Origin of the sequence: Mucilaginibacter limnophilus (assembly GCF_004005815.1) — a bacterium.
In the GTDB taxonomy this organism is placed as follows: domain Bacteria; phylum Bacteroidota; class Bacteroidia; order Sphingobacteriales; family Sphingobacteriaceae; genus Mucilaginibacter; species Mucilaginibacter limnophilus.
This window is the reverse complement of sequence record NZ_SACK01000002.1, coordinates 519,045-573,406: the sequence shown is the minus strand read 5'-3', so window position 1 is coordinate 573,406 and position 54,362 is coordinate 519,045. Positions and strand designations below refer to the sequence as shown.

Annotated in this window: 70 protein-coding genes (2 of these 70 cut by a window edge); 14 read left to right on the top strand and 56 right to left on the bottom strand. The window is 43.4% G+C overall.

The genetic code is table 11. The annotated features are described in order from the left end of the window. The 3 genes in view from EOD41_RS07055 to EOD41_RS07045 are tightly spaced (at most 55 nt apart) and all read right to left on the bottom strand, a layout consistent with a single transcriptional unit that may run on beyond the window. Window positions 1-969 carry the 5' portion of a DUF885 domain-containing protein gene (locus EOD41_RS07055; RefSeq protein WP_127704080.1) on the bottom strand. Its footprint begins 816 nt before the window's first position, so 969 of the gene's 1,785 nt are visible here — the first part of the coding sequence; it begins with the start codon at window positions 967-969; its stop codon lies off the left edge, out of view. Window positions 970-1,024: 55 nt separating this feature from the next. Continuing rightward, complete coding sequence (locus EOD41_RS07050; protein WP_127704079.1) at window positions 1,025-2,299, bottom strand: TonB family protein; 1,275 nt, start codon at window positions 2,297-2,299, stop codon at window positions 1,025-1,027. Next, entirely contained in the window at window positions 2,292-2,861 is a 570-nt protein-coding gene (locus EOD41_RS07045; protein WP_127704078.1) for an RNA polymerase sigma factor, read from the bottom strand. Before EOD41_RS07045 ends, EOD41_RS07050 begins: the two co-directional genes overlap by 8 nt. 85 nt (window positions 2,862-2,946) lie before the next feature. On the opposite strand from EOD41_RS07045, the gene EOD41_RS07040 reads away from it, so the two are divergent. Next, complete coding sequence (locus tag EOD41_RS07040; protein ID WP_127704077.1) at window positions 2,947-4,809, top strand: vWA domain-containing protein; 1,863 nt, start codon at window positions 2,947-2,949, stop codon at window positions 4,807-4,809. Between the two features lie 212 nt (window positions 4,810-5,021). On the opposite strand, the gene EOD41_RS07035 is transcribed toward EOD41_RS07040, so the two are convergent. From EOD41_RS07035 to pdhA, 3 genes are all read right to left on the bottom strand, one after another. Further along, window positions 5,022-5,798, bottom strand: coding sequence for a M90 family metallopeptidase (locus tag EOD41_RS07035; RefSeq protein WP_127704076.1), 777 nt, complete (start codon window positions 5,796-5,798; stop codon window positions 5,022-5,024). Between the two features lie 205 nt (window positions 5,799-6,003). After that, window positions 6,004-7,683 (bottom strand): pyruvate dehydrogenase complex dihydrolipoamide acetyltransferase, encoded by a 1,680-nt coding sequence (locus EOD41_RS07030; protein ID WP_127704075.1) that lies wholly within the window; start codon window positions 7,681-7,683, stop codon window positions 6,004-6,006. A gap of 23 nt (window positions 7,684-7,706) precedes the next feature. Further along, complete coding sequence (gene pdhA, locus EOD41_RS07025) at window positions 7,707-8,702, bottom strand: pyruvate dehydrogenase (acetyl-transferring) E1 component subunit alpha (RefSeq protein WP_127704074.1); 996 nt, start codon at window positions 8,700-8,702, stop codon at window positions 7,707-7,709. Window positions 8,703-8,960: 258 nt separating this feature from the next. On the opposite strand from pdhA, the gene EOD41_RS07020 reads away from it, so the two are divergent. Further along, the gene (locus EOD41_RS07020; RefSeq protein ID WP_127704073.1) at window positions 8,961-9,536 is read left to right on the top strand and encodes a C40 family peptidase; all 576 of its coding nucleotides are present in this window, start codon (window positions 8,961-8,963) and stop codon (window positions 9,534-9,536) included. A 63-nt stretch (window positions 9,537-9,599) separates the two neighbouring features. After that, a complete protein-coding gene (locus EOD41_RS07015; protein WP_127704072.1) occupies window positions 9,600-10,718 on the top strand; it encodes a CapA family protein in 1,119 nt (372 codons plus the stop codon). Here EOD41_RS07015 and EOD41_RS07010 read toward each other — a convergent pair. Next, entirely contained in the window at window positions 10,715-10,903 is a 189-nt protein-coding gene (locus EOD41_RS07010) for a hypothetical protein (RefSeq protein ID WP_127704071.1), read from the bottom strand. The two genes, EOD41_RS07015 and EOD41_RS07010, sit on opposite strands and share 4 nt — an antisense overlap. A gap of 86 nt (window positions 10,904-10,989) precedes the next feature. Here EOD41_RS07010 and EOD41_RS07005 point away from each other — a divergent pair, with 86 nt between their 5' ends. Then, entirely contained in the window at window positions 10,990-11,928 is a 939-nt protein-coding gene (locus EOD41_RS07005; RefSeq protein ID WP_127704070.1) for an SPFH domain-containing protein, read from the top strand. A gap of 13 nt (window positions 11,929-11,941) precedes the next feature. After that, a complete protein-coding gene (locus tag EOD41_RS07000) occupies window positions 11,942-12,493 on the top strand; it encodes a DUF922 domain-containing protein (protein WP_127704069.1) in 552 nt (183 codons plus the stop codon). Here EOD41_RS07000 and EOD41_RS21225 read toward each other — a convergent pair. The 34 genes from EOD41_RS21225 to EOD41_RS06835 all read right to left on the bottom strand — a co-directional run bounded on the left by EOD41_RS21225 (window position 12,490) and on the right by EOD41_RS06835 (window position 34,022). Then, entirely contained in the window at window positions 12,490-12,789 is a 300-nt protein-coding gene (locus tag EOD41_RS21225) for a hypothetical protein (protein WP_164849895.1), read from the bottom strand. The genes EOD41_RS07000 and EOD41_RS21225 overlap by 4 nt on opposite strands. A 77-nt stretch (window positions 12,790-12,866) precedes the next feature. Further along, complete coding sequence (locus EOD41_RS06995) at window positions 12,867-13,436, bottom strand: REP-associated tyrosine transposase (RefSeq protein ID WP_127704068.1); 570 nt, start codon at window positions 13,434-13,436, stop codon at window positions 12,867-12,869. A 270-nt stretch (window positions 13,437-13,706) separates the two neighbouring features. Beyond that, on the bottom strand, window positions 13,707-15,620 hold the full coding sequence (gene dnaK / locus EOD41_RS06990; protein WP_127704067.1) for a molecular chaperone DnaK: 1,914 nt from the start codon (window positions 15,618-15,620) through the stop codon (window positions 13,707-13,709). 459 nt (window positions 15,621-16,079) lie between these two features. Next, a complete protein-coding gene (rplQ, locus tag EOD41_RS06985; RefSeq protein WP_127704066.1) occupies window positions 16,080-16,676 on the bottom strand; it encodes a 50S ribosomal protein L17 in 597 nt (198 codons plus the stop codon). A 154-nt stretch (window positions 16,677-16,830) separates the two neighbouring features. Beyond that, window positions 16,831-17,823, bottom strand: coding sequence for a DNA-directed RNA polymerase subunit alpha (locus EOD41_RS06980; protein WP_127704065.1), 993 nt, complete (start codon window positions 17,821-17,823; stop codon window positions 16,831-16,833). A 103-nt stretch (window positions 17,824-17,926) separates the two neighbouring features. Next, window positions 17,927-18,535: a 30S ribosomal protein S4 gene (gene rpsD, locus EOD41_RS06975; protein WP_127704064.1), complete on the bottom strand. Its 609-nt coding sequence runs from the start codon at window positions 18,533-18,535 to the stop codon at window positions 17,927-17,929. Between the two features lie 67 nt (window positions 18,536-18,602). Continuing rightward, window positions 18,603-18,992 carry a 30S ribosomal protein S11 gene (gene rpsK / locus EOD41_RS06970; RefSeq protein ID WP_127704063.1) on the bottom strand — a complete coding sequence of 130 codons (390 nt, stop codon included), beginning with the start codon at window positions 18,990-18,992 and terminating at the stop codon, window positions 18,603-18,605. A 125-nt stretch (window positions 18,993-19,117) separates the two neighbouring features. Further along, a complete protein-coding gene (gene rpsM / locus EOD41_RS06965; protein WP_127704062.1) occupies window positions 19,118-19,495 on the bottom strand; it encodes a 30S ribosomal protein S13 in 378 nt (125 codons plus the stop codon). An 87-nt stretch (window positions 19,496-19,582) separates the two neighbouring features. Next, a complete protein-coding gene (gene rpmJ / locus EOD41_RS06960; protein ID WP_008506259.1) occupies window positions 19,583-19,699 on the bottom strand; it encodes a 50S ribosomal protein L36 in 117 nt (38 codons plus the stop codon). 8 nt (window positions 19,700-19,707) lie between these two features. Further along, a complete protein-coding gene (gene infA / locus EOD41_RS06955) occupies window positions 19,708-19,926 on the bottom strand; it encodes a translation initiation factor IF-1 (RefSeq protein WP_074487406.1) in 219 nt (72 codons plus the stop codon). Between the two features lie 64 nt (window positions 19,927-19,990). Next, window positions 19,991-20,782, bottom strand: coding sequence for a type I methionyl aminopeptidase (map, locus tag EOD41_RS06950; protein ID WP_127704061.1), 792 nt, complete (start codon window positions 20,780-20,782; stop codon window positions 19,991-19,993). 5 nt (window positions 20,783-20,787) lie between these two features. Next, window positions 20,788-22,131 carry a preprotein translocase subunit SecY gene (gene secY, locus EOD41_RS06945; protein WP_127704060.1) on the bottom strand — a complete coding sequence of 448 codons (1,344 nt, stop codon included), beginning with the start codon at window positions 22,129-22,131 and terminating at the stop codon, window positions 20,788-20,790. A 6-nt stretch (window positions 22,132-22,137) separates the two neighbouring features. Then, entirely contained in the window at window positions 22,138-22,584 is a 447-nt protein-coding gene (gene rplO, locus EOD41_RS06940; protein WP_127704059.1) for a 50S ribosomal protein L15, read from the bottom strand. 4 nt (window positions 22,585-22,588) lie between these two features. Beyond that, the gene (gene rpmD / locus EOD41_RS06935; RefSeq protein ID WP_127704058.1) at window positions 22,589-22,768 is read right to left on the bottom strand and encodes a 50S ribosomal protein L30; all 180 of its coding nucleotides are present in this window, start codon (window positions 22,766-22,768) and stop codon (window positions 22,589-22,591) included. A gap of 5 nt (window positions 22,769-22,773) precedes the next feature. After that, window positions 22,774-23,292: a 30S ribosomal protein S5 gene (gene rpsE / locus EOD41_RS06930; protein WP_127704057.1), complete on the bottom strand. Its 519-nt coding sequence runs from the start codon at window positions 23,290-23,292 to the stop codon at window positions 22,774-22,776. A 12-nt stretch (window positions 23,293-23,304) separates the two neighbouring features. Next, entirely contained in the window at window positions 23,305-23,655 is a 351-nt protein-coding gene (rplR, locus tag EOD41_RS06925; RefSeq protein ID WP_127704056.1) for a 50S ribosomal protein L18, read from the bottom strand. Window positions 23,656-23,660: 5 nt separating this feature from the next. After that, a complete protein-coding gene (rplF, locus tag EOD41_RS06920) occupies window positions 23,661-24,218 on the bottom strand; it encodes a 50S ribosomal protein L6 (RefSeq protein WP_127704055.1) in 558 nt (185 codons plus the stop codon). A gap of 17 nt (window positions 24,219-24,235) precedes the next feature. Beyond that, window positions 24,236-24,634, bottom strand: coding sequence for a 30S ribosomal protein S8 (rpsH, locus tag EOD41_RS06915; protein WP_127704054.1), 399 nt, complete (start codon window positions 24,632-24,634; stop codon window positions 24,236-24,238). 142 nt (window positions 24,635-24,776) lie between these two features. Continuing rightward, window positions 24,777-25,046: a 30S ribosomal protein S14 gene (rpsN, locus tag EOD41_RS06910; RefSeq protein ID WP_127704053.1), complete on the bottom strand. Its 270-nt coding sequence runs from the start codon at window positions 25,044-25,046 to the stop codon at window positions 24,777-24,779. Beyond that, window positions 25,039-25,602, bottom strand: a complete 564-nt coding sequence (gene rplE, locus EOD41_RS06905) for a 50S ribosomal protein L5 (RefSeq protein WP_127704052.1) — start codon at window positions 25,600-25,602, stop codon at window positions 25,039-25,041. The genes rpsN and rplE overlap by 8 nt, the downstream gene beginning before the upstream one ends. Beyond that, a complete protein-coding gene (rplX, locus tag EOD41_RS06900; protein WP_127704051.1) occupies window positions 25,602-25,946 on the bottom strand; it encodes a 50S ribosomal protein L24 in 345 nt (114 codons plus the stop codon). The genes rplE and rplX overlap by 1 nt, the downstream gene beginning before the upstream one ends. Window position 25,947: 1 nt before the next feature. Further along, a complete protein-coding gene (gene rplN, locus EOD41_RS06895; RefSeq protein WP_073405786.1) occupies window positions 25,948-26,316 on the bottom strand; it encodes a 50S ribosomal protein L14 in 369 nt (122 codons plus the stop codon). 2 nt (window positions 26,317-26,318) lie between these two features. Further along, a complete protein-coding gene (rpsQ, locus tag EOD41_RS06890) occupies window positions 26,319-26,573 on the bottom strand; it encodes a 30S ribosomal protein S17 (RefSeq protein WP_127704050.1) in 255 nt (84 codons plus the stop codon). A 19-nt stretch (window positions 26,574-26,592) separates the two neighbouring features. Then, the gene (rpmC, locus tag EOD41_RS06885; protein WP_127704049.1) at window positions 26,593-26,802 is read right to left on the bottom strand and encodes a 50S ribosomal protein L29; all 210 of its coding nucleotides are present in this window, start codon (window positions 26,800-26,802) and stop codon (window positions 26,593-26,595) included. Between the two features lie 113 nt (window positions 26,803-26,915). Next, the gene (rplP, locus tag EOD41_RS06880) at window positions 26,916-27,338 is read right to left on the bottom strand and encodes a 50S ribosomal protein L16 (protein ID WP_127704048.1); all 423 of its coding nucleotides are present in this window, start codon (window positions 27,336-27,338) and stop codon (window positions 26,916-26,918) included. A 50-nt stretch (window positions 27,339-27,388) separates the two neighbouring features. Then, window positions 27,389-28,267, bottom strand: coding sequence for a 30S ribosomal protein S3 (gene rpsC / locus EOD41_RS06875; RefSeq protein WP_127704047.1), 879 nt, complete (start codon window positions 28,265-28,267; stop codon window positions 27,389-27,391). Window positions 28,268-28,273: 6 nt separating this feature from the next. Then, window positions 28,274-28,702, bottom strand: a complete 429-nt coding sequence (gene rplV, locus EOD41_RS06870; RefSeq protein WP_205780502.1) for a 50S ribosomal protein L22 — start codon at window positions 28,700-28,702, stop codon at window positions 28,274-28,276. A 6-nt stretch (window positions 28,703-28,708) separates the two neighbouring features. Further along, a complete protein-coding gene (rpsS, locus tag EOD41_RS06865) occupies window positions 28,709-28,975 on the bottom strand; it encodes a 30S ribosomal protein S19 (protein WP_074487389.1) in 267 nt (88 codons plus the stop codon). Further along, window positions 28,975-29,799: a 50S ribosomal protein L2 gene (rplB, locus tag EOD41_RS06860; protein WP_127704046.1), complete on the bottom strand. Its 825-nt coding sequence runs from the start codon at window positions 29,797-29,799 to the stop codon at window positions 28,975-28,977. The genes rpsS and rplB overlap by 1 nt, the downstream gene beginning before the upstream one ends. Before the next feature lie 9 nt (window positions 29,800-29,808). Then, window positions 29,809-30,099, bottom strand: a complete 291-nt coding sequence (gene rplW, locus EOD41_RS06855; RefSeq protein ID WP_127704045.1) for a 50S ribosomal protein L23 — start codon at window positions 30,097-30,099, stop codon at window positions 29,809-29,811. A gap of 2 nt (window positions 30,100-30,101) precedes the next feature. Next, the gene (gene rplD, locus EOD41_RS06850) at window positions 30,102-30,731 is read right to left on the bottom strand and encodes a 50S ribosomal protein L4 (protein WP_127704044.1); all 630 of its coding nucleotides are present in this window, start codon (window positions 30,729-30,731) and stop codon (window positions 30,102-30,104) included. A 1-nt stretch (window position 30,732) separates the two neighbouring features. Beyond that, window positions 30,733-31,350 carry a 50S ribosomal protein L3 gene (gene rplC / locus EOD41_RS06845; RefSeq protein WP_127704043.1) on the bottom strand — a complete coding sequence of 206 codons (618 nt, stop codon included), beginning with the start codon at window positions 31,348-31,350 and terminating at the stop codon, window positions 30,733-30,735. 310 nt (window positions 31,351-31,660) lie between these two features. Beyond that, window positions 31,661-32,755, bottom strand: a complete 1,095-nt coding sequence (locus EOD41_RS06840) for a TlpA disulfide reductase family protein (RefSeq protein WP_127704042.1) — start codon at window positions 32,753-32,755, stop codon at window positions 31,661-31,663. A gap of 10 nt (window positions 32,756-32,765) precedes the next feature. Further along, window positions 32,766-34,022 (bottom strand): prephenate dehydrogenase, encoded by a 1,257-nt coding sequence (locus tag EOD41_RS06835; protein WP_127704041.1) that lies wholly within the window; start codon window positions 34,020-34,022, stop codon window positions 32,766-32,768. Between the two features lie 136 nt (window positions 34,023-34,158). Here EOD41_RS06835 and EOD41_RS06830 point away from each other — a divergent pair, with 136 nt between their 5' ends. Both EOD41_RS06830 and EOD41_RS06825 read left to right on the top strand, forming a co-directional pair. Continuing rightward, window positions 34,159-35,616, top strand: coding sequence for an amidohydrolase family protein (locus EOD41_RS06830; RefSeq protein ID WP_127704040.1), 1,458 nt, complete (start codon window positions 34,159-34,161; stop codon window positions 35,614-35,616). Window positions 35,617-35,715: 99 nt separating this feature from the next. Continuing rightward, entirely contained in the window at window positions 35,716-36,363 is a 648-nt protein-coding gene (locus EOD41_RS06825) for a hypothetical protein (RefSeq protein WP_127704039.1), read from the top strand. Window positions 36,364-36,368: 5 nt separating this feature from the next. On the opposite strand, the gene EOD41_RS06820 is transcribed toward EOD41_RS06825, so the two are convergent. Continuing rightward, on the bottom strand, window positions 36,369-36,875 hold the full coding sequence (locus tag EOD41_RS06820) for a hypothetical protein (RefSeq protein WP_127704038.1): 507 nt from the start codon (window positions 36,873-36,875) through the stop codon (window positions 36,369-36,371). Window positions 36,876-36,951: 76 nt separating this feature from the next. Then, window positions 36,952-37,134 (bottom strand): hypothetical protein, encoded by a 183-nt coding sequence (locus EOD41_RS06815; RefSeq protein ID WP_127704037.1) that lies wholly within the window; start codon window positions 37,132-37,134, stop codon window positions 36,952-36,954. A gap of 143 nt (window positions 37,135-37,277) precedes the next feature. Between EOD41_RS06815 and EOD41_RS06810 the strand changes: the two genes are divergently transcribed. Then, complete coding sequence (locus EOD41_RS06810; RefSeq protein ID WP_127704036.1) at window positions 37,278-37,475, top strand: hypothetical protein; 198 nt, start codon at window positions 37,278-37,280, stop codon at window positions 37,473-37,475. A 154-nt stretch (window positions 37,476-37,629) separates the two neighbouring features. Here EOD41_RS06810 and EOD41_RS20670 read toward each other — a convergent pair whose 3' ends face one another. From EOD41_RS20670 to rpsL, 6 genes are all read right to left on the bottom strand, one after another. Beyond that, window positions 37,630-37,803, bottom strand: coding sequence for a hypothetical protein (locus tag EOD41_RS20670; RefSeq protein WP_164849894.1), 174 nt, complete (start codon window positions 37,801-37,803; stop codon window positions 37,630-37,632). After that, entirely contained in the window at window positions 37,800-38,009 is a 210-nt protein-coding gene (locus EOD41_RS06805; protein ID WP_127704035.1) for a DUF2683 family protein, read from the bottom strand. Before EOD41_RS06805 ends, EOD41_RS20670 begins: the two co-directional genes overlap by 4 nt. A gap of 102 nt (window positions 38,010-38,111) precedes the next feature. After that, window positions 38,112-38,417: a 30S ribosomal protein S10 gene (rpsJ, locus tag EOD41_RS06800; RefSeq protein WP_078347761.1), complete on the bottom strand. Its 306-nt coding sequence runs from the start codon at window positions 38,415-38,417 to the stop codon at window positions 38,112-38,114. Between the two features lie 158 nt (window positions 38,418-38,575). Further along, complete coding sequence (gene fusA, locus EOD41_RS06795; RefSeq protein ID WP_127704034.1) at window positions 38,576-40,687, bottom strand: elongation factor G; 2,112 nt, start codon at window positions 40,685-40,687, stop codon at window positions 38,576-38,578. 122 nt (window positions 40,688-40,809) lie between these two features. Continuing rightward, window positions 40,810-41,277 carry a 30S ribosomal protein S7 gene (rpsG, locus tag EOD41_RS06790; RefSeq protein WP_127704033.1) on the bottom strand — a complete coding sequence of 156 codons (468 nt, stop codon included), beginning with the start codon at window positions 41,275-41,277 and terminating at the stop codon, window positions 40,810-40,812. Window positions 41,278-41,297: 20 nt separating this feature from the next. Beyond that, window positions 41,298-41,711 carry a 30S ribosomal protein S12 gene (gene rpsL, locus EOD41_RS06785; protein WP_079717716.1) on the bottom strand — a complete coding sequence of 138 codons (414 nt, stop codon included), beginning with the start codon at window positions 41,709-41,711 and terminating at the stop codon, window positions 41,298-41,300. A 217-nt stretch (window positions 41,712-41,928) separates the two neighbouring features. On the opposite strand from rpsL, the gene EOD41_RS06780 reads away from it, so the two are divergent. Beyond that, window positions 41,929-42,249 (top strand): hypothetical protein, encoded by a 321-nt coding sequence (locus EOD41_RS06780; RefSeq protein ID WP_127704032.1) that lies wholly within the window; start codon window positions 41,929-41,931, stop codon window positions 42,247-42,249. Window positions 42,250-42,474: 225 nt separating this feature from the next. On the opposite strand, the gene EOD41_RS06775 is transcribed toward EOD41_RS06780, so the two are convergent. After that, a complete protein-coding gene (locus EOD41_RS06775; RefSeq protein ID WP_127704031.1) occupies window positions 42,475-43,008 on the bottom strand; it encodes a GNAT family N-acetyltransferase in 534 nt (177 codons plus the stop codon). Window positions 43,009-43,147: 139 nt separating this feature from the next. Beyond that, window positions 43,148-44,110 carry an NAD-dependent epimerase/dehydratase family protein gene (locus EOD41_RS06770; RefSeq protein ID WP_127704030.1) on the bottom strand — a complete coding sequence of 321 codons (963 nt, stop codon included), beginning with the start codon at window positions 44,108-44,110 and terminating at the stop codon, window positions 43,148-43,150. Window positions 44,111-44,289: 179 nt separating this feature from the next. Here EOD41_RS06770 and EOD41_RS06765 point away from each other — a divergent pair, with 179 nt between their 5' ends. Beyond that, complete coding sequence (locus EOD41_RS06765) at window positions 44,290-45,471, top strand: formimidoylglutamase (RefSeq protein WP_127704029.1); 1,182 nt, start codon at window positions 44,290-44,292, stop codon at window positions 45,469-45,471. A 127-nt stretch (window positions 45,472-45,598) separates the two neighbouring features. Here EOD41_RS06765 and EOD41_RS06760 read toward each other — a convergent pair whose 3' ends face one another. From EOD41_RS06760 to EOD41_RS06745, 4 genes are all read right to left on the bottom strand, one after another. After that, window positions 45,599-48,133 carry a ligase-associated DNA damage response DEXH box helicase gene (locus EOD41_RS06760; protein WP_127704028.1) on the bottom strand — a complete coding sequence of 845 codons (2,535 nt, stop codon included), beginning with the start codon at window positions 48,131-48,133 and terminating at the stop codon, window positions 45,599-45,601. Window positions 48,134-48,190: 57 nt separating this feature from the next. After that, complete coding sequence (locus EOD41_RS06755) at window positions 48,191-48,781, bottom strand: hypothetical protein (RefSeq protein ID WP_127704027.1); 591 nt, start codon at window positions 48,779-48,781, stop codon at window positions 48,191-48,193. 95 nt (window positions 48,782-48,876) lie between these two features. Further along, window positions 48,877-49,065 (bottom strand): DUF6358 family protein, encoded by a 189-nt coding sequence (locus tag EOD41_RS06750; protein WP_127704026.1) that lies wholly within the window; start codon window positions 49,063-49,065, stop codon window positions 48,877-48,879. A 3-nt stretch (window positions 49,066-49,068) separates the two neighbouring features. Further along, a complete protein-coding gene (locus EOD41_RS06745; RefSeq protein WP_127704025.1) occupies window positions 49,069-49,383 on the bottom strand; it encodes a rhodanese-like domain-containing protein in 315 nt (104 codons plus the stop codon). A 234-nt stretch (window positions 49,384-49,617) separates the two neighbouring features. On the opposite strand from EOD41_RS06745, the gene EOD41_RS06740 reads away from it, so the two are divergent. The 4 genes from EOD41_RS06740 (at window position 49,618) to EOD41_RS06730 (ending at window position 54,004) form a co-directional block, all read left to right on the top strand. After that, window positions 49,618-50,736 (top strand): DUF4407 domain-containing protein, encoded by a 1,119-nt coding sequence (locus EOD41_RS06740; RefSeq protein WP_127704024.1) that lies wholly within the window; start codon window positions 49,618-49,620, stop codon window positions 50,734-50,736. An 89-nt stretch (window positions 50,737-50,825) separates the two neighbouring features. Continuing rightward, a complete protein-coding gene (locus EOD41_RS21010) occupies window positions 50,826-51,521 on the top strand; it encodes a M61 family metallopeptidase (RefSeq protein ID WP_240663233.1) in 696 nt (231 codons plus the stop codon). A 9-nt stretch (window positions 51,522-51,530) separates the two neighbouring features. Next, a complete protein-coding gene (locus EOD41_RS21005) occupies window positions 51,531-52,703 on the top strand; it encodes a M61 family metallopeptidase (protein WP_240663231.1) in 1,173 nt (390 codons plus the stop codon). Between the two features lie 8 nt (window positions 52,704-52,711). Next, window positions 52,712-54,004 carry a M20/M25/M40 family metallo-hydrolase gene (locus EOD41_RS06730; RefSeq protein ID WP_127704023.1) on the top strand — a complete coding sequence of 431 codons (1,293 nt, stop codon included), beginning with the start codon at window positions 52,712-52,714 and terminating at the stop codon, window positions 54,002-54,004. A 5-nt stretch (window positions 54,005-54,009) separates the two neighbouring features. Here EOD41_RS06730 and EOD41_RS06725 read toward each other — a convergent pair whose 3' ends face one another. Continuing rightward, a protein-coding gene (locus EOD41_RS06725; protein ID WP_127704022.1) for a hypothetical protein crosses the window boundary here: on the bottom strand, window positions 54,010-54,362 show its 3' portion. It continues 175 nt past the right edge of the window; 353 of the gene's 528 nt are visible here — the last part of the coding sequence; the start codon falls outside the window, past its right edge; it ends in the stop codon at window positions 54,010-54,012.

The following is a 54,362-nucleotide window of genomic DNA, read 5'->3' as shown; positions in this document are numbered from 1 at the left end:
TTTCATATCGCCTTTAAAACCTACAAGGTTTTTTATGCTGTCCATTTGCGCCTTTATGCGGGCAACTTCTTTTAAGCCGGTTTGATAGATTTCCTCAGGCGTTTTGTTAGTTGAGGTTTGCTGTTTTACGAGATATTTATAAATATCTGCTCCTCCGCGTACTGCCGATAAACCTGAAGTGCTGCGCGCATGCGGCAGGTAATCATTCTTTAAATATACGGCCAGCTTTTTATACGTTGGTACAGCCACTTCTAAAGTGGCTCTTTTATAAGCGTCTGTCAGCTCCTTTTTGTCGGCTGCAGAGAAACCGGCAGGCATATTTTTGATCGGTTCGTAAAACAGGCTGGTTGTTGGATCAGTAACCACGAAGCTTTCCATTTGCGGTATCATTTTTACCACCAGAGACTTTGGCAGTACCAGCCCTGTTTTTACACCCTTGTTAAAGTTAACAATGGCAGTGTCTGCCCAAACAGAAAACTCCCGCAGACGGTTCAACCAGTCTTTGTAATCTTTAACAGTTTTAAACGGCTGCGCAGCGCCCCCCGAACCAAACTGACCGATTGTTAATGGCAAAGCGAACATTTGGTTAAAAGGCATGTATTCGAGATGGTATTTGAAACCGTCTAACGTGGTTTGGGCTTCGTACAAAAAGATGTCGTACGATAACTGATCCTCTTCGTTAAGCTCGGCACGGTTAAAGGTTTTAACACTATCTAAGTATGAGGTGAGAAACCCTTTAAAATTGTTGATATATGACTCAGACAGCGTGTTCGGAAGCTGGCTGTTGTACCTGACATCACCGATATATGTAGCGGTTATTGGGTCGAATTTCAGATAACTCTCGTAATAGTTATCAAAAATTTTAGCGAGATCTTTATTGGTTTGTGCGGATGATGAGCCCTTAGAGCCGGGTTGCTTACATGCAGCAATAGCTCCTGCAATGCATAGCATCACGAAAGTTTTTTTCATTTGTTATGAGGTTAGTACGTAAAGCTACTAAATACCCCTAACATATACTTAACACTTACAGGGTGAATTTTATGCTGATGGTAACCGTCTCGGGCTTGCCGTTGGAACTTGACAGCCACGTAGGTCCATCTTTAATCAGATCGATAGCTGCTTCGTCGGTTTGTTTACTAACGCTTTTCAGTATTTTAAATTCGGTTAAATCTCCGTTTGGCTGAACCACAAATGACAGTTTTACAGTACCTTCTTTACCATCCGGCGATTTAGCTTCGTCTTTCAGATAATTGTTGAACTCTTTCCATCCATCGGCAGGCATGGCTTTATGTTGTTTTTTGGTACCATAACCAACTACCACCACCTCGTTTAATGATTGTTTATTAGGCTGCATGGCAATAAGCAGCGTGTCTTGTTTTTTTACGCTTACATTTTGTGATAGATAGCCAATGGATGTTATCTCCAGTTCAGACTTATCTTTATCAACCGGTATTTTAAATTTACCTTCAGCGTCAGTTTGTGCCATAACACGGGTACCTTTTAATTTAACAGTAGCGCCGGGCAGCGGTATGCCGTTATCAATAACCAGGCCGTTAAGAGTCTTAGGGTTATGTAAATTACTTCCTTCCTGCGAAATATTTACACCTTCTACTTTTCCCTGTAAAGCTTTTTCTATTGGCTTAGATGCTGCTACAGGAGTCGCTTTATCGGCAGGATCATTAAAAAAACCATTAACTATCCTGTCTTCCAGCGAAACAGAATCTTTAGGTTTGGCGGTTTCAAAATTGGCACTTGCCAGTGCTGACACATCAACTGGCGGGGATTCTTCATGTATTTCTGCCTCAAAATTTTTTCTCGGGGATTTAACAGAAGCAACACGTGGCTTTCTAACATAAGTCATACGCGGTTCGGCAACCGGCGGGGCCGAAATAACAGCCTGCTCATTTTCCGCAGGCGGAGCAGGTGATTTAAGTGTCTCAGGTTTCTTAAGCTCCGTTTTATCCCGCATTGCCACCATTACTTCTTTTGAAGTAACCTTGTCATCTGTATAAAACCATAAACCGCCGATAGTTAGCACAACTATAACCGATGCCGCTACCGATATGATTTTCCATGGAACAAGTCGCTTTACTTTGGCTTGTGTACGGTCTTGTAAACGCGAGGCAATATCATCAAGGTTATGCTGCTGATCAGCTTTAACACCTTCATAACCTTCAATTGCGTCGGCTAAAAACGGATCGTTCAGCGCCTCACGCTCAAGCCTGTGCATAGCTTTTGCATCAAGCTCACCGCTAAGATATTGCTGTATCTGTTTCGATATGTCGGTTTGTTTAGCCACTATGCTTTTCTATACATATTTTAAGATTGCGCTTACCGTTCTGTATATAACTTTTCACCTCGTTCATGGTAAAGCCGGTACTATCGGCAACCTCTTTATAACATTTTTCCTGCAGGTAAAACAAGTCCACACTTTGCCTTTGGTTAGCAGGTAATTTCTGCATACATCGTTCCAAAACCTTCAGGTACTCTTCTTTATCTTTTATATCAGGATGCAGATTATCCTCAATTTCCATAACCTCGTCCAAAGAAGTTGTTTCCAGCTTCTTATCCTTACGCAACTGCATCAGGCAATAATTTCGCGCCAGTACATATAACCACCCCCTAAACTGCTTTACCTCGTGCTCCTTTGCCTTACTTACCAGCTCTCCAAAAATACCCATTACCGCGTCTTTCGACAGCTCTTCATCTTTTAGATACTTTAAACACACACCATACACCAGCGGTACATACTTTTCGTACAATTTGCCCAGCACATTGAGGTTGCCGCTTTGGCGGTAACCATTCAACAAGCCTTCATCATCTGCTTCGTCTGGGTGTATGGTACGGCTGAAAAACTTCATTTAAAAGGCAGGCAAAATAATTTTTTTAAATGGCTTATGGAAATATGCTTTTACCTGCATCCTGTTATCAAAAAACTAACTAATCATGAGAAAGCTATTTATCATCGCCCTGTTGTTCACCGTCGCTACGGCGTTTAAGCTGAACAGCACCCGCCACATTACCGGTGCGGTTACTGATGCAAGCGGCGTTATGCCCGCAGTTATTGTGACTGTTGAAGGCACAGCCATAGGAACACAAACTGACGCGAAGGGTAAATATTCCATTGATGTGCCTGAGGGGAAGAATACACTGGTATTCGCTTTTGTAGGTTATAAAACCCAAAAAGTTAAAATTGGCAAAAGCAATATCATTAATGTTGTAATGGCCGCATCGTCAACTCAGTTAAGTGAAGTGGTGGTGGTTGGCTATGCCGCACAAAAAAGGGTTTCGGTAACCGGATCGGTAAGTACGATAAGGGGTGTTGCCTTAGAACCCGTTGCATCTTATGGCTATTTTAATCCTCAGGAAAACAACGAAAGCTACAAAGGCATAACCGAAAACGGCTTTCAGGAAGCGGGGGCTAATCCGCTATCCACTTTCTCTATCGATGTCGACGCAGCATCATATAGCAACGTCCGCAGGTTTATAAACGGCGGAAGCCTGCCACCTGCCGACGCTGTGCGTATTGAGGAAATGATCAACTATTTCAGCTACAACCTGCCCGGTCCGAAGGATAATGAACCCGTTGCTATCACTACCGAACTGTCATCTGCCCCGTGGAATACTAAACATCGCCTGCTGCGCATCGGCTTAAAGGCTAAAACCATCCCGACTGATAATTTACCTGCCTCAAACCTGGTTTTCCTGATTGATGTATCAGGTTCGATGAGTGACGAGAATAAACTGCCCCTGGTTAAATCATCTTTAAAAATGCTGATTAACCAACTGCGCCCACAAGATAAAGTATCTATAGTTGTATATGCCGGTGCTGCCGGACTGGTATTGCAACCAACCACAGGCGACAAGAAAGCTACCATAAACAATGCTATTGATAACCTTGAAGCAGGCGGTTCAACAGCCGGCGGCGCTGGTATAAAACTGGCTTACGCTACTGCTGCCGAAAACTTTATAAAAGGCGGCAACAACCGGGTGATACTGGCTACCGACGGCGACTTTAACGTAGGTGCTTCAAGTGATGATGACATGGAAAAACTGATTACTAAAGAGCGCGAAAGCGGCATATTCCTGTCGGTACTGGGTTATGGCATGGGTAACTACAAGGATAGCAAGATGGAAACACTTGCTGACAAAGGCAACGGTAACTACGCTTATATTGATAACATTACCGAAGCACGTAAAACACTGGTGAGCGAGTTTGGCGGAACACTGTTTACTGTGGCCAAAGATGTGAAGCTGCAGATTGAGTTTAACCCTGCCATGGTACAGGCTTACCGTTTGATAGGGTATGAAAACCGTTTGTTAAATAAAGAAGATTTCAACAACGACAAGAAAGACGCCGGTGACATGGGTAGCGGCCATACGGTTACTGCGTTGTATGAGATTGTTCCGGCAGGGATAAAAGATTATGCCGGGAATGTTGATCCGCTGAAATATCAGAAAGTTGAAGCGCCTGCAAAACCTGCCGTAACCGGGTCGAAAGAGTTAGTAACCATTAAATTCAGGTACAAAGAGCCAACCTCATCAAAAAGCAAACTAAGCCAGGCTGTAGTTAATGATGTGCCTAAAGATTTTGCATCTGTATCAACCGATTTCAAATTTGCCGCAGGCGTAGCCGAAGTGGGTATGCTGCTGCGCGATTCGCAATTTAAACAAAACGCAAACTGGGCACAAGCTATTAAAAATGCCCGCGCCGGCAAAGGCGACGACCATGAGGGCTACCGCGCTGAGTTTGTTAAACTGGCTGAAAGCGCTAAGCTGTTAGTGAAGAATGAGGAACTGGGGAAATAAATATGCCTCACCTGAATCCTCTCCAAAGGAGAGGACTTCAAAATAACTTTTATACCTAAACCTGTTGTTTTAACTAAAGGAGCGCGAGGCTCCTTTTTTTATTAAACATAAAGTGTGTCATTTCGACGAGGTACGAGGAGAAATCTTCTCGTACATGCTATTCATTGCTTTCAGAAGATTTCTCCCTACGGTCGAAATGACAATTTTGATACTTATCCCTTTGCTGGATCCTGTCCAAAGGCCTTGCTTAGCATTTCATAAAGCTGCGGATGCTTAGCCTGAAATTTATCAGGTTTCTCAAAAAAGTATTCAGAAACAACGGCAAAAAACTCAGCCTCATTGGTTGCTGCATACGGATCGATGTCCGAACGCCCTTCCTCTATTTTATGTATCTCCTGGTGCATTATGCGTACCCAGGGCTTTATAAATTCATGCGGTAGCATGCCTTCGGGTATGCCGTCGGTAGCTCCGTCTGATTTATCAAGCAGGTGTACAAATTCGTGGATACCGGTGTTTGACGCACCGCTTTGCCTTGAGAAACCTTTTTGCAGGGCCTTACGTGAAAGGATCATCTGCCCGTTCATATAACCGCTGCCAACCATACCCATAATATGGCGTTCGTCGCTTTCTTCATACTGGTACTCCTCGTCAAAAGTATCCGGATATAACAACACGTTGGTTACGTTACGGTAGCTCCAGTCTTTAAAAGCAAAAATTGGTATAACCGCGCTCGAGGCAATCATCAGGCGGTCCGTATCAGTTACGTCAAGCCCAACGCCTTCAATGTGTACAGCGTCAAGGAACTGTTCAATCTTATCTTCAAAATACAGTTTATCTGTGTCGTTAAGATTCCTGTAAAAATCAATATGCTGTGCCAGCAACTGCTTTTGCGCATCATTTAGTATTACCTGTGTAAGTATCCGCTTACGTTTGCGCTGGAAAAGGGTGAAGCAGATAACAAGAGCGACAAGGATGGAGAAGTAGATCATGTTGGCAAGATAATGAAAAAGCAAAAGGCTATTAAAGCGGCATTGTCATTTCGACGAGGTACGAGGAGAAATCTTCTCCGACATGCTATTCACTGCTTTCAGAAGATTTCTCCCTACGGTCGAAATGACACATTACTTATAAGCAAAAAAGCGACAGGCACTAACCTATCGCTTTTTAATTTCGAAATCGAAAATCGAAATCAAATTATATCAGCAGCCTAACCGGCTCTTCTAATAATGATTTTAATGTTTGCAGGAATGCCGCAGCCGAAGCACCGTCAACCGTGCGGTGGTCTGAGCTTAAAGTAACTTTCATTACGTTGCCAGGTACCACAGCGCCATTTTTAACAACCGGTACTGCCTGTATGCCGCTAACTGCAAGTATACATGAGTTTGGTGTGTTAATAATAGCTGTAAACTCATCAACACCAAACATACCCAGATTTGAAATGGTGAAGGTTGAGCCTTCCATTTCGTTTGGCTGAAGTTTTTTAGCTTTTGCTTTACCGGCAAATTCTTTTACCTCAACCGAGATATGGCTTAATGTTTTGCCATCAGCATATTTAATTACCGGTACAAGTAAACCTTCGTCAACCGCTACGGCCACACCAATGTTTACGTGCTCGTTGAAACGAATCTTGTCGCCTAACCATGATGAGTTGATGGCAGGGTGTTGCTTAAGGGCAACGGCACAGGCTTTAACCACAAGGTCGTTAAATGATATTTTAACCGGCGCTATCTCGTTCATTTTATTACGGGCCACAATAGCTGCATCCATATCAATTGACATGGTTACATAGAAATGCGGCGCGGTAAACAAGCTTTCTGACAAGCGGCGACCGATAGCCTTACGCATTTGCGTAACCGGTTTCTCGGTAAACTTCTCTTCGCCGATAACGGTTGGCAATGATATAGCTTTTGGTGCCTCTTTAGCAGGTGCGCCCGCCGGAGCAGCTTTTTCTTCAGCTTTAGCAGCTTCAACCTCTTTGGTTGAAGGTGTAAAGCCCTCAACGTCTTTTTTAACAATGCGGCCTCCTTCGGCAGTGCCTTTTACATCATTAAGGTTGATGCCTTTATCTTTAGCGATCTTACGCGCTAACGGCGATGCTTTTACACGGCTATCGTCGTCATTTGAAGTAGCAGGTGCAGATGATGTTTCTTCTTTAGCTTCTGGTTCAGCAGGCTTTTGTTCGCTACTTTCAGCTTTACCGTTTCCGGCTGTGCCACCACCTTGTAATAAAGGGGTAACATCAGTCCCTTCTTTACCAACAATAGCTATGATATCGTTTACTTTGGCAGCTTCTCCTTCTTTAACGCCGATGTACAATAAAGTACCTTCTTCGTAACCCACAACTTCCATGGTAGCCTTATCGGTTTCCACATCAGCTAATGAGTCGTCTGACTTTACTTTATCACCAACTTTGAAGTTCCATTTCTGGATAACGCCCTCGGTCATGGTATCGCTAAGCAAAGGCATGCGAATAACCGCGGCGGGTATATTTGAAGTATCAACCTGCGGCTGATCTTTTTTCTCGGCTGCAGCGGCAGGAGCTTTATCTTCAGCCGGTTTTTCTTCTTTCTTTTCTTCAGTTTTAGCAGCAGGCGCGCTTCCGCCCTCTGCCTCTAAAGCGGCTTTATAGTCTTCGCCTTGTTTACCTAAAACGGCTATTACGGCGTCAACAGGAACGGCGCTGCCTTCCTCAACACCTATATACAATAATGTACCATCCTGGAAAGACTCGAAATCCATGGTAGCCTTATCGGTTTCCACTTCGGCCAGCACATCGCCCGATTTTACCTGGTCGCCAACTTTTTTATGCCATTTAGCCAATACCCCTTCAGTCATGGTATCGCTCATTTTTGGCATTTTAACTACTTCAGCCATATGTTTTTATAGTGTATAAACGGTTAGTCTAAAATGTATGGATAATCTTTTTGCACGTAAACATCAGTGTAAAGTTCTGATGCTTCCGGCCATGGCGACTCTTCAGCAAATTTTACCGATTCATCAACAATGCCTTTAATTTTGGCATCCATTTCTTCAAACCATTTTTCGTCGGCATATTTTTCCTTCAGTATGGTTTGTTTAACGGCTTCAATTGGGTCTTTCGCTTTGTAGCTTTCCAGTTCTTCTTTCGTACGGTATTTTTGCGGGTCAGACATTGAGTGACCTTTGTAGCGGTAAGTACGCATTTCAAGGAAGGTTGGCCCTTCACCTGCACGTGCACGCTGTACAGCTTCGTCCATTGCGTTATGTACGGCAACAGGGTCCATACCGTCAACAGCCGATGAAGGGATACCATAAGGTAAGCCCAGTTTGTAAATATCAGGCTGAATAGTGGTACGCGCTACCGAAGTACCCATTGCGTAACCATTGTTCTCGCAAATAAAAATTACAGGCAGTTTCCACAGGGCAGCCATGTTGAAGGTTTCGTTCAATGCACCCTGACGCACGGCGCCATCACCCATATAGGTAATGTTCACATTGTCGGTACCTTTAAATTTTTCGGCGAAGGCGATACCGGCACCCAGAGGGATCTGCCCGCCCACTATGCCGTGGCCACCGTAAAAATGGTTCTCTTTATCAAACATGTGCATTGATCCGCCTTTGCCTTTTGAGCAGCCGGTAGCTTTACCGTACAGCTCGGCCATAACGGCGTTTGGCGTAGTTCCTTTAGCCAGGGCGTGGGCATGGTCGCGGTATGCGGTTATCATGCTGTCCTCGTGACGTATTACCGACATCGCGCCGGCCAATACAGCTTCCTGACCTATATATAAATGGCAAAAGCCCCTTATTTTTTGCTGACCGTAAAGTTGTCCCGACTTTTCTTCGAACTTGCGCATCAACTGCATCGACTCATACCACATCAGGTAAGTGTCTTTTGTAATTTGAATTGAACTCATTTTTATATTTAAAGAACCAATGTTTCTGTTAGGAAGCGCAAATCTAATTATATCCTGCAAATTTTGAAAATTGAATACGATTGTGACAGCTTATTAACACTATTTTTTAAAAGCTGCTTTAAATTATATTTTTTGAAAAAAAGAGGCCGGAAAATTTGGAGTTTACAAATGTTTGGGTAACTTCGTATTCAACAATAGACACACTGTCCAATTTAGTAAACATTTTGTTGTTCCCTATTTCAACAAACTAAGGATTAAATGAAGAAACTAACTATTGCTATTGCACTATTTGTGAGCGTTTTAGGTGCGCAGGCTCAAACAAAAAGCGTACCAACCCCCGCAGCAGATAAGGCAGAAGATGAAAGCCTTGCTAAAACTTACCTTTCCCAAATTATGGGTGTGGCCTTGTCGGCTACCTCAAATTTAAAACTTTTTGAATTTGTACACGATTGGATAGGCACTCCATACCGTTTTGGCGGAAGTTCAAGAAGAGGTATTGATTGCTCGGCCTTTACAAAAGAGATTTACAGCAAGGTTTTTAACCTTACCATAAAACGCAGCTCTCGCGATATATTCAGTATGGTTAACCCTGTTCGTCGTGACGAGCTGAAAGAAGGCGATCTGGTTTTCTTCAAGATCCGCAGCCGCAGCATTTCACACGTTGGTGTTTATTTAGGTGATGGTAAATTTGCTCATGCTTCATCACGTGGTGTAGCCGTTTCAAACCTTGGCGACAAATATTACAACCGTTACTTCTACAAAGGCGGCCGTTTGATGGCTCAATATAAAGATGAGGTTGAAGAAGCTGCCGACCTGACGGAAGAAACGAATTAAAAGATTTTTAGTGATTTAAACGATACGATCCTTCTGTGTTAAGCGGAAGGATTTTTTTTTGCCATGCGTACCTTTTACCTGCTTATTACTTTAGTATTTTTATGCGGATGCCACTACAACAGCAACCTTAAAAAACCACGCAATGCTGTTAGTGTATCTCAGGATACCTTAAAGCCAGCTTCCGTTACATCAGCTACCAATACTGATACAATTACTATTGCCGCCGTTGGCGATATTATGCTTGGTACATCCTACCCTAACAATGGCACGCTTCCGCCTGATGGTGCAAAACATAGCTTTGATGAGGTAAAGGATGAACTCCGCAATGCTGATATTACTTTTGGTAATCTTGAAGGGGTATTGCTCGACAGTGGCGCAGCTGCACCATATAAGCTAAAGCTACGCAGTAAGCCTTACTTATTCAGAATGCCTGAAAAATATGCAGAAGTTTTGAAGGATGCAGGTTTTGACATCCTGAGCGTTGCCAACAACCATGTGTCTGACTTTGGTGTAGCCGGACGTAAAAGCACCATGCAGGTACTTGACAGCACCGGTATAAAATATGCCGGACTGCTTAAAGCGCCGACTTCTGTTTTTACCGTTAATGGCGTTAAGTACGGGTTCTGCGCCTTTTCGCCTAACAGTAACGTAGTTCCGCTACTCGATTTGAAAAACGCTGCAGCGATAATTAAAGACCTGAAGACACAAGCCGATGTAGTGATCGTCTCCTTTCATGGTGGCAGCGAGGGTACACAGCATGAGCATGTGCCTTTTGCAAAGGAATCCTTTTTTACCGAAAATCGGGGCGACGTGCACGCTTTTGCACATAACGCCATCGATGCCGGAGCTGATTTGGTGTTAGGCCACGGTCCGCATGTAACCCGTGCAATTGAAAGATATAACAACCGGTTTATTGCCTACAGCATGGGTAACTTTTGTACTTATCGTGGTGTGAGCGTAAGCGGCGTGTGCGGTATAGCGCCGCTGTTGAAAATATACATCAATAAAAAAGGTGAGTTTTTAGGCGGAAAGATCATCCCTACCAAACAAACTCACCACAGGGGCCTTGAGCGTGATACAATGAATAAGGTAATCAAACGTATAAAGTTCCTTACTCAAACTGATTTTCCGCGCCCGGGCCTGAATATTGCTGACAATGGCGATATATCGCCCGTTGACTAAGCTGCCCTATCGGCAGTGTTACGTACCAGCCCAATGCCGGTGAAAAAGAATATTATTGAAATAATGCCAACCACAACAAGTGTTGTCATATCTCCGCTTTTTTGGATTACACCAACTCCGGTGTAAATTAATCCTACTATCCCTAAAATAGATAGTATGGTGCCAAATGTCCGTTTTAAGTTCATAGGTGTTTTTTAATTTTCGTGATTGATTAAAAACAAATAGCACACCAAATATTTACATATATTTATTTCATAAATAATAACCCGTTATGCCGCCTTATTTAACCACCTACATTATTGCGATTGTCGTTATCATTATACTTTTCAGTTCGTTTGTGACCGTAAAACAGGGCACTATCGCAGTGATAACCATCTTCGGAAAATACCAGCGTATCCTTACTCCCGGTTTAAATTTTAAGATACCCCTTATCGAGGTCATCCACACCCGTATCTCTATTCAGAACCGTTCGGTAGAGCTGGAGTTCCAGGCGGTGACTTATGATCAGGCAAACGTATATTTTAAAGCGATGCTGTTGTATTCGGTGCTCGATCAGCAGGAAGAAACCATAAAGAACGTTGCCTTTAAGTTTGTTGACGAGCGTAACCTGATGCAGGCGCTGGTACGTACGGTTGAAGGCTCTATCCGTGCCTTTGTGGCCACCAAGCGCCAGGCTGATGTATTAATACTTCGCCGAGATATTGTTGAGCACGTAAAAGAACAGCTTGACAATATACTTGAAGGTTGGGGTTACCATCTTCAGGACCTTCAATTGAATGATATTACTTTCGACGATATCATTATGAAATCGATGAGCCAGGTGGTAGCATCGAACAACCTGAAAGCCGCTGCAGAGAATGAAGGGCAGGCCTTATTGATCACCAAAACCAAAGCTGCTGAAGCGGAAGGTAATGCTATTAAGATCTCTGCAGAGGCCGAGCGTCAGGCGGCACAATTACGTGGACAGGGTATCGCGCTGTTTCGTGAAGAGGTGGCAAAGGGTATGACGGTTGCCGCCAAAGAAATGCAGCAGGCCAATATGGATACTTCGGTTATCCTGTTCACAATGTGGACTGAGTCGATCAAACACTTTTCCGAAAACTCAACCGGCAACGTGATCTTCCTTGACGGGTCGGTTGACGGCCTGCAGCGCACCATGAAAGAAACAATGGGCTTAAACCTTTTGGGGGAGGATAAGGTCAAAAAGTAAATTTTGACTTTTGATGGTATTAAAATTCATCAGCGCGGCAATGGGATTAGTGTTGCTTGCCGCCACATCTGCCCTGGCACAGCCATATAAATTATTAACCGCGTCCGACTTCCAGGGCATTCCGCACCGAACAAACTTTTCGGCCGTTGCTTATACAAATTGCAGCATTAGCTACAGTTACAATGTAAGCCGCATACGCGGCGTTTTTCAGCTTGATTTCAAGGTATCGATGGTGATGAACAAGCAATTATCTTGGATAGATAAAAGCGCCATTAAATCGCCCGAAATGATGGCCGAGGTACTGAAGCACGAGCAAGGGCACTATGCCATTGCGTATCTACAGCAGCAGGAAGTGCTGCGCACTTTTGGCCGTACTCAATTTGGCCGCGATTATAACATGGTTGCCCGGCAGATATTCGACCGTATCGACAAGAAATATCAGGCTATGAATGATAATTATGAACGTGAAACCAACCACATGCAAAACCGCGTTCAGCAAGCTAATTGGGATAGGTACCTGGCACGTTGCCTTGAATATATACCGCCTATAGTAGCGAGTAATTAATGGTTAAATTTTAGAATTTGACTCTTAAGATCATCCGGGATGTTTATCCACTTAGTTTTTTCTGTAATTATAAGCTTGCAGCTACATTCGTTACTAATTACAGTTATTATGTGTTTGTACCAATCTAAATATGACCATTCTCTGGGCTTAGGTGAATACAAAGAAAATTCCTTTTCATCCCAATGAACTTCTGTTGCGCTTTGCCATATCAATGGAAAGCTATTTTGGTTTGGTTTAACATGTAATCGCCCATTTTCATCAATTCTGATTTCTATTATTTGATCGACGGCAAACATATTCAATATAAAGTTTATAGATCTCCATTTAGACTTTTACTTCTTGCGCTCGTCTGCGACGAGTGCTTAACATTGGCTTACGTTTGCAACGTAGCACCTAAATCCAAAATAACAACAGGTACTATACCTGCAACGCCGGCATAGTCTCCTGCCGAGCTATATAAATAATACTCCGGCTCTGCTACAACTTCTGCCGTCACCGGATTATTATTGATATATTCTAACTTCTGCTCCAGTATCTTTACATTATCGCAGGCGATGCCGTGATAACCATCCTGCCAAACCTTGTAATCCTGTATACGGTTATTGTATTCAGCATGATACTTAAACCTGTAAAGCATCCAGTCGCGCCGACTCTCATTTTCCTCGTTTATTAGTTTGATAATCTGCTTATTGGTATGCTTTTTAAAGTCGCGGATAATATCGGGTAACCGGGCCGGTTGCCTCGCAGATACAAGTAAGTGAAGGTGGTTTGACATTAAGCAATATGCATGAACATCCAATCCTTTATGCTCGCTGCAATATATCAGTGCATCAGTAATTACTTTTTTATATACCGGACGGATAAAAACGTCCACCCAATCAACAATTGTAAAGGTTACAAAAAAGATATCCTCAGAATTTCGAACACGATACTGATGTGACATTAGTTTAGTTTTTACTAAGATATATTTGCGGCGATAAAATCGCAAGCCCATGTTAAGCACTCGTCGCAGACGAGCGCAAGTTTATACAATTGAGGCGATGAAATCGCAAGGCCATATTAAGCACTCGTCGCAGACGAGCGCAAGTTTCGCAAGTTGAACCCTTGCGCTCGTCTGCGACGAGTGCTTAATACTGTTTTACGTTTACAACGTAAAATAAAAAAGCCCCAGTTCTTTCCAACCGGGGCTTTCCATATTATCTAAAAGACTTGATTATTTCTTATCGTCTTTCACTTCTTCGTAATCAACATCTGTTACGGTATCACCGTTATCGGCTGCGCCTTGCGAACCTGCACCTGCATCAGCGCCCGGTTGCGCACCGGCTTCGGCTGAAGCTTTGTACATATCCTCTGAAGCTGCAGTCCAGGCTGTGTTTAGCTCATTCTGTGCTACTTCAATATCAGCAAGGTTTTTTGAAGCGTGTGCGGCTTTAAGTTTGGTTAAGCCTTCTTCAATAGCGCCTTTTTTATCAGCAGGTATTTTGTCACCGTACTCTTTCAGTTGTTTTTCTGTCGAGAAGATCAACGCATCGGCAGCGTTCAGTTTTTCAACTTCTTCTTTTGCCTTTTTGTCGGCTTCGGCATTAGCTTCAGCATCGGCTTTCATTTTCTTGATCTCTTCGTCAGTTAAACCTGAAGAAGCTTCGATACGGATTTTTTGCTCTTTGCCGGTAGCTTTATCTTTTGCAGATACATGCAATATACCGTTAGCATCAATATCAAAAGTCACTTCAATTTGAGGCACGCCACGAGGTGCTGGCGGAATACCATCCAGGTGGAAACGACCTATGGTGCGGTTTTGAGCCGCCATTGGGCGCTCACCCTGTAAAATGTGAATCTCTACTGATGGCTGACTGTCTGACGCGGTTGAGAACACTTCCGATTTTTTGGTCGGGATGGTAGTGTTAGCCTCAATCAGTTTAGTCATAACACCACCCATGGTTTCAATACCTAACGAAAGCGGGGTAACGTCAAGCAGCAACACGTCTTTAACTTCACCGGTTAATACACCACCTTGAATAGCGGCGCCAATTGCTACCACCTCGTCAGGGTTAACACCTTTTGAAGGTGCTTTACCGAAGAACTGTTGTACGGCTTCTTGTATAGCAGGGATACGGGTTGAGCCACCTACCAGGATAATCTCGTCGATATCTGAGGTGCTGTAACCTGCATTTTTCAACGCGGTACGACAAGGCTCAATAGTACGTTTTACCAGGCCATCAACCAGTTGCTCAAATTTAGCCCGACTTAAAGTTTTCACTAAGTGCTTAGGCATACCATCGGCAGCGGTAATGTATGGCAGGTTAATTTCAGTTTGAGTAGTGCTTGAAAGCTCGATTTTCGCTTTTTCTGCAGCTTCTTTTAAGCGTTGTAACGCCATGGGGTCTTTACGCAGGTCAATACCTTCGTCGCTTTTAAACTCATCTGCCAGCCAGTCAATAATTACCTGGTCAAAGTCGTCACCACCTAAGTGAGTATCACCGTCGGTTGATTTTACTTCGAACACACCATCGCCAAGCTCAAGTACCGACACGTCATGCGTACCGCCACCACAGTCAAACACAACGATTTTCATGTCTTTGTGAGCTTTGTCAAGGCCATAAGCAAGAGCAGCAGCAGTAGGCTCGTTGATGATACGGCGTACTTTTAAGCCTGCTATCTCGCCGGCCTCTTTAGTAGCCTGACGTTGCGCGTCGTTAAAGTAAGCAGGCACGGTAATAACCGCTTCGCTTACTTCGGTGCCTAAAAAGTCTTCAGCAGTTTTTTTCATTTTCTGCAGGATCATCGCTGAAATCTCCTGCGGAGTGTAATTGCGGTCGCCAATAGCTACACGAGGAGTATTGTTTTCGCTAACTACTTTATATGGAACGCGTTCAGTTTCTTTACCAACCTCGTTAAACTGGTTGCCCATGAAGCGTTTAATAGAATAAATGGTTTTTGTGGGATTGGTGATGGCCTGGCGCTTTGCCGGATCACCCACTTTACGTTCGCCGTTGTCAACAAAAGCAACTACCGATGGCGTAGTGCGTTTACCCTCGCTGTTAGCTATAACTACAGGCTCGTTACCCTCCATTACAGCCACGCATGAGTTTGTTGTCCCTAAGTCGATTCCGATAATTTTAGACATAGTATATGATTGTTTTTTCTTTAGTTTAGTTTACTTACCATGTCTGTTTTATCAATGCCTGTGCCAATTAACAAATGGCAGAAAATTGAGGTGGATGTATATTTACGGCAGAATATTTCGGCAGAAAACGGAGTCAGAGTGGTGACATGTTGGCAGAAATACCAGCCAGATGCAGTAAAAATAAATTTAAACACGTATCAAGAAGTGTCCAAATTACGTCGATTGATATTTGGATTATAAAAACAAACCTAATATCATGGGCGTTTCCCTACGGGTCAGGCTATACGCTAATACGCCTTCAGGCCTTGGCCACAGGCCGGTATTCGCTGCTATCCTTAACGTAAGCAGCAAATGCGTCAATGATCTTTTTCTATTTTGCTAATTCCATAAATTCCTTTTAAAGCAAAAAAGCTCCGCTGATATCAGCAGAGCTTTTTCAATATTTAAATCTTTAAAAGATTATTCGCCTTTTTCAGCGTTTTCTTCGCTCTCGGCAGAAGCAGTTGGCTCAGCAGGAGCTTCAGCAGCCGGGGCTTCTGTTGCAGGAGTTTCTTCTTCAACTACTACCGCGTCATCAGCAGGAGTAACCTCAGCAGCAGCGGCAGGAGCAGCAGCAACTGCAGCTTTACCTTTGCCTGAGCCACCACGACGACGGGTTGACTTTTTAGCGGCCGGAGCAGCTTCAGCACCATAAACAGTATTATAGTCAACCAGCTCGATGATCGCCATTTCGGCGTTGTCACCTAAACGGTTCTCTAATTTCACAATACGGGTATAACCACCCGGACGGTTAGCCACTTTTGCAGCTATGTCGCGGAACAGCTCAACAACCGCATCTTTATTTTGCAGGTAGCTGAATACAGTACGACGAGAGTGAGTAGTATCGTTTTTTGACTTGGTTATCATTGGCTCAACATACACGCGCAATGCTTTTGCTTTTGCTAATGTAGTGGTGATACGCTTGTGCAGGATAAGCGAAGCGGCCATGTTGCCCATCATCGCCTTGCGATGGCTGTCGGTACGGCCTAAGTGATTTACTTTTTTTCCGTGTCTCATTGTTTTGTTTGTTGTGGCACGTGCATACCGTTGGGCGGCGTTGCCGTCAAGCCCTCGGAATTATGCCTCTTTTATTTATTTGTTTGAATCAAGAATAAAGAGTCAAGAATCAGGACGTCTTGGTTCTTGATTCTTAACTCTTGTTTCTTATGAATTATTCTTCGTCCAGTTTATATTTCGCCAGGTTCATACCAAATGATAAACCTTTTGATTTAACCAGGTCCTGAATTTCGGTTAATGATTTTTTACCGAAGTTCCTGAATTTTAACATATCGGCTACGTCATACGATACCAAGTCAGCCAGGCTGCGGATATCAGCAGCTTTCAAGCAGTTAAGGGCACGTACTGACAGGTCAAGATCAACCAACTCAGTTTTAAGGATCTTGCGCATGTGCAGAATTTCCTCGTCAACCTCTTTAGTTTCTTCTTTAGCTTGAGCCTCAAGCATCATGTTCTCGTCGCTGAACAGCATAAAGTGCTGGATAAGGATCTTTGCAGCTTCCTTCAGCGCGTCTTCAGGATGGATAGAACCGTCGGTAGCAATATCAAGCACTAATTTTTCGTAGTCGGTTTTTTGCTCAACACGATAGTTTTCGATAGTGTACTTAACATTTTTGATTGGAGTATAGATCGAATCGATAGCTATAACACCTACGTTAGCATCAGGGTTCTTGTTTTCTTCGCTTGCAATGTAACCGCGGCCTTTGTTCACAGTAAGTTCAACTTCAAGCGTTACTGACGAATCCATGTTGGCTAAAACCAAATCAGGGTTCAATACGGTGAAGTTATTTGAAAACTTAGTGATATCGCCGGCTTTGAACGAGTCCTGACCGTTGATGATCACAAATATTTTTTCGCTGTCGCCAGATTCGCCGGTTTTTTTAAACCTTACTTGTTTTAGGTTCAAAATAATTTCGGTTACATCTTCAACAACTCCTTTTATTGTAGAAAACTCATGCGTAACTCCTGAAAAACGTACAGAAGTGATGGCATAACCTTCTAACGATGAAAGTAATATACGACGCAGAGCATTACCTATGGTTACACCGAAACCTGGTTCTAAAGGACGAAATTCAAACGTTCCTTCAAAATCAGTCGATTTTTGCATGATAACCTTGTCCGGTTTCTGAAATGCTAAAATTGCCATTTATATCCTTTTTTATTGTTAACTTTTTGTTTAAACAAGTATGAGACGTGAAATAGGAGGGCGCTTTGGGCAACCTCCAATTCCACATCTCGTACCTTAATTATTATTTCGAGTACAACTCGACGATCAGATTCTCCTTAATGTTTTCAGGAATTTCATCACGGTTTGGATAGTTCAGGAACTTACCTGTTAAGGCATTAGCATCCCACTCTAACCAGCTGTATTTATTAATCTTGCGACCGGCTACCGAGTTGGTAATGGTTTCAAGAGATTTCGATTTTTCACGAACAGCAATCACATCACCAGGCTTTACAGAATATGAAGCGATGTTAACGATCTCGCCGTTAACAGTGATGTGCTGGTGGCCTACCAACTGGCGTGCTGCAGAACGTGTAGGTGCAATACCTAAACGATAAACAGCGTTATCTAAACGAGCTTCTAAAAATTTAAGCAAGTTTTCGCCGGTGATGCCTTCTTTAGCTGAAGCACGGTGAAACAGGTTTTCGAACTGACGCTCTAATACACCATAGGTATATTTTACCTTTTGTTTCTCCATTAACTGAACAGCGTATTCAGATTGTTTTCCTCTTCTTTTAGAGGCGCCGTGCATACCCGGAGGGTAGTTTTTTCTTTCTAACGCTTTATCCGGGCCGAAGATCGGCTCACGGAAACGGCGTGCAATTTTGGATTTTGGTCCTGTATATCTGGCCATTTTGTTGTTGTTTTAAAGTATCAAGCAGCCCGCAGCTGCCGAATCTTAGCTTTAAAAATCGGGTTAATTAAACTCTTCTTCTTTTTGAAGGACGGCAACCGTTGTGCGGAAGCGGTGTAATATCTTTTATGGTAGTTACCTCGATACCGGTAGTTTGCAGCGTACGGATAGCTGACTCACGACCAGCGCCCGGGCCTTTTACAAATACCTCTACCTTGCGTAAACCTAAATCGTAAGCAACTTTACCGCAATCGGCAGCAGCCTGACCGGCAGCGTAAGGGGTATTCTTTTTTGAACCTTTGAAACCCATTTTACCTGCAGACGACCATGAAATAGCCTGTCCGTTCTTGTTGGTAAGGGTGATAATGATGTTGTTAAAAGTAGCGTTAATGTGTGCTTCGCCAACCGGCTCAACAATAACGATACGCTTTTTGGTAACTTTTTTAGCTTTTGCCATTTTTTTTACTTTTTCAGTTAGCGGATTACTTGGTTAGCAACTAACCTGGACCCGGAAACCACTTGTTAAATATTCCTAATGAATTGTGAGGACTATTTGACACTCACCCATTCACTAATCACTTATTACTTAGTAGCTTTTTTCTTGTTAGCAACTGTTTTACGTTTACCTTTACGGGTACGAGAGTTGTTTTTAGTACGCTGACCACGTAACGGTAAACCTTTACGGTGACGGGTACCGCGGTAGCAACCAATATCCATTAAACGTTTGATGTTAAGCTGTACTTCTGAACGTAAGGCACCTTCAACTTTAATCTGATCGTTGATAATGCCACGTATAGCAGCTAACTGGTCATCGGTCCAATCCTGTACTTTTGTATTGAAATCAATACCAGCCTGGCTCAATATCTGTTGAGCTGTTGAACGGCCGATACCGAAAATATAAGTAAGTCCGATCTCTCCTCTTTTGTTCCTTGGTAAATCAATACCTGCAATCCTTGCCATATTTCTTTTTTTATTGATCTGTTTGAATTACTGAACTACTGCATCGTGGTGTCACTCATTCAATAATTCAATCATTCGATACTGTTATTAACCCTGGCGTTGTTTATACTTAGGGTTCTTTTTGTTTATCACGTAAAGTTTCCCTTTGCGGCGAATGATTTTGCAATCAGCGCTACGTTTTTTAATGGATGCTCTAACCTTCATCGCTTTATTTATTTATATCTGTAAGTTATCCTGCCCTTGGTTAAATCATATGGACTCATCTCCAGTTTCACCCTGTCGCCAGGAAGAATTTTGATGTAGTGCATACGCATTTTACCTGATATGTGTGCAATAATCTCGTGGCCGTTCTCCAGTTCAACCCTGAACATTGCGTTTGACAATGCCTCTTTAATTGTACCGTCCTGCTCAATCGAAGATTGTTTAGCCATATTTTATTGATTATTACTTGATTATCCTGCCCTAAAAGCGGGATGCAAAATTAATAAAAATATTTTAATTTTTATTTTTTTCTTTTAAAACATCATCAACATATGAAAATGTCGATAATACATCGGCTTTACCCTTTTTAACCGCTACCGTATGCTCGTAATGTGCTGATGGCTTACCGTCTATAGTTGATACTGTCCATCCATCATCCCAAAACTTGATACCGGCCCTGCCTGCATTTATCATTGGTTCAATGGCTATTACCATTCCCTCTTCAAGCTTTATACCTGAACCACGTTTACCGTAGTTAGGCACTTCTGGCTTTTCGTGCAGTTCTAAGCCCACACCATGCCCTACCAGCTCTTTCACTACACCAAACTTATGCTTTTCGGCATGTTCCTGCACAGCATAGGCTATGTCACCTATACGCATGCCTACAACAGCCTTTTCAATACCTTTATCAAGGCACTCGCGGGTTACGCGCATCAGGGTTTTGGTAGTTTCGTCAACCTCGCCTATAGAAAAAGTAAACGCCGAATCACCGTAAAACTTGTTCAGTATCACACCGCAATCAACTGATACCAAGTCGCCGTCAACAAGTTCATTTTTGCTCGGAAAACCGTGTACTACCTGATCATTAAGCGAGATGCATAACGAGTAAGGAAATCCGTGAAAGTTTAAAAAAGCGGGGATACCACCATTATCACGTATATACGTTTCGGCCAGTTCATTTAGCTTCAGGGTAGTTACACCCGGACCTATCACTTTAGCAATTTCGCCCAGGGTTTTTGAAACCAGCTGGGCGCTTTGCCTTATCAGTTCAATTTCTTCGGCCGATTTGTAATGGATCTTAGGCATCAGTTTTATATAGCAGGAGGCACTGTACCGGGAGCCGCAGGTACAGCCGAACGGCCTTTAATGCGGCCGGTTTTCATTAATCCGTCGTAATGACGCATTAACAAATGGCTTTCAATCTGCTGCAGGGTATCAAGCACAACACCTACCAATATGATAAGTGATGTACCGCCAAAGAACCTGGCAAACACGCTGCTTACGCCTATGCTACCAGCAATGGCAGGTATAATGGCTATTATGGCCAGGAATACCGAACCCGGTAAAGTAATTTTTGAAATCACGTCGTCAATATAATCAGCAGTGGTTTTACCCGGTTTAACACCCGGTATAAATCCGCCGTTCTTCTTCATATCGTCAGACATCTGGTTAGGGTTAACCGTGATGGCTGTATAAAAGTAAGTGAACAGGATGATCAACACTGCGAAAAGTATATTGTGCGACCATGAATTATAGTTGGACAATGATATCAATACGCTGTTTGTTGATAAGCTTGGTACAAACTGCTGTATAGTTGCCGGTATAAACATCAGCGCCTGAGCGAAGATGATAGGCATTACACCTGCAGCGTTAACTTTAAGCGGGATGTACTGACGTACACCGCCATATTGTTTGTTGCCAACTATACGTTTTGCATACTGAACCGCGATTTTGCGTGTACCCTGAACAATCAGGATAGTAAACATCACCACCAGTATAAGCGCTACAATTTCAATGATGAAGGTAATTAAACCACCTGCACCTGTTGTACGCTCCCTGAATTCGTTACCGAAAGCGCTTGGCAACTGTGCAATAATACCCACCATGATGATAAGCGATATACCGTTACCAATACCTTTGTCGGTAATCTTCTCGCCAAGCCACATTACAAACAGGGTACCTGCTGTAAGTACAAAAACAGAGATGATGGTGAACATCGGATCAGCCATTAACCTCGACTCAACCGCGATTTGCGATTTGATGTAGCCGATAGCTTGTAATATGGTGATCGCAATAGTAAGGTAACGTGTCCACTGGTTGATCTTGTTACGGCCGCTTTCGCCCTCTTTTTGCAACTTTGCAAAATAAGGAACGGCTATACCCAACAGCTGTACAACTATCGACGCCGAAATGTAAGGCATTACACCCAGCGCGAAAATTGACGAGCGAGAGAATGAACCGCCTGCAAACATGTTAAGCAGGCCTAAAAGCCCGCCGTTTGCCTGCTCGGCAGCAATACGGGCCGAATCAACACCTGGTAATATTACAAACGAACCTATACGGTATATCAAAAGAAATAAGAGTGTGTTAGTAATACGCACTCTTAGATCTTCAATTTTCCAGATATTGGAAAGTGTGGTGAATAATTTCTTCATTGAAATTTACAACTTAACGATGGTACCGCCGGCTGCTTCAATTGCTTTTTGCGCAGTGGCAGAAAATGCATGAGCTTTAACTTCAAGTTTAGCTGTCAGTTCGCCACGGCCAAGTATTTTTACCAAGTCGTTTTTTGAAGCCAAACCATGCTCCCTCAGTGTTTCAAAATCAATTGAAGCTACTGAATATTTATCCACTAAGCCTTGCAGGGCATCAAGGTTGATGCTTACATACTCTACACGGTTAGGGTTTTTAAAGCCCACTTTTGGGGTACGGCGTTGCAATGGCATCTGGCCACCTTCAAACCCTACTTTAGTAGTAGTACCTGAACGTGAACCTGCACCTTTGTGACCACGTGTTGACGTGCCGCCACGGCCTGAACCGGTACCACGACCTATCCTTTTGCTGCTTTTGGTAGAACCAGCGGCAGGTTTAAGATTATTTAAATTCATGATATTAAATGCTTTCTATTGCTACCAGATGATTAACTTTTCTTACCATACCGATGATAGCAGGTGTAGCCTCTACCTCAACACTATGGTTTATTTTCTTTAAGCCCAATGCTTCAATGGTCTTTTTTTGGCGCTCGTTCCTATCGATCACGCTTTTAATCTGAGTTATCCTGATTTTTGCCATGATGATTATCCGTTAAAAACTTTACCTAAACTAACGCCGCGCTGTTGTGCTACGGTATGTGCATCACGCAGTTGCGCCAATGCCGATACTGTTGCTTTAACCACGTTGTGCGGGTTTGATGAACCTTTTGATTTCGCTAATACGTTGTGTACACCTGCCGACTCTAATACGGCACGCATAGCACCACCTGCAATTACACCGGTACCGTTAGCAGCAGGTTTGATAAATACAAAACCGCCCGAAAACTTACCAATTTGCTCATGAGGTACAGTACCGTTAATGATAGGCACTTTTACCAGGTTCTTTTTAGCGTCGTCAATACCTTTTGCAATAGCTTCGGTAACCTCTTTTGCTTTACCTAAGCCGTAACCTACAACACCGTTCTCATCGCCTACCACCACAATGGCGCTAAAGCTGAAGGTACGGCCGCCTTTGGTTACTTTGGCAACACGCTGTATGCTTACCAGGCGATCTTTTAATTCGATCTCGCTGGTTTTTACTCTTTTTATGTTGATTGTTGACATCTCTCTGTGTTATTAAAAGTTTAAACCACCTTCGCGTGCACCGTCAGCCAGTGATTTAACACGGCCGTGGTAAAGGTAACCATTACGGTCAAACACTACATCTTTAATACCGGCGGCAACTGCTTTTTCGGCAACCAGCTTGCCAACGGCTGCTGATTGTTCAATTTTAGTACCTGTAGCTGAAAAATCTTTTGATAAAGATGAAGCTGATACTATAGTTTTACCGGTTACATCGTCAATGATCTGAGCGTAAATTCCTTTGTTGCTTCTATACACTGACAAGCGCGGACGCGCTGAAGAACCTGAAACACGTTTCCTGATTCCTCTTTTTATTCTGTCTCTTCTTGTTAATTTACCTGCCATGACGATTATTTTTTAGATGCTGATTTACCTGCTTTTCTGCGTAATACTTCGCCTACAAACTTAATACCTTTACCTTTGTAAGGCTCTGGTGCGCGTAGTGAACGTATTTTAGCTGCAACCTGGCCAATTAACTGTTTGTCAATTGATTCAAGGATGATGGTAGGGTTTTTACCCTTTTCAGCAGTAGTTGTAACTTTAATTTCTTTTGGTAACTCAAACACATAGTGGTGAGAGTAGCCCAGTACCAGGTCTAAAGTGTTGCCGGTATTGGTAGCGCGGTAACCCACACCTACTAATTCCTGCTCAATTTTGTAACCTGTAGTTACGCCAACAACCATGTTATTTAAAAGTGCACGGTACAGGCCGTGTAATGCTTTGTGGCGTTTCTGGTCAGACGGGCGCTTAACCAGCAGTTGTCCGTCTTCCTGCTCAACAGTGATGTCAGCATCAATTGCTTGCTGCAATTCGCCTTTAGGGCCTTTTACTGTAACAACGTTATCAGCAGATACTGTAACGGTTACACCCTGTGCTAATGTTATAGGTGCTTTTCCTACTCGTGACATTGCTTAATTTCCTCCTATTAATATACGTAGCATAAAACCTCGCCGCCCACGTTTTGCGTACGGGCTTCCTTGTCAGTCATTACTCCTTTTGAAGTTGACAGGATAGCGATACCTAAACCATTTAATACGCGCGGCATGTTAGCCGTACCTGCATATTTCCTCAAACCTGGTTTACTTATGCGCGATATGTTGCGGATAGCAGAAACTTTAGTTATCGGATGATACTTAAGGGCCACTTTAATGGTACCCTGTACAGTAGTGTCCTCAAACTTGTAGTTTGCAATGTAACCTTTGTCGAAAAGCACTTTCGTGATTTCCTTTTTCAGATTTGATGCAGGAATTTCAACAACCCTATGGTTGGCTTTAATAGCATTCCTTACTCGTGTAAGATAATCTGCGATTGGATCTGTATTCATTATTATTGTTTTGTGATGGTGGTTTCCTTCGCCTCACGGCGACGACCTTCCATCGGTTAATCTTTATAGTTATCAGAGATTAGAGACCAGAGATTAGGTGAAAAGAAAACTAATCTCTACTCACCAATCACTATTCACTAAATTACCAGCTTGCTTTTTTAACACCCGGTATCTGGCCAGCTAATGCCATTTCGCGGAATGTAACACGCGAGATGCCGAACTGACGCATATAACCACGCGGACGGCCGGTTAATTTGCAACGGTTGTGCAGTTTTACCGGTGACGAAGCTTTTGGCAGTTTATCTAAAGCTATCCAATCACCTGCTTCTTTTAAAGCAGCGCGTTTTTCAGCATATTTAGCAACTAATTTAGCACGTTTAACTTCACGTGCTTTTACACCTTCTTTAGCCATTATTATTTTGGTTTTTAAATGGTAATCCAAATTGTTTAAGCAGTTCTAATGCTTCAACATCGTTTGTAGCCGAGGTTACAAAGGTAATATCCATACCCTGAATTTTGTTAATCTTGTCGATATTAATCTCAGGGAAGATAATTTGCTCGGTAATACCTAAAGTATAGTTACCGCGGCCGTCAAAACCTTTATCGTTGATGCCTTTGAAATCGCGGATACGCGGAAGAGCAACAGCTATTAAACGGTCTAAAAACTCGTACATTGTGTTATCACGTAAAGTTACACGTACGCCTACCGGCATGTTTTTACGCAATTTGAAGTTCGAGATATCTTTTTTAGATTTTGATGAAACCGCTTGCTGACCGGTGATGGTAGTTAACTCGGTGATAGTGTTCTCGATAAGTTTTTTATCGGTAGTAGCACCGCCAACACCCTGGTTGATAGCAATTTTCTCCAGTTTCGGAACCTGCATTACGCTTTTGTACTGAAATTTATCTTTCAGCGCGGTGCGGATCTCGTCTTTGTATTTCGATTTTAATCTTGGTACGTAAGCCATTACTTAATTTCCTCCCCTGATTTTTTTGCTACCCTTACTAATTTGCCGGCATCGTTTAGTTTGCGGCCAACACGGGTTGGGTTGCCTGTTTTCGGGTCAACCAACGCCAGGTTTGATATATGTATAGAAGCTTCTTGTTTAACAATACCGCCGTTTGGATTAGCAGCGTTAGGTTTGGTATGTTTTGATACCATGTTGGCACCTTCAACAACCGCCCTGTTAGTAGCTGTAATCACTTCTTTAATTTTGCCTTGCGCTCCCTTTGAGTCGCCGGCCATAACCTTAACCAGATCGCCTTTTTTAAGCTTGATCTTGCCGGTTTCTACTTTTTTACTTAATGCCATGTTACAGTACCTCCGGTGCTAATGATACAATTTTCATGAATTGTTTCTCGCGCAGTTCCCTTGCAACCGGGCCAAAGATACGGGTACCTCTTGGCTCGTCCTGGTTATTTAACAAAACTGCTGCGTTATCGTCAAAGCGGATGTATGATCCGTCTTTACGGCGAATTTCCTTTTTGGTGCGTACAACTACTGCTTTAGATACAGTACCTTTTTTAACGTTGCCTGATGGCAAAGCGCTTTTTACGGTAACTACTATCTTATCGCCAATTGAGGCGTAGCGTTTGCCGGTACCACCTAACACACGGATAACTAAAACTTCTTTAGCACCGCTGTTATCGGCTACATTTAATCTTGATTCCTGCTGTACCATAATTATTTAGCCCTTTCTAAAATTTCAACTAATCTCCAGTTCTTATTTTTGCTCAAAGGACGTGTTTCCATAATTAATACGGTATCGCCAATACCACAAGTATTGGTTTCATCATGAGCCATAAATTTGGTAGTTTTCTTAACGAACTTACCATAGATAGGGTGTTTCACCTTACGCTCCACGGCAACTACTATGGATTTTTCCATTTTGTTGCTAACTACCAAACCGGTACGTGTTTTTCTTAAATTTCTTTCCATTTCTTCCGATGCTTAAGAATTAATTTTGTTCAGAAGCTGACGCAGCTTTGCGCTTTGTTAATTCAGTATTTAAACGGGCGATATCTTTGCGTACTTTGGTGATACGGCTCGGATTTTCGATAGCCGATACAGCATGAGCAAATTTCAGCTTGGTTAAGTTGTTTTTTTCCTCGCTGATCTTTGCAACCAATTCCTCGGTTGAAAGCCCTGTAATTTCTGAGTTCTTCATCTTTTTATTAGTTATCTGTTGTAATGCTGGAAAGTTGGAATGTTTTGCCTGGCATCCGGCAGGCGTAATTAACTTTTCGCCTTCAACATTTACAACCTTTCAACCTTTTCTTGTTATGCTTCTGCGTAATCTCTACGCACAATAAATTTAGTTTGTACAGGTAATTTCTGAGCTGCAAGGCGAAGTGCTTCTTTAGCAACTTCTAACGGAACGCCTTCTGCTTCGAAAATAATCCTGCCGGGGCGCACCACGGCTACCCAGTATTCGGGTGCACCTTTACCTTTACCCATACGTACCTCTGCAGGTTTTTTGGTTACAGGCTTATCAGGGAATATCCTGATCCATACCTGACCTTCACGTTTCATAAAACGTGTTACAGCGATACGGGCTGCCTCGATCTGACGGCTGGTTATCCAGGCCGGCTCGAGTGATTTTATACCGAAAGATCCGAATGAAAGTTCAGCACCACGGGTGGCTAAACCTTTCATTCTGCCTTTTTGCATCTTTCTGAACTTCGTTCTTTTTGGCTGTAGCATTTCTTTAAGCTTTTATATCTAAACGATGTCTGTCTCGACTTTGTTAATAATTATCTTCTACCTGGGCCACCCGGACGGTTACCACCGCCACGATTTTGACCACCACCTTGTCCGCCACGGTTGTTACCACCACGGTTTCCGCCTTGTCCGCCACGGTTACCACCGCCACGATTGTCACGGCGTTCGCCGCCACGTTCACCGCCGCGCTCGTTGCCGCGTCCGCCGAAACCTGCGTTTCCTTCCGGACGACCGCCTTTACCGCTTGCGCTGCTTGTACCGCCAATGTTTGGTGATAAATCGCGTTTGCCATAAACTTCGCCTTTGCAAATCCATACTTTAACACCTATTTTACCATAAGTGGTTAAAGCTTCGGCCAAAGCGTAGTCAATATCAGCACGGAAAGTGTGCAGTGGAATACGTCCTTCTTTGTATTGCTCAGAACGTGCCATCTCAGCACCGCCTAAACGGCCTGATGTCATTACCTTGATACCTTCGGCACCCATTCTCATGGTTGCAGCGATAGTGGTTTTCATGGCACGACGGAAAGATATACGTGCTTCAAGTTGTTTTGCTATGCCTTCAGCAACTAATTGTGCATCAAGCTCAGGGCGTTTTATCTCGAAGATGTTGATTTGAACTTCTTTCTTGGTAAGTTTTTTCAACTCTTCTTTGATCTTGTCAACTTCCTGACCGCCTTTACCGATAACGATACCCGGACGGGCAGTGTGTATAGTTACAGTGATGCGTTTCAATGTACGCTCAATAACCACTTTAGCTACGCCACCTTTGTTGATACGCGCTGATAAATATTTGCGGATTTTTTCGTCCTCAACTAATTTGTCGGAGTAGTTGTTGCCACCGAACCAGTTAGAATCCCAGCCTCTGATGATTCCTAACCTGTTACCTATTGGATGTGCTTTCTGTCCCATTTCTAATTAGTTGTTTTCGTTTTTACTATCCACAATAAGGGTTACGTGGTTTGAGCGTTTGCGGATACGGTATCCCCTTCCTTGCGGAGCAGGGCGTAATCTTTTAAGCTGACGGCCACCACCTACTTGTATCTCTTTCACAAACAGGCCTGCTTCTTCAACACGTTTACCTTCATTTTTCGCTTCCCAGTTTTTAATAGCTGAAAGCAATAATTTTTCAACGCGTATAGCTGCTTCCTTGTTAGTGAATTTTAATATTGATAACGCTTTCTCAACGTTTTCTCCGCGGATCAAATCAACCACCAGGCGCATTTTGCGCGGTGAGGTTGGACAGTCTTGTAACTTAGCAACAGAAGCGCCTCCCAGCTGAGCTTTAGCAGCTTCTTTTTGTTGCCTGATTAGTACAGACTTTTTAATTTTTGTTGTTGCTTCCATTGCCTGTTATTTTTTCTTTTCTGCGTGACCACGGAATGTACGGGTTGGAGCAAACTCTCCCAGCTTGTGGCCAACCATGTTTTCGGTTACGTACACAGGTATAAACTTGTTGCCGTTGTGTACTGCAAATGTATGACCGACGAAATCAGGGGAAATCATGGAACGGCGTGACCATGTTTTTACAACCGATTTTTTGTTTGATTCATTCAAGGTCAGAACTTTTCTTTCCAGGTTAAAATCAATATAAGGTCCTTTTTTTATTGAACGTGCCATTATTTCTTCCTTCTTTCTATGATATAACGATCAGACGTTTTCTTTTTATCGCGGGTTTTGTAGCCTTTAGCAAGTAAGCCTTTGCGTGAACGTGGGTGACCACCTGACGCACGGCCCTCACCACCACCCATAGGGTGATCTACCGGGTTCATGGCAACACCACGAACGCGAGGACGACGGCCTAACCAGCGTTTACGGCCGGCTTTACCCAATACTTCGTTTGCCTTTTCAGAGTTTGAAACGGTACCGATAGTAGCTAAACAAGTTGCCAGTATCATACGGGTTTCGCCTGAAGGCAATTTTATGATAGCGTATTTACCATCGCGGGCCGACAACTGAGCATAAGTACCTGCCGAACGGGCTATTGTACCGCCCTGTCCTGGGTTAAGCTCAATGTTGTGGATGATAGAACCCAGTGGTATGCTTTTCAGCGGAAGGGTGTTGCCCACTTCCGGCGCAACGCTTTCGCCTGATAAAACTACCTGGCCAACAGTTAGGCCTTCAGGTGCTATCATATACCTTTTCTCACCGTCAGCATATACTAATAATGCTATACGGGCAGAACGGTTAGGATCGTACTCAATAGTGGCAACCTTTGCGGGAATGTCAAATTTGTTGCGCTTGAAGTCGATCAATCGGTATGCTTTCTTATGTCCCCCACCGATGTAACGCATGGTCATTTTACCGGAACTGTTACGTCCGCCCGATTTGCTGATTGCTACTACAAGTGACTTTTCAGGCACATTGGTAGTTACATCAGAGTAATCGGCACCTACCCTGAAGCGGGTACCCGGAGTAACCGGTTTAAATCTTTTTACTGCCATCTCTATTTATTATATAGTGCTATAAAAATCTATTACTTCGCCGTCTTTCAACGTAATAATCGCTTTTTTATACGTAGCAGAACGGCCTTGTACGGCACCTGCTTTTGTATTGCGGGTTTTCAGTTTTCCAACGTATTTCATGGTGTTCACCGCAACGATGTTTACACCATACATTTGCTCAATTGCTGCCTTTATCTGAATTTTGTTGGCCCTGTGGTCAACCTTGAAAGCATAACGGTTAAGCTTTTCAGTTAACTGGGTAACTTTTTCAGTAAGTAAGGGTTTCTTTAAAATTTCCATAATTACTTAGCTAACGCTTCCTCCAAAGTTTTAACAGAACCTGCAGTTAACAAAAGCTTTCCGGCGTTTAACACGTCGTAAGTGCTTAGCTGATCAGCTGTGATCACTTTAGCTTTTTTAAGGTTTCTGCTTGATAAATAAACATTATTATTTGCAGCAGGCAATACCAGTAGTGTTTTTACATCACCAACATTAAGGTCGGCAACCAGCTTTACATAGTTTTTGGTTTTTACAGCGTCGAAGTTGAAATCTTCAAGCACTACGATGTTGCTTTCCTGAGCTTTGTAAGTAAGGGCCGATTTACGGGCCAATGACTTAAGTTTTTTGTTCAGTTTAAAGCTGTAATCGCGCGGCTGAGGGCCAAACACACGGCCACCACCATTAAACAATGGCGATTTGATGCTGCCGGCACGGGCGCCGCCTGTACCTTTTTGTTTATGTAATTTGCGGGTTGAACCTGCAATTTCATTACGTTGTTTTGCTTTGTGAGTACCCTGACGTTGGTTAGCAAGATATTGCTTAACGTCAAGATAAATAGCATGATCATTTGGTTCAATTCCGAATACGGACTCAGGAAGCTGCACCTTGGCACCTGTCTCTTTACCTGAGATGTTTACTACGTTAACTTCCATCTTATTTATCCACTATTACGAATGAACCTTTAGCACCCGGGATTGACCCTTTTACTACCAATAAGTTTTGCTCTGGGAAAACTTTAACAACCTCAAGGTTTTGCACTTTAACGCGAACGTTACCGGTTTGACCCGCCATGCGCATACCTTTAAATACGCGTGAAGGCCATGATGACGCACCCAGTGAACCCGGAGCGCGTAAACGGTTGTGCTGACCGTGTGTTTGCATACCCACACCGCCAAAACCATGACGTTTTACAACACCCTGAAAACCTTTACCTTTTGAGGTACCAACCACATCAACAAAATCACCCGCAGCAAAAATCTCGACAGTAACGGTGTCGCCTAATGATTTCTGATCTTCGAATGATTTAAATTCAACTAACCTGCTTTTTGGAGTAGTGTTAGCTTTTTTGAAATGGCCTTGAAGGGGAGCAGTAGTGTTTTTTTCTTTTTTTTCACCATATGCTAACTGAACAGCAGCATATCCGTCTGTTTCAACAGACTTCACTTGTGTTACAACACAAGGGCCAGCTTCGATTACTGTACAAGGAATGTTTTTCCCTGCCTCGTCGAAAATGCTGGTCATTCCTACTTTTTTACCAATAATTCCTGACATTTCTTTATTTAGTTTGTGCCCATCGAAGCAGTAGGGCTTCGTTCAAGGCATATTATTTCCCCTCGAAAGGGACGGCAAAGATAGGAATTTCCAATTAATTGTCAAATAGTTAAGAATTTATTTTCAAATATTTATGGGGCTTAAAATTAACGCATTGCAAAAATCAAAAAGGGGTTGTATTTATAGCATCAAAAACCTATGCCTTTTCTTATTGTTACAACCTTCCTTTGCATGGGCGCAAAGCACAACTGATGCTGCTAAAGAAATACATTTGCTGCAGTGTAATCTATGATTAAAGGATGATTATAATCTACATTTCCTTCACCTTTTTTTCGATACTGCTAACCAGTTCATCATCATAGCCATCATAACGTTCAACTATTATACCTTCCTTGTTTATTAAAAACGCGGCCGGTATTGATTGTACGTTATATAATAGTTTTACCTCGCCTTCGCCCTTCATGTCAGATATATTGTTCCACACTATTCCATCCTCTTTGGCCATGCGCCGCCAGTCATCCAAATTTTTGTCAAGTGAAAAGCTCACTAATTCCACATACGGCGAAAGTTTGGCATAGTTGGCTGCAAGCGCTTTGTTCTCGGTACGGCAGGGCCCGCAACCAACGCTTCCAAATGTAAGGTAGATATTCTTCCCTTTTAATGATGATAGTTTGAATGACTTACCCTCGATGGTTTTTACCTCGAAATCTATCATCGGTTTACCTTTTTCAGCAAGTGTACTGTACAAAAACATCTTGATATTCCGCCCTTTCCCGGTAGACCTTATTTTTGCAGGCATGGTCTCGTACAGGTGCACAAGTGTGTCATGCGGTATGCTTTTACGGTTACGATAAACAATGTCAAGCCCAAAGTAGCTATTGATATTTCTTTTACCCACATTTACATAAATAACCATTAACGAATCCTGCATCCGGTTAAATTTATCCGCTAAGAGATTGCGCTCGTCTTTATCCTTATACTGATTATTTTGTATTTTGCTGTATATACTATCAGCCTGCAAATTCAGGCCGTATTGCAATTTGCTTAGCTTGTTTACAACCGCCTGCTCTTTACCGGCAGTCGCCACATACATAATGTTCATCTTATCAATTGGTGATTCAAAACGCATAGGCAGGTTTTCAACCATTATCGTGGCGTATCCTTTATCACACATTATCCAGCACACTTGCGGTTCGGTGACACTTCCTTTAAAGGTCAATTTGCCATTAACTGAGTATGCCGAATCGAGTACGATCTGTTCGTCAAGAGATATAAGCCGTACCAGCGTTTTATCGGGAAGGCCATGTATAGTTGCGTTTATCACAAACCCTTTGCTTTTTTGTGCGAATGTATTTGGTACAAAAACACATACAATAAGCATGATCAAAATCAATCTGTGTTTCATTGTTAATATTTTATGTAGTGAGTTTTCTGATCAGTTCTGCGCTTTGCTCGCGTCCATCGTCAAGCCTGTCTTTAAAAAAGGCCTGTACATCATTAAAGTGTTTTTTATAGCCTTCCATATCGCCGTAACCTATAATTGACGACCATTCCCTTACTGCCGAGTGAAACTCCAGATCATCACCGCGGATGGTTTTATCATACAAGGCTGTTTCTATTGATTCTTCCAGCAATTCTTCGTTTTTAAACAGGTATTCGGCAATGCCAAGGCGCAGCCTGAAAGGCGGTGTTTGCGCTATCAGGTTATCGTACGGATTTACGCCCAAATGATACCAGGCATCAACCATACTTAATATACTAAGGTGCGAGTTTGGTTTTTGCTGCGGCGGACGCTCAGATAACGAGAACTCCTTCATCACGGCATCGCTCAGCATAATGGGCTTCCGGCTTTCATGAAACACAAATTCACGTGCGCGGTACAGCCTGTCGCGAAACTTCTGTTCCTCCTCCATTATCATAAGTTTGAACAACTCTGATTCCGACTGCGCATAACGTTTTACCTGCTGCCGGGCATATGGGTTAAGTATGGCCAAACCGGCATACACGTGCGCTTTATAACTGAAAATGCGCAGGGTGGTTAGTATCTTCACATTATCAATACCGCCATGGTACGAGCCGTTATCCCAGGGAAAAAATCCCGCAGACTTCCATGCTGTACCCATGCTCTCGAAACCTACGTGGGTAACGGCCTGGGTATCGGCTACTATTTTATCATGCTCGTGATAGTCTTTCAGTTCAGCAATGTCTGACCCTACTGCCGTGAACAGATCCACCATACGCCGGTAGGCTGCAGCATTACTGCGGTGATTGATCAGCATCAACTTTTGCCCTTCAGGCTGAAAGCCCGGGCCATGCATGGCATGAAAGGTAATGATGTGCGCGTCGGCAGGCAGGTGTTTTTCAAAAGCCGCTATCTCGGGGTGTTTTACCGATGTTTGGCCGGCAACAATAGCACCGTACTTGGTCATGGGGCCATACAGGGCCACTATCTGCTCCATCTTTTCGGCCTCAACCGAGTAGATGATCAGGTCGCAGCGGTGGGCAACATCTTTGCCGCTGTCAAGCACTTCAATGCCCAAAGGCGATAGTTCCGCTTCCAGCTTTTCACGGTTTTGGGGTACGTCGCAGCCGCAAACACGGTAGCCAGCATTAGCAAAAGCTTTTGCATATAAGCGGCCCATATCACCCAAACCTATTATTCCTATTAACATCGCACTAAAAAATGCTAAATATAAAGGCTTTTATTAATTAAGCGGAATTTTAGCAACAACAAATACTTTCGCAATAACATTAAATTTCCGCTTAGTGCATAGGATTCCTAACTTCGGTATGATAAACCTTTATGCTATGAATAAGTTACGCAAACGTATTCCGGTTATCATTTGGCTGATGAGCCTGGTTGCTTCCTTTGATTGTGCCGCACAAGTAAAGCATAACACGTTGTTAGCAGATCAATTTAAACAAGGCATATTTGTTATACATGATGTTGCGGTTATTCCAATGACCGAACATGATACCATAATAACCCACGCCAATGTAGTTGTACAGGGAAATAAAATTATATCCATAAACGGACTAACACCCAAAGGCGCTAAGCTTATAAACGGCACAGGGAAATGGCTGATACCCGGCTTGATTGATATGCATGTGCACAATCTGGCCGATATCAATTTCGGATCAAGCTATCCAACAAAAGGCGCTAATTTCTTTTTGGACTCTCAAGACTTTATGTGGCTCTATATTGAAAACGGCGTAACCACCGCATTGGAAATGAATGGACGGGCAGAACATTTCGGTCAGCGTAACGACATTGTTAAAGGCAGGATTATCGGTCCGCGCATCGCACTATCCGCGCTGATTAATGGCGGAGAAGGCGACGGCTTTATTGCTAACACACCTGAAGATGGCAGGCAAACCGTACGGATTGCCAAAGCAATGGGATATGATTTTATAAAGCCATATGGTGCGTTAAACATTGAAACCTTTAAGGCAATTATTGACGAGGCGAAAAAGCAGGGAATGAAAACTACCGGCCATATTCCTGTTGCATTTATTGGCACGCTGACCGAGGCGTTCGTACCGAATTTTGCCATGGTTGCACATGCAGAAGAATACAGCCGGAACAGCGAACATTTTAGTGATGATGATGCCAGAAGATTTGCACGTTTTGCCAAGGCAAATAACACGTGGTTGTGTCCTACCCTTATTACGATGGTTCGTATAGCAGAACAGTCGCAAACGCTTGACAGTTTACGTAACCTGACCTATTTTGACGAGGTACATCCGCTTATGCAAAGCAAATGGCTTACAGCCAACCGCTACAATATCGAGACGAGCGCCGAGCGTATTGCTTACTTTGATAAGATGGTAAACTTTCATTACCGCCTGGTAAAAATCTTTCAGGAAGAAGGTGTGCCCATTGTAGCCGGAACCGATGCCGGAACATCGGGCGTGGTATGGGGGTATGCTTTGCACGATGAATTGCAGCAATTGGTTAAAGCAGGGCTTTCGCCCAGGTCGGCACTGAAAGCCGCCACCTATACGGCCGCTGATTGGTTGCAGATTGGAGATAGGATTGGCACAATTGAACCGGGTAAGCTGGCGGACCTTGTTCTGCTTGACGCCAATCCGCTTGACAATATTTCCAATACCCGGAAGATAGCCGGCGTTTTTGTGAATGGGCGATGGGTTGATAAAAAGCACATCGCTTTAATACGTGCAGCAATTATTAAGAAACATAAATTGAATAAAAACAATTTCGATTGGAGCAAGCGGAAGGAATTGCCAAACCAATTGGAAAATTAGGCTTTAATAAAAGTTTTTTTAGTTTTGTTACAAGCGCGAGCAAAACCATAGGCAATAATTTAACGTTAAAGCCTGTTATATATCCATCATAAACTGCCTATGAAGAAATTATTTATCACCCCGATATTTCTTTTTATAGTATCAATAAGCCTGCTATATGCTCAGGACACTGTTAAAAAGGCGGGCATTGTAAAGCCACAGGCCGCAAAGCCTTATCAAACACAGGCAGCCACAGCACCGGTGAATACCGACCGCAGCCTGGCCGGGCAGTACCGTTACCTGCTTACCAAAACGTATAACTATCAGCAACCGGTAATTGCTGCTTTTTATAAAAACTTCAGCGATTCGCTAAAGGCCGAACGTGCGGCGCTTAAACAGGCACGCACTACATTAGCAAGCCAAACCGCTACCATACGCAAACTCACTACCGAAGCTACCATAAAAGATCAGGTTATTTCATCATCAAACGCCAAGGTTGATGAGATTAAGCTGCTGGGCATGTCGTTCACTAAGGCGGCTTACAATACACTTATGTGGGGACTGGTGATAGGTTTTGGCGTAGCGCTGGTTATTGTAATCTTTAGTACAGCGGGCTACAAAAGAGAAGCTAAATACCGCGTTAAGTTGTACGAAGAGCTTTCAGAAGAATTTCAGGCATACAAAGCCAAGGCCAACGAAAAAGAAAAGAAACTTGCCCGCGAACTGCAAACCGAACGCAACAAGCTTGATGAGTTGTTGGGAAGGTAAGTTCCCTAACTCCGTGAAGAGGGAACAAAAATTTTTGTCCGTCCCTTTGAACTGCCCCATTTGTAGGCCACAATTACTATAATCACTATGATGAGGGCTTGTGCACCAATCATTGTATTGAGAAGCCCTGAATTTGTTTCAGTGTGTGATACTTTGTTTGGCAATGCTGATAATGGCGGATAAATCGTCCATCCGCCTGAATTCATACTAAAAAATGCCGACCAGCGGCTAAGCCATGTAATTTCTATTATTGATACTGCTCCGCTAATTATAATGATGACGTTTGGCAACGCGTCCGAATACTTTTTAAATGCTTCTTTTATTGAAAACATAACAAACGTTACTATAACAAACAAAGGCATGCGTATTAAAACCGGCACTACAGTTAAATAGGTATCATGCATATTGATATCCAGAGACCAATTACCAAAAGTAAAAGGAAGTGCTACGTAAGTGATAACAAACGCCGCCAGCAGCCATGCAAATTCAATAAGGTAAGTTTTAAAGGACATTTATGACAATGGTTTATTGCCACTAAATATCAGCATTTTATCATATCATTTTGTATAATGACTGTTCACTACTTTATCATTCGTCGTCGTGCTCACGGTTTTTTAAATCGGCGGCTACGCTGCTATCGGTATTTTCAGTTGATTGCGCGGTGCGTTGCTCTGCCTGCTTTACCTCGTCTTTTTCACTTAAGGGCTGATCTGTTTGCAACTCGGTATCCTCTTTCTTAACGATCTTATCTTTTTCAGGGTCGATATTCATGGCTTATGCTTTATTTATTTAACCAATAATTACAATTATGGTTTATGTTTTGTGCCGATAGTAAAACACAGCACATATATAAGCGTTAAATTAATAGCAGCAGAGCGCTTGCGATCGCATTAGAAAACATAATTTTAGGTATCATGGAAACGCCGCTTAAACATTATGAGTTTATTAACGTACGCACAGGCAATGCAATTGCCTACGTATCGTTACCCGCCGATATGGATGAAGCAGAGCGGTTAGCCGCCCTCGAGCGGAAAAAAACAGAGCTGGCCACAACTAACCAGCTTAACTTTGAACTGATATACTGGCAGGACCACGAACGGTGCATAAAATAATGCCAGCAAAAAGCCACCTGCTTACACAGATGGCTTTTATTTTGAAGACGGTTCTTGTCTGTTATCCCAAAAGTAAAGAACAGCTATTTCGGTGTCCTTAATTTCATAAAACATTGAACAGTTTTTATGAATTACTGCCTTTCTGATGTTAAAATTACCCGGAATTGATTGAAAATACTAACGGAGAACCGGCTATCAAATCAAGCGCTTTGAGCGTGCGCTGTTCAAAGTCTGTTACAACATGCTGTCCCCACCGCTGCTGAATCTGCTGTTTAATGTCATCAAATGTCTCGAGGGCATATTTAGAGAATACTACCCGGTAACTCATTTGGCAGACAATAGTCCTTTTTTGAAATCTTCCAGACTAACAGTCCGGCCTTCTTTAATATCTTCCTGCCCTTTCAAAATACCTTCAAACACATGCTGAGGCAATATGTCATCTTCCTGCTTTTGAAATGAAATACCCAATGCGTCAAAAAACGCTTGAATTACTTTCTCCTGCTCTTTAGACGGATATACTACATAAGCTGCCATAAACAAATTTACTATTAATCTGCCACAAACAAAAAAGCCACCTGTTACACAGATGGCTTTTATTATTTTGGGTTGAATCTTACTTCGTAAAATCTCCAACTGTCACACTTTGATTTCTACTTCAACACCGCTTGGCAATTCAAGTTTCATCAGCGCGTCAACAGTTTTTGAGTTAGAGCTGTAAATGTCTAACAGGCGTTTGTACGAGCACAGTTGGAACTGCTCACGTGCTTTTTTGTTTACGTGCGGCGAGCGCAGTACGGTAAACACTTTTTTCTCGGTTGGTAACGGAAGTGGTCCGCTAACTACAGCGCCTGTTGGCTTTACTGTTTTTACGATCTTCTCGGCTGACTTGTCAACCAGGTTGTAATCGTAAGATTTCAATTTGATCCTGATTCTTTGGCTCATTTTATTTAATTTTTGTGATTTCACCGATTGCCGATGATTTCACCGATTTGTTAATTAGCCATACCTAAGAGCTATTTATTAGGAAATGGCCGGTTATTTGAAACTACACCGATTAATCTGTGGAATCACTTCATAATCGGTGTAATCAATTTCTAACTTTAGTCAATAGCAACTTGTTTGCGGCCTTTTGATTTGGCAACAACTTCGTCCTGTACGTTACGCGGAGCCGGTTCATAGTGATCAAACTCCATGGTTGAAGTTGCACGGCCTGAAGTAATGGTACGTAACTGCGTTACATAACCAAACATCTCGCTAAGTGGTACCATAGCTTTGATTACCTGCGAACCTGCGCGTGTATCCATACCTTGCAGCTGGCCACGACGACGGTTCATGTCACCGATAACGTCACCCATGTTTTCTTCAGGGGTAAGTATCTCAATCTTCATGATAGGCTCAAGCAATACCGGTTTACATTTTGGCAATGCTTCGCGGTAAGCCGAACGACCTGCAATCTCGAAAGATAATGCGTCTGAATCGACAGCGTGGAATGAACCATCTATCAAACGTACCTTTAAGCTGGTAAGAGGGTATCCTGCTAACACACCATTATCCATAGCTGATTTAAAGCCTTTTTCAACAGATGGTATGAACTCACGAGGGATAGCACCACCCACAATTTCGTTAACAAATTCTAAACCTTCTTTACCTTCTTCTCCCGGAGAAATAACTACCTGGATATCGGCAAATTTACCACGGCCACCGGTTTGTTTCTTGTAAGTTTCGCGGTGCTGGGTTGTGCCGGTAATAGCTTCTTTGTAAGCTACCTGCGGCGCACCCTGGTTAACCTCTACTTTGAATTCGCGTTTCAAACGGTCCATCAAAATATCCAGGTGTAACTCGCCCATACCTGAAATTACAGTTTGGCCGGTATCCTGGTCAGTTTGTACGCGGAAGGTTGGATCCTCTTCGGCAAGTTTACCAAGAGCTATACCCAGTTTATCAACGTCGGCCTGAGTTTTAGGCTCAATAGCCAAACCAATAACCGGATCAGGGAACACCATCGACTCTAAAACCAACTTGTTTTTCTCGTCGCAAAGGGTATCACCTGTTTTGATATCTTTAAAGCCTACTACCGCAGCAATATCACCTGCACCTACATTAGGGATAGGGTTTTGCTTGTTAGCGTGCATTTGGAATATACGAGAGATACGCTCTTTGTTCTCTGAACGCATATTGTAGATGTATGAACCCGCTTCAAGGTTACCTGAGTAAACGCGGATGAAGCAAAGGCGGCCCACAAACGGGTCGGTAGCAATTTTAAATGCAAGCGCTGCAAATGGCTCTTTCACATCCGGTTTAACCAATATCTCTGCGCCGGTGTCTGGGTTGGTACCCACAACACCTTTTGAATCAAGTGGTGAAGGCATAAGCTCCATCACGTAATCAAGCATGGTTTGTACACCTTTATTTTTAAACGATGAACCACAGGTCATCGGTACAATTTTACCTGCTAAGGTAGCCTGGCGTAAAGCGTCAAGCACTTCGCGCTCGGTGATAGTTGTCGGATCGTCGAAGAATTTCTCCATCAGCGTATCGTCAAACTCAGCAACGGCTTCAAGTAATTTTTCTCTCCACTCGTTAGCCTCGTCAAGCATATCGTCAGGAATAGGCACTTCGGTAAAGGTCATACCTTTATCGTGCTCGTTCCAAACAACACCGCGGAAGTTGATCAAATCAACCACGCCTTTGAAGTTATCTTCGGCGCCGATAGGTAACTGAAGCGGAATAGCAGTACTGCCAAGCATTTCTTTAACCTGTTTTACCACGTTTAAGAAATCGGCACCGCTGCGGTCCATTTTGTTAACGAAACCAATACGCGGCACATTGTAGTTGTTAGCCAGGCGCCAGTTGGTTTCTGACTGCGGTTCAACACCATCAACAGCCGAGAAAAGGAATACCAGACCATCCAGTACACGCAGTGAACGATTTACCTCTACGGTAAAGTCAACGTGTCCGGGGGTATCAATAATGTTGATATGGTAGTTTTGGTTACGGTATTTCCAGTTTACGGTAGTTGCTGCCGAAGTAATGGTAATACCACGCTCCTGCTCCTGCGCCATCCAGTCCATCGTAGCGGCACCCTCGTGCACCTCACCAATCTTGTGGCTCACACCCGCGTAGTAAAGAATACGTTCGGTAGTGGTGGTTTTACCGGCATCAATGTGGGCGGCAATTCCTATGTTTCTTGTATATTTAAGATCTCTTGACATCTTGTTTTATTTTGATCTCTCGATTATTTTAAATGATTTCACCGATCAGCTCAGATTTAAAAACGCAATCCTAACAAAATCGGTGTAATCAAATATTAAATCGGTGTAATCCTTTTGTTTCTTTAGAACCTGAAGTGTGAGAACGCCTTGTTAGCCTCAGCCATTTTGTGCGTATCTTCTTTCTTCTTTACCGCAGCACCTTCACCTTTTGAAGCTGAAATGATTTCGCCGGCAAGTTTCTCCATCATGGTTTTTTCACCACGTTTACGTGCGTAGCTGATAAGCCATTTCATACCCAAAGCAATTTTACGCTCCGGACGAACCTCGGTAGGAACCTGGAAGTTAGCACCACCTACACGGCGTGATTTTACTTCTACAGCAGGCATTACGTTGTTCAAAGCTTTTTTCCAGGTATCTAAGCCGTTTTCATTTGTTTTCTTTTCAACAATTTCAACAGCGTTGTAGAATATAGAGTATGCGGTTGATTTTTTACCGTCATACATCATATTGTTTACAAACCTTGTTACCAAAGTATCATTGAACTTTGGATCAGGAAGGATAATTCTCTTTTTTGGTTTTGACTTTCTCATTTTCTGTTATCCCTCCCTAATTATTTCTTTTTACCTTTTGCAGGTGCGGCAGCTGCCTGGCCTGGTTTAGGACGCTTGGTACCATATTTTGAACGGCGTTGGTTACGGCCTGCAACACCAGATGTATCCAATGCACCACGGATGATGTGGTAACGTACACCAGGTAAATCCTTAACACGACCGCCACGGATTAACACGATAGAGTGCTCCTGTAAGTTGTGACCTTCACCCGGGATGTAGGCGTTAACCTCTTTACCGTTAGTAAGGCGCACACGGGCAACTTTACGCATTGCTGAGTTTGGTTTTTTAGGGGTAGTGGTGTACACACGGGTGCACACGCCTCTTCGCTGTGGACAGCTGTCCAACGCTGGCGACTTACTCTTGTCTTCCAGAGCTACTCTACCTTTTCTAACTAATTGCTGAATAGTAGGCATTCTTTGCTTCTTTTTTCTTTTACAGTTTTATCCTTATTTTAAGGACTGCAAAGGTAGGCACTATTTTTTGATTTTCAAGTGCTTGAGTAAAAAAAGTTTAAGGGTGTGGTGCAGGGTGGTTGGCGATTGGTGGGTTTAGATTGCGAAGTACCATCATTATAAAAGTATCACCGGATATTTTGCAGGGTCACTTTTCAAAGTTTGCAGTATAAATAGTATGCAAACCTTAAAACAATATATCAATTGGTACAAACTTTTTATTATCGCATACTTGTTTTATGTGTTTTGGTTTTATAAATCTATTTCTAAAGAATTAGAATACCGCAGTAATTTAATTGGTATGCCTGAAGGCAAAATTGTTACACAAGGTGAAGGGTTGATATACAGTATGTTTTTTAATTATATCTTAGGTTTTGGTACAGTAATTACATGCCTGCTAATTGCTATAATATATAAAGAAACACGTTGGCAATATATTTTTATGAGTTTCTTATTAACAATTCCTCCCGCCGCGTATGTGTTCATTACAGGTTTTTGAAAAGCACTCTTACTGCTAATTTGTAAGGGCACTTCCCGTCATCCGCTCATACTGCACAGGCATTAGCCACCGGGCCGGTACCACTACTGCCGGGTTTATATAAGTTACTTTCCGTGGCATTAATAGGCTGGCATATAACCCGCATACATTTGCCGAAGTAAAAATTGAATGCGGCATGTTGCATTTAACATCATCTGTCCGCTTGCGCTCGTCTGCGACGAGTGCTTAACATTTCGTGTCGATTATATCGCCTTCCGCTTGCGCTCGTCTACGACGAGTGCTTAACACTTCACGGCGATTATATCGCTTTGCCATTTTATAATTATCAAACATCACATCCTTAAACTCAACCCGCTGTGAGGCGACAACAGCAAAGCCGTTCTTTTCAAAAAACGGGCGGGCGGTAATGCTTACATCTGATGTGATCTGCTTTACACCGATACTATGCGCGCAGCTTTCAATTTCATTCAACAAAAGCGCGGCTATCCCCTGCCGCTGATGATCTTTATGTACAAAAAACACATCAAGGTAACCATCATCCGTCAGCGAAGCAAAACCTGTTATAGTGCCATTGCTTCCGGCAACAAAAAAGTGCTGTTCGGTAATTCGTTTATTCCAACGTTCAACATTATCATACCCTGACGACCATGCTTTAACCTGCTCTGCATTATAGTCGTTTGCATTTATTGCGGTTACGGTATCGTAAAACAGCTGCCTTATTTCTTCAGAATCTTCAAGGGTAGCGCGGCGAATGTGCATGTGTAACAAATTTATTTCCTTAACTTGTCAATTAAATTCAGGTGTTGCAGGTGTTGCAGGTGTTGCAGGTGTTGCAGGTGTTGCAGGTGTTGATTTATATATATACTGTTGCCGTCAACACCTACAGGCATTCTCATATCTAAGCAACCGCACAAACTTCTTTAATGCTCAGACTTACAGGCTTAAATTCGATGCCGATAGCCTTTTTGATCTTGGAGTTATCAAAATGCTTTATGGTATATGATGATTGGGCGGCAATCTTATCAAGGAACGGGTCTTTACCGGTAATCGCCGACACAAAGGCCGCAACCCGCCAGGCCAGGTTCATCATCCATGGCTTCGCCTCGGTGGCAGGCGGCTTAATGCAATACCCCTCAGCAATCTCGGTGATCAGCCTGCGGTACTCGTAGTTCTCAGAATTGATAATGAACCGCTCACCGCTGATATCGCTGTCCATCAGCGCTATCATGCATTTGGCTACATCCTGCACATCCACCACCCCGGCAGTGCCGCCGGTATAAAATTTCAGTCCCTTGCGCACGGTCTCGAATATTTGTCCGGTTCCCTCTGTACCCGCGTTCGTCCCGACTATTAGTGAGGGGTTCACAATTACTGCGTCAAGCCCTTCAGCTATGCCCCGCCAAACTTCCATTTCGCTTTCCAGCTTTGAAATGGCATAACCATCCGTCTCTGCCGATACATCCAGGTGGTGGTTCTCGGTGGTCATTTCACCCGGCTTGGCAAGTCCAATCGCGGCGATAGAACTTACATGCGCCAGCTTGCAGCCGTACTGCAGGCACAGGTTTACAATGTTAGCAGTACCGGCAATATTGGTAGCTATCATAGGGTTCTTATCCTTTTGCTTCAGCGACACCCATGCCGCGCAATGGTATACTTGAGTAACTCCTTCAAAAGCGTCTTCAAGAGCGGTAATGTCAAGCATGTCGGCTACAACCCACTCAATTGAGCCAGCGTATGGCTGCAACTCCTTACGTATAGCCGACGACGCCCGTTTGGTGCACCGCACGCGCTCACCTTTTTGAACCAATTGCAGCGCCACCTCGGCACCTAAAAACCCTGTTGCCCCTGTTACTAATATCATTTATTGATGTGCAGATATGAAGATGTACAAATGTGCAGATTAATTTTAAAATGCGTGAATGTGCAAATATGCAGATATGAAGAGGTGCAAATTATTTCTGCTAATTCTGAAATTCGGTAAATTCCGGTTCAGACAATTTTTGCACATTTGCACATACGCACATTTGCACATCAACCAACATGTCATTAGCCGACTTTTTTTCGCCGATAAATCTGAAGAGCATCACTCCTAAAAAAGGATATTACACCAGTCAGCTGGGTGAAAAAATTGAGCATTACTCGGTAGGCTTCCCTGATCTGGAAGAAAAGGTTGACATAGCCATCATCGGTGTACAGGAAGACCGCAACTCTGACAGTAACGAGGGCTCATCAACCGCTCCGGACATTGTGCGCGAAAAGTTATACGTCCTTCATGAAGGAAATTACAATACTAAGATCGTTGATCTGGGAAATATAAAACAGGGCGCTTCGGTTACTGATACTTACATCGCCTTAAAAACAGTGGTTGAGGAACTGTTGAAGAAGGATATCCTGCCGGTGATCATCGGCGGCAGCCAGGACCTTACCTATGCGCAGTACCTCGGTTACGAAAAACTTGAACAGCGTGTTGACCTGGTAGTGATCGATTCACATTTCGACCTGGACGAGAATGCCGACAGCGAGACCATCGAAACCACTTCAACATCGTACCTCAATAAGATATTTCTGCATCAGCCTAACTATCTGTTCAACTTCAGCAATCTTGGCTTTCAAACTTATTTCAACAGCCAGGAAAGCTTGCGCGTGATGGAAAAACTATATTTCGATGTGCACCGCCTTGGTGAACTAAGCGGACAGGTGGCCGTTACCGAACCTATCATCCGCAATGCCAACATGATCAGCTTCGATATGTCAGCCATACGCTCGGCCGAAGCTATGGGCAATGCAAACGCTACACCTAATGGTTTTTATGCGGAAGAAGCCTGCCAGCTTTGTCGCTACGCGGGATTTAATGATAAGCTAACATCGATAGGTTTTTACGAGTTTAACCCGGTGTATGACAACAACGGCCAAACCGCTATGCTGCTGGCACAGATGATCTGGTGTTTTATTGATGGTTTTTACAACCGGAAGAAAGATTTTCCGCTCAACCCGAAATCGCAATACCTGATATACAAAACCAGCCTGAAGCACGACGACCATGAACTGGTGTTTGTGAAAAGCAAAAAATCCGACCGCTGGTGGATGCAGGTACCATATCCAACCGGCGGCTCAATGAACGAGCGCTTTCACCTGGTACCTTGCCGTTACGAAGATTACCGCACAGCCGTATCAGGCGAAATGCCCGATTTATGGTGGCGTACGTATCAAAAGTTGGTGTGATAGTAATTTGTCAACTTGAACACAGTGAAGGATCTATTCGCCGATAGATGCTTCGTTCATCAGCATGACAAAAAAAGAAAGAAACATCCAGCGATTCCCGCGCTATCGCTCATAATAACGCATTAAATTACAATCCCCTTTTCCTGATAATAGCCGGACGGCGTGAGCGCCTTTGTACTGCTTCTTCATCAATGTCAGTGCTGTACCTGCGGGCCATTTTTGCCACGCGTTCTTCTAAACTTTCGGTAGAAAGCCTGTCCCGACTCAGATTATCAACCATTATTGGGAAAGCAAATGGCGTGGGCTGTTCGATATGTTTAAGTATGATGTTTTGCTTAGCAATACGCTGAAGAGCCCCGCGTAAGCGAAACTCTTCCAACTGAAAAGCCAGGGCTTCATTATATGCTTGTCTTACTAAAAGATTGTCAGGCTCATATTCGCTAAACACTTCAAATAACAATGAGGTAGAGGCCTGCAGGTGCTTGTTTTTAATCTGCTGACCCGGGAAACCGGTGAACACCAGTCCGCCAATGTGGGCAATATCCCTGAATTTACGTCGTGCCATTTCATTTGCATTTAAGCTGCTGTGGATATCGTCAAGCAGGTTATCGAGTGAAAAGAACGACGCGTCTTCAAGCACTTCTTCAATAGGAATATCTTCATCAGCAAGCAGCTCAAAACCATAATCATTCATAGCGATAGAAAAGCTGGCGGGCTTAACACGCGTAATACGGTAAGCGAATATCGATGCCATACCCTCGTGCACCAATCGCCCTTCAAACGGATAAAATATCAGGTGATGGCCCTCCCGGGATTTAAACGACTCAATCAAAAACTCATGGCTTTGCGGCAGATGCGATAATTTTTGTTGTATTTGGAATAACGGCTTCAGCGCGATCACCTCTTCGTCCTTTTCAATACCATGGGCCACCTCATCAAGCTTTTCGCGAAATACTGCCGATAGCTGCGACGAAAGCGGCATCCTACCTCCTGCCCAGCTGGGTATAAGTCCTTTTTTAGCGTTTGATTTTTTTACAAAGGCGCTCATTTCCTTCACCCGTACAAACTCCAGGCTGCGACCCGCGAACCAAAACACATCACCCGGCTTAAGCTTTGCTATAAAACCTTCCTCAACAGTGCCCAGCATACCACCGCTCAGCCATTTTACACGGATACTCATTTCACTGGTTATGGTTCCAATGCTCAGCCGGTGGCGCATAGCAACCCGTCGGCTGTTCACTTTATATAAGCCGTTTTCTACTTCTACCTTTAAAAATTCGTCGTATTCGGCCAGGGTTTTACCGCCATGAGTGATAAAATCAAGCAACTGGTTATATTCCTTGCGCGACAGGTCGGCAAAGGCGTAGGTAGAAATGATCTCCTGATACAATTCTTCAGCCCTGAACCCGTCTGACACGGCCAGTGTAACCATAAATTGTATCAACACATCCATGGTGAGCAACATCGGGTCGCGACTTTCAAAAATGCCTTTTTTTATAGCAGCTTTTAAGGCAGCGCCTTCTAATAATTCAAGCGAATTGGTAGGCACATAATATGCCCTTGATACCGCGCCCGGATGGTGACCGCTTCGGCCGGCGCGCTGCATAAAACGCGCAACACCTTTTGGGCTGCCCACCTGTATTACTGTATCTACCGGACGAAAATCCACCCCCAAATCGAGGCTTGACGTACATACCACCAGTTTCAGCATTTCGGCATGCAGCGCCTGCTCAACCCAGTTGCGCAAGTCGTTGTCCAGCGAGCCATGGTGCATGGCCATGATGCCGGCGTACTCCGGATAGTTATCTAAAATGGCATGATACCATATCTCTGACTGTGAGCGGGTATTGGTGAAAATGAGCGTTGTTTTGCTTTTGGCGACGATCTCCATCACCTGCGGCAGCATCTTTACACCGATATGCCCTGTCCAGGAGTAGCTTTCAATATCTTCCGGGATAACGGAGCGGATATCCAGTTTCTTTTCCAGATTTGCCCGCACCATCTTTATTCTGTCCTTCGGGAAGGAATTACCTAACAGTACCTCGGCGGCTTGTTCAAGGTTACCAATGGTAGCGCTGATCCCCCAGATTCGGACCCCACCCCGGCTCTCCCCGAGTGTCTTCAGTCTACTCAATCCCAACTCCACCTGCACACCGCGTTTGGTACCAAGCAGTTCGTGCCATTCATCAACTACTACTACCTGCAGGCTTTTAAATATTTTAGGGTATTCCTTTTGCGCAAGCATCAGGTGCAGGCTTTCGGGTGTTGTAAGCAGCACTTCGGGCAGTTTCTTTTTCAGTGCCTGCTTTTCGGCGGCAGAGGTATCGCCGGTGCGGGTGGCAATCCTCCAGGGCAGGCCCATTTCATCACAGGCTTCCTGCATGGCCTTGCGTATATCATTGGTTAGCGCGCGTAGCGGCGTTATCCAGAGCATGTGTAAGCCGTTATCCTTCCGGGTTTGCCAGTCGTTAGGATGTTTGTTGATATAATCGGCCAGGAAAGGCAAAAACAGCGCATAGGTTTTACCGCTTCCGGTAGGCGCATTCAGCAAGCCCGAATACCCCTGCAGGTAAGTTGCCTCCATTTCCTGTTGAAACGGAAACTGCTCCCACTTTTTGTTGCGGTACCACTGCTGTATAACCTGCTGACCCGGGCTGTTCATGCTGCAAATAACAAAAAATGTAGTGATTAGTTGCAGAGCTCATTATACCTTACATAACTACCGGCACAACACCGCTTTTACTTCCTCGGCGGTAGTAACTTTCAATAGTTTGTTTTCTTTTGATGATGCGCTGAACTCACAGGTTCTGCAAGTTGTTACTTTTTGATCCTTCAAATATTTTATCACCTTGTTGTTTTTAATGTAAGAGCGATATTCGTTTTTCTTGATACAACCCTCGCAGGCTGGTCCACCTTCAACAAATTCATATTTAAAGATCAGCTTACCGGCTTTGTAGTAATAATCTTCTTTAGCATATACATCACCAACAGTACCAAAGTCGACTGATATTTTTACTATTTCGCCGTTTAGGTAAAAATAGTCGACCGTCATTTTCTCATCGCACATAAACTCAAAGTGCTTATTTTCAAGCTTTGAGGTGTTAATGTTTTCTACGTTTTTTCTGATGAAAGCTATCGGGTCTGTAGTGGCTACAGTGTCTGTAGTTACAGTATGAATATCAGATACAGATGTATCTGTCGTTGAAACTACCGAAGAGGTATCTGAATTATCATCTTGTTGTTTGGCGGGTTTATTTTGTGAACAACCGGCAAGTAAAAAGATAAGTACTGGAAACAAAAGCTTTTTCATGCTACGGAGAGAAGCAAGAATTCAGCCAAAGCGCATGGCTATAACAAATCAGCCACCCTATTGGATGGCTGAAGTAAATATTTTAAGCAGTAAAATCAGTTCCTGCGGTTCATGTTGCGAACCTCTTTCATCAGGCGAATTTTAAGTATTACAAATATCACCAGTATAAAAGCTACGCCAAGCACCCAGCTGTAATGCTTGCTCATTATTCCTTCGTAACCTATAAAAAGGCACACAATAATGCCTACGTTATAAATTACATTTAGCGCGATTTTTTGGCCCATGGCTTAATACACTTGCATATCCGGATCAATCTCAGCCTGCCAGGCCAGTATGCCTCCCTGCAGGTTGTACAGGTTGGTAAAGCCTTGCGCTTCAAGCTGTGCTATGGCAGCCGCGCTGCGTTTGCCGCTTCGGCACATAATTACCACCGGTTTATCTTTATACAGTTTGTCCTTTTCTATCAGTATGCCGCCCAGCGGAATGTGCTGCCCGCCAAGGTTTGACGTTTCATATTCAAAATCTTCTCTAACATCAATCAGCTGGAAATCTTCGCCGCGATCAAGTTTTTCTTTCAGTTCCTGTACGGTTATCTCGTTCATGGTAAATAGAGTTAATGGTCAAATGTAGGTTTTTTCTTTAAAACAAGTTACTGATGCAAATATTCATCCCGGCAGTTTCAAAACATTTACTATTCAGTTACAAAATCCGAAATTGAAATTTCGAAATTCGAAATATCAAGCAGTACTATGTAATACAAAATAGTTACCCATCCTTGTAACAAACGGCATGGCCGGGCGTTTTATATATGTTTTACACCGACACATTTTTAATTAATGAAAAAAATTAACCGCTTCTTCTGGTTTTGTTCAGGAGCGCATATAGATACCCTAAAAAAATACCCTATCGAACATAACAAGTATGTAGGGATAGGGGCAACCATATTTTTCACCGCGTTGTTTGCGGCTTTATCAGGCGGATACGCCATGTACTTTGTGTTCAGCGGCAGCACGTTTGCTGTGCTTTGGGCCATATTTTTCGGACTGCTTTGGGGCACCGCTATCTTCAATATGGACAGATACATTGTATCAAGCATCAATAAAGAAGGCAGCACCAATCAGCAAATATTACAGGCTTCGCCACGTATTTTACTGGCTATTATGATAGGCATTGTAATTTCCCGCCCGCTTGAGCTCAAGATATTCGACAAAGAGATACGCTCGAAGCTAAAAACGTCGTACATGAAGGGCCAGCAAAGTAAGATCGACAGCCTGCAAAAAACATATGGTAAAAAATACACCATGGAGTTGGGTAAAAACGCTGAACTTAAAAAGGAGAAAGATTCGCTTGAGCGTGATATTAACCGCTCACGCTACCAGCTTAACCAGGAAGTTTTTGGCGATAAAACAAACCAGACATCAGGTATTGTTGGCTATGGCACGTATGCCAAGCAAAAAGCAGAAATACTGAAAGAAAAGCAGGACCGCCTGAAAACGGTTACTGATAATATTAACCAAATGGATCAGTACCTAAGCTCCCGTAAGGATTACGAAGGGCTGAACAGCACCAAGCTTTTCTCTGAAAAACAATTGGATAGCCTTGCAAATGTGGCAGGTTTTTCTGACCGTAACTGGGCGCTGGGGCAGTTATCATTTAATGAAAAAGGCGAACGGGACCTGGATACCTATCTTGCCATAGCCTTTATTGGTTACCTGTTTATCCTGTTTGAGTGTTTGCCGGTATTGGTGAAGCTGATGTCGGCAAAAGGACCTTATGATGTGGCCGTTGCCAAAACCGCTCAGGCAAACGAGCACCTTGCCGAGCGCGACAAAGAACGCGATATTGCCGTTACTGATGAAGTGTACGACCATCATTTAGGTACCGATGTAGACAAGCGAAAGCGGCTGATAAGCGGCCAGGCAGAGTATGATCTGGAAAGGCATAGCTATGACTAAAATTTCACCTACTTTTAGCTTGTAATTAACAATTTACACCCTGTTAACCGAATAAAACAGTATTTTTCGGCCCTGATTAACTGTTCTTCATGAAAAAAACCTTTTTAACTGCGATATTATGCATAGCAGTAACATTGCTTTTTGCGCAGCGTAATGCCCCCGGCGCTGTTTATTACTCAGTATATTTTCCGAATGCCGTACATCATGAGGCCCAAATTGTTATGACGCTTACTTCGGTGCCAAAAGGTCCGCTACGGGTGCGCATGAGTCGCTCGTCGCCGGGAAGATATGCCACGCACGAGTTTGCCAAAAATATTTATAACGTAAAAGCCTACAGTAACAAGGGCGGCGAACTGGTTATGAAACAAATTGATGCGGACGTTTATGAAATACCTGTTCATCCACCGGTTGTAAATGTTAGTTATACACTGTTTGGAAACTGGGTTGATGGCACCTATGCCGGTATCGACGCCGGACAGGCGCACCTGAACATGCCAGCCGCGTTTATGTGGGCTGTAGGCTTCGACAAGCGGCCGATAAAAGTCCAGTTTAATGATTTGGATAAATACAACTGGAAGGTGTCAACCCAACTGAAAAATGAAGGCAACGGCATTTACTCGGCGCCTAACCTGCAGTATATGATGGATAGCCCCACAGAATTGTCAAACTTCAAGCAGGCCAGTTGGGAGATTGTCAATCCAACAGGGAAAAGACAAAAGATCAACCTGCATGTGTATTCTGACGACAGCCAGCAAACAATTGACGCATTTAGCAAGCAGGTGTAAAAAGTAGTATTGGAAGAGCAGGCCGTATTTGGTGAGGTGCCGAATTACGATTACGGTGAATATACTTTCATCAACAACGTACACTCAACCGTTAACGGCGATGGTATGGAGCACCGCAACTCAACCATTATTACCGACCCGTTTGAAAAAATTGAAGGTAATGAACGACAAGTGCTGGGCACTTTCTCACACGAATATTTTCATAACTGGAACGTTGAACGTATCCGCCCAAAATCATTAGAGCCGTTTGATTTTACACATTCAAACCAAAGCAGCGAATTATGGTTTGCCGAAGGTTTTACTCAATACTATGGTGAAATGCTGCTGAAACGAGCAGGAATTTATGAATTGGACAGATATGCCGATGTGCTTGGCAACGTAATAAACTCGGTACTGAACACACCGGGCGCCAAAAAGTATCCTCCGGTACAAATGAGCCGTTACGCTGTGTTTGCCGATGCGGGTGTATCTATCGACGCGAATAATAATCCGAATATTTTTACTACCTATTATCAATACGGGGCGGCTACAGCCCTGGCGCTCGACCTGCGCCTGCGTGCCGAATTTAACCTTACACTTGACGACTACATGCGCCTGTGCTGGCAACGTTTCGGCAAAACCGAGAAGCCTTACACCGTACCTATGCTGCAGCTTGTGCTGGCGCAGCTAACAAAGGAGCCGGCCTTTGCGTCCGATTTTTTCAGGCAATATGTTTACGGTATAGAAAAGAATAATTACGAAGGGTTACTTGCTAACGCGGGGCTACTGCTTCGCAAAGAAAATCCGGGTAAGGCGTGGGCTGGCCCGCTGTTTAACGCAGTTGGCCGAAGCCGTGCGGGGCAGGCACATTCGGCACAGCAAAATGACGGTTTATTTATTGCCACCAGCACCATTGAAGGTACGCCGATATATAAAGCCGGTATTGACGCGGGCGACATCATTTTAACTGCCGATGGTCAGGAAGTAAAGGATCAGAAAGCATTTAATGACATTGTAGCCGCCAAAAAGCCCGGTGACAAGCTTCTGGTAAAATATAAAAACCGCACCGGCGAACACGAGGCTGCTGTAATATTGGAAGAAAACCCGTATTTTGAAGTAGTTACCTTTGAAAAAGCAGGAAAAACATTAACAGCCGATCAGGAAGCCTTTCGCAACAACTGGCTGCAATCAAAAGTTAAATAAGCATCATCATGAAGAAATTTATAACCACCTCGTTATTGCTTGCCGCCGCTGTTTACAGCTTCGGGCAGGATGTGAATAAACTTATCGCTCAAAAAGATGTGGAGCGTGTAATAAAAACCCTTGCTGCCGACGATATGCAGGGCCGCGCCACTTTTACACCCGGCATTGAAAAAGCTGCTACTTTTATTGAAGGTGAATTTAAAGCAGCCGGACTGGAGCCTCTAAAAGGAGAAAAAGGGTTCAGGCAAACGTTTAGCTTGATACGCTCGACACCCGTTAGTACCGCGGCAACCATAAATGGCGCCGCTGTACCTGCAGAAAATGTTTTTGCATCGGCGGGAGAATCGTTCAGGTGGAGCAGTTCAGGCGCTGAAATAGTCAAAATACCAGCAGGCGCCAACTTCCGTGAGGAATATTTTAAATATATACAAAGCGGTAAAAAATATCTGATACTGGTTGACCCTTCGTTTGCCGATATTTTTAAACGTGTGCGTAACCGCAGCATGAGCGGTAGCGTATCTTTTAAAGCCGACACCGCCCAAACGCTGGTTTTCGCGCTTGGTAACTTTGGCAAAGTTAACGCATACGAAGTAGTTTACGAAGGCAAAAGCGAGAACCTGCCCTTGTTCAATGTAGCGGGTATAATCCCCGGTAAAAGCAAGCCGGATGAGTATGTGATTTTCTCAGGCCATTACGATCACCTGGGTATTATTAAACCTGCCGCCGGCGATAGCATTGCCAACGGCGCCGATGACGATGCTTCGGGCACTACAGCGGTTATTACTTTAGCCAAATACTATAAAAAACTGAACAACAATGCACGTACTTTAATATTTGTAGCCTTTACTGCCGAAGAGATCGGAGGTTACGGTTCACAGTATTTTTCTAAGCAGGTTGATCCGGATAAAACTGTTGCCATGTTCAATATTGAGATGATTGGCAAAGCATCAAAGTTCGGTACTAATTCAGCATTCATTACAGGTTATGAGCGGTCGGATTTTGGCACTATTCTACAGAAAAACCTGAAAGGCACAGCATTTACCTTCCATCCTGATCCATATCCAGAGCAGGATCTGTTTTACCGCAGCGACAATGCTACACTGGCGAAATTCGGCGTTCCGGCACACACTATTTCAACAGACCAAATAGATATTGACAAACTCTATCACAGTGTTGACGATGAGTTCGAGTCGCTTGATGTTAGCAACATCACCTCAACTATCAGGGCTATAGCATTAAGTTCACGCAGTATTGTAGCCGGTAAGGATACGCCGACGAGGATACCGAAATTGAAGGAATAATAATATTACTCCGCCTCAGTACTATCTATTGCATTGTCTGATAGTTGCTTTTTGATGGCTAATAGTAATTTATCGGCAAAATAGAGCATGAATATTGCCACAAGGTTTACACCAAGCTTTGCTGTGGTATCACTTGTACGAAAGTTTATTTGCCAGGTTGAAATAATGGAAAAATTAAACCCGAATACAACTCCATCGCCACTTGAAACAGTTATTAATAACATAGCGCCCGAAACATACATAAATGCATATCCAAACAACATAAAACATAACACTTGAAGTGCTTGATTTATGATAGTCAGTTTAAATCCAAGGTTATAATTGACTGATAAAAGCAGTTTCCCACAATAAATGGAAA

What these genes read in the sequence shown, in the direction of transcription:
- EOD41_RS07045 (WP_127704078.1), bottom strand. Translation starts at nt 2,861, where the DNA reads ATGAAGTTTTTCAGCCGTACCATACACCCAGACGAAGCAGATGATGAA.
- EOD41_RS07040 (WP_127704077.1), top strand. Translation starts at nt 2,947, where the DNA reads ATGAGAAAGCTATTTATCATCGCCCTGTTGTTCACCGTCGCTACGGCG.
- EOD41_RS07035 (WP_127704076.1), bottom strand. Translation starts at nt 5,798, where the DNA reads ATGATCTACTTCTCCATCCTTGTCGCTCTTGTTATCTGCTTCACCCTT.
- EOD41_RS07030 (WP_127704075.1), bottom strand. Translation starts at nt 7,683, where the DNA reads ATGGCTGAAGTAGTTAAAATGCCAAAAATGAGCGATACCATGACTGAA.
- pdhA (WP_127704074.1), bottom strand. Translation starts at nt 8,702, where the DNA reads ATGAGTTCAATTCAAATTACAAAAGACACTTACCTGATGTGGTATGAG.
- EOD41_RS07020 (WP_127704073.1), top strand. Translation starts at nt 8,961, where the DNA reads ATGAAGAAACTAACTATTGCTATTGCACTATTTGTGAGCGTTTTAGGT.
- EOD41_RS07015 (WP_127704072.1), top strand. Translation starts at nt 9,600, where the DNA reads ATGCGTACCTTTTACCTGCTTATTACTTTAGTATTTTTATGCGGATGC.
- EOD41_RS07010 (WP_127704071.1), bottom strand. Translation starts at nt 10,903, where the DNA reads ATGAACTTAAAACGGACATTTGGCACCATACTATCTATTTTAGGGATA.
- EOD41_RS07005 (WP_127704070.1), top strand. Translation starts at nt 10,990, where the DNA reads ATGCCGCCTTATTTAACCACCTACATTATTGCGATTGTCGTTATCATT.
- EOD41_RS07000 (WP_127704069.1), top strand. Translation starts at nt 11,942, where the DNA reads ATGGTATTAAAATTCATCAGCGCGGCAATGGGATTAGTGTTGCTTGCC.
- EOD41_RS21225 (WP_164849895.1), bottom strand. Translation starts at nt 12,789, where the DNA reads ATGTTTGCCGTCGATCAAATAATAGAAATCAGAATTGATGAAAATGGG.
- EOD41_RS06995 (WP_127704068.1), bottom strand. Translation starts at nt 13,436, where the DNA reads ATGTCACATCAGTATCGTGTTCGAAATTCTGAGGATATCTTTTTTGTA.
- dnaK (WP_127704067.1), bottom strand. Translation starts at nt 15,620, where the DNA reads ATGTCTAAAATTATCGGAATCGACTTAGGGACAACAAACTCATGCGTG.
- rplQ (WP_127704066.1), bottom strand. Translation starts at nt 16,676, where the DNA reads ATGAGACACGGAAAAAAAGTAAATCACTTAGGCCGTACCGACAGCCAT.
- EOD41_RS06980 (WP_127704065.1), bottom strand. Translation starts at nt 17,823, where the DNA reads ATGGCAATTTTAGCATTTCAGAAACCGGACAAGGTTATCATGCAAAAA.
- rpsD (WP_127704064.1), bottom strand. Translation starts at nt 18,535, where the DNA reads ATGGCCAGATATACAGGACCAAAATCCAAAATTGCACGCCGTTTCCGT.
- rpsK (WP_127704063.1), bottom strand. Translation starts at nt 18,992, where the DNA reads ATGGCAAAAGCTAAAAAAGTTACCAAAAAGCGTATCGTTATTGTTGAG.
- rpsM (WP_127704062.1), bottom strand. Translation starts at nt 19,495, where the DNA reads ATGGCAAGGATTGCAGGTATTGATTTACCAAGGAACAAAAGAGGAGAG.
- rpmJ (WP_008506259.1), bottom strand. Translation starts at nt 19,699, where the DNA reads ATGAAGGTTAGAGCATCCATTAAAAAACGTAGCGCTGATTGCAAAATC.
- infA (WP_074487406.1), bottom strand. Translation starts at nt 19,926, where the DNA reads ATGGCTAAACAATCTTCGATTGAGCAGGACGGTACAATTAAAGAGGCA.
- map (WP_127704061.1), bottom strand. Translation starts at nt 20,782, where the DNA reads ATGCCTAAGATCCATTACAAATCGGCCGAAGAAATTGAACTGATAAGG.
- secY (WP_127704060.1), bottom strand. Translation starts at nt 22,131, where the DNA reads ATGAAGAAATTATTCACCACACTTTCCAATATCTGGAAAATTGAAGAT.
- rplO (WP_127704059.1), bottom strand. Translation starts at nt 22,584, where the DNA reads ATGAATTTAAATAATCTTAAACCTGCCGCTGGTTCTACCAAAAGCAGC.
- rpmD (WP_127704058.1), bottom strand. Translation starts at nt 22,768, where the DNA reads ATGGCAAAAATCAGGATAACTCAGATTAAAAGCGTGATCGATAGGAAC.
- rpsE (WP_127704057.1), bottom strand. Translation starts at nt 23,292, where the DNA reads ATGTCAACAATCAACATAAAAAGAGTAAAAACCAGCGAGATCGAATTA.
- rplR (WP_127704056.1), bottom strand. Translation starts at nt 23,655, where the DNA reads ATGGCAGGTAAATTAACAAGAAGAGACAGAATAAAAAGAGGAATCAGG.
- rplF (WP_127704055.1), bottom strand. Translation starts at nt 24,218, where the DNA reads ATGTCACGAGTAGGAAAAGCACCTATAACATTAGCACAGGGTGTAACC.
- rpsH (WP_127704054.1), bottom strand. Translation starts at nt 24,634, where the DNA reads ATGAATACAGATCCAATCGCAGATTATCTTACACGAGTAAGGAATGCT.
- rpsN (WP_127704053.1), bottom strand. Translation starts at nt 25,046, where the DNA reads ATGGCTAAAGAAGGTGTAAAAGCACGTGAAGTTAAACGTGCTAAATTA.
- rplE (WP_127704052.1), bottom strand. Translation starts at nt 25,602, where the DNA reads ATGGCTTACGTACCAAGATTAAAATCGAAATACAAAGACGAGATCCGC.
- rplX (WP_127704051.1), bottom strand. Translation starts at nt 25,946, where the DNA reads ATGGCATTAAGTAAAAAAGTAGAAACCGGCAAGATCAAGCTTAAAAAA.
- rplN (WP_073405786.1), bottom strand. Translation starts at nt 26,316, where the DNA reads ATGGTACAGCAGGAATCAAGATTAAATGTAGCCGATAACAGCGGTGCT.
- rpsQ (WP_127704050.1), bottom strand. Translation starts at nt 26,573, where the DNA reads ATGGAAAGAAATTTAAGAAAAACACGTACCGGTTTGGTAGTTAGCAAC.
- rpmC (WP_127704049.1), bottom strand. Translation starts at nt 26,802, where the DNA reads ATGAAGAACTCAGAAATTACAGGGCTTTCAACCGAGGAATTGGTTGCA.
- rplP (WP_127704048.1), bottom strand. Translation starts at nt 27,338, where the DNA reads ATGCTACAGCCAAAAAGAACGAAGTTCAGAAAGATGCAAAAAGGCAGA.
- rpsC (WP_127704047.1), bottom strand. Translation starts at nt 28,267, where the DNA reads ATGGGACAGAAAGCACATCCAATAGGTAACAGGTTAGGAATCATCAGA.
- rplV (WP_205780502.1), bottom strand. Translation starts at nt 28,702, where the DNA reads ATGGAAGCAACAACAAAAATTAAAAAGTCTGTACTAATCAGGCAACAA.
- rpsS (WP_074487389.1), bottom strand. Translation starts at nt 28,975, where the DNA reads ATGGCACGTTCAATAAAAAAAGGACCTTATATTGATTTTAACCTGGAA.
- rplB (WP_127704046.1), bottom strand. Translation starts at nt 29,799, where the DNA reads ATGGCAGTAAAAAGATTTAAACCGGTTACTCCGGGTACCCGCTTCAGG.
- rplW (WP_127704045.1), bottom strand. Translation starts at nt 30,099, where the DNA reads ATGGAAATTTTAAAGAAACCCTTACTTACTGAAAAAGTTACCCAGTTA.
- rplD (WP_127704044.1), bottom strand. Translation starts at nt 30,731, where the DNA reads ATGGAAGTTAACGTAGTAAACATCTCAGGTAAAGAGACAGGTGCCAAG.
- rplC (WP_127704043.1), bottom strand. Translation starts at nt 31,350, where the DNA reads ATGTCAGGAATTATTGGTAAAAAAGTAGGAATGACCAGCATTTTCGAC.
- EOD41_RS06840 (WP_127704042.1), bottom strand. Translation starts at nt 32,755, where the DNA reads ATGAAACACAGATTGATTTTGATCATGCTTATTGTATGTGTTTTTGTA.
- EOD41_RS06835 (WP_127704041.1), bottom strand. Translation starts at nt 34,022, where the DNA reads ATGTTAATAGGAATAATAGGTTTGGGTGATATGGGCCGCTTATATGCA.
- EOD41_RS06830 (WP_127704040.1), top strand. Translation starts at nt 34,159, where the DNA reads ATGAATAAGTTACGCAAACGTATTCCGGTTATCATTTGGCTGATGAGC.
- EOD41_RS06825 (WP_127704039.1), top strand. Translation starts at nt 35,716, where the DNA reads ATGAAGAAATTATTTATCACCCCGATATTTCTTTTTATAGTATCAATA.
- EOD41_RS06820 (WP_127704038.1), bottom strand. Translation starts at nt 36,875, where the DNA reads ATGTCCTTTAAAACTTACCTTATTGAATTTGCATGGCTGCTGGCGGCG.
- EOD41_RS06815 (WP_127704037.1), bottom strand. Translation starts at nt 37,134, where the DNA reads ATGAATATCGACCCTGAAAAAGATAAGATCGTTAAGAAAGAGGATACC.
- EOD41_RS06810 (WP_127704036.1), top strand. Translation starts at nt 37,278, where the DNA reads ATGGAAACGCCGCTTAAACATTATGAGTTTATTAACGTACGCACAGGC.
- EOD41_RS20670 (WP_164849894.1), bottom strand. Translation starts at nt 37,803, where the DNA reads ATGAGTTACCGGGTAGTATTCTCTAAATATGCCCTCGAGACATTTGAT.
- EOD41_RS06805 (WP_127704035.1), bottom strand. Translation starts at nt 38,009, where the DNA reads ATGGCAGCTTATGTAGTATATCCGTCTAAAGAGCAGGAGAAAGTAATT.
- rpsJ (WP_078347761.1), bottom strand. Translation starts at nt 38,417, where the DNA reads ATGAGCCAAAGAATCAGGATCAAATTGAAATCTTACGATTACAACCTG.
- fusA (WP_127704034.1), bottom strand. Translation starts at nt 40,687, where the DNA reads ATGTCAAGAGATCTTAAATATACAAGAAACATAGGAATTGCCGCCCAC.
- rpsG (WP_127704033.1), bottom strand. Translation starts at nt 41,277, where the DNA reads ATGAGAAAGTCAAAACCAAAAAAGAGAATTATCCTTCCTGATCCAAAG.
- rpsL (WP_079717716.1), bottom strand. Translation starts at nt 41,711, where the DNA reads ATGCCTACTATTCAGCAATTAGTTAGAAAAGGTAGAGTAGCTCTGGAA.
- EOD41_RS06780 (WP_127704032.1), top strand. Translation starts at nt 41,929, where the DNA reads ATGCAAACCTTAAAACAATATATCAATTGGTACAAACTTTTTATTATC.
- EOD41_RS06775 (WP_127704031.1), bottom strand. Translation starts at nt 43,008, where the DNA reads ATGCACATTCGCCGCGCTACCCTTGAAGATTCTGAAGAAATAAGGCAG.
- EOD41_RS06770 (WP_127704030.1), bottom strand. Translation starts at nt 44,110, where the DNA reads ATGATATTAGTAACAGGGGCAACAGGGTTTTTAGGTGCCGAGGTGGCG.
- EOD41_RS06765 (WP_127704029.1), top strand. Translation starts at nt 44,290, where the DNA reads ATGTCATTAGCCGACTTTTTTTCGCCGATAAATCTGAAGAGCATCACT.
- EOD41_RS06760 (WP_127704028.1), bottom strand. Translation starts at nt 48,133, where the DNA reads ATGAACAGCCCGGGTCAGCAGGTTATACAGCAGTGGTACCGCAACAAA.
- EOD41_RS06755 (WP_127704027.1), bottom strand. Translation starts at nt 48,781, where the DNA reads ATGAAAAAGCTTTTGTTTCCAGTACTTATCTTTTTACTTGCCGGTTGT.
- EOD41_RS06750 (WP_127704026.1), bottom strand. Translation starts at nt 49,065, where the DNA reads ATGGGCCAAAAAATCGCGCTAAATGTAATTTATAACGTAGGCATTATT.
- EOD41_RS06745 (WP_127704025.1), bottom strand. Translation starts at nt 49,383, where the DNA reads ATGAACGAGATAACCGTACAGGAACTGAAAGAAAAACTTGATCGCGGC.
- EOD41_RS06740 (WP_127704024.1), top strand. Translation starts at nt 49,618, where the DNA reads ATGAAAAAAATTAACCGCTTCTTCTGGTTTTGTTCAGGAGCGCATATA.
- EOD41_RS21010 (WP_240663233.1), top strand. Translation starts at nt 50,826, where the DNA reads ATGAAAAAAACCTTTTTAACTGCGATATTATGCATAGCAGTAACATTG.
- EOD41_RS06730 (WP_127704023.1), top strand. Translation starts at nt 52,712, where the DNA reads ATGAAGAAATTTATAACCACCTCGTTATTGCTTGCCGCCGCTGTTTAC.